57 protein-coding genes and 1 pseudogene are annotated in these 57,047 nt (G+C 58.6%); 49 read left to right on the forward strand and 9 right to left on the reverse strand.

Features of this window, described 5'->3' with window-relative positions; genetic code table 11:
- Window positions 1-47 precede the first annotated feature (47 nt).
- Window positions 48-866 carry a ParA family protein gene (locus NAF06_RS14965; protein WP_049908493.1) on the forward strand — a complete coding sequence of 273 codons (819 nt, stop codon included), beginning with the start codon at window positions 48-50 and terminating at the stop codon, window positions 864-866.
- The gene (locus NAF06_RS14970; RefSeq protein WP_008580639.1) at window positions 863-1,270 is read left to right on the forward strand and encodes a DUF8160 family protein; all 408 of its coding nucleotides are present in this window, start codon (window positions 863-865) and stop codon (window positions 1,268-1,270) included. The genes NAF06_RS14965 and NAF06_RS14970 overlap by 4 nt, the downstream gene beginning before the upstream one ends.
- A 128-nt stretch (window positions 1,271-1,398) precedes the next feature.
- Here the strand turns inward: NAF06_RS14970 and NAF06_RS14975 are convergent, their stop codons facing one another.
- Window positions 1,399-1,836 carry a hypothetical protein gene (locus tag NAF06_RS14975; RefSeq protein WP_152418719.1) on the reverse strand — a complete coding sequence of 146 codons (438 nt, stop codon included), beginning with the start codon at window positions 1,834-1,836 and terminating at the stop codon, window positions 1,399-1,401.
- 541 nt (window positions 1,837-2,377) lie between these two features.
- Here NAF06_RS14975 and NAF06_RS14980 point away from each other — a divergent pair.
- The 6 genes from NAF06_RS14980 to NAF06_RS15005 all read left to right on the forward strand — a co-directional run bounded on the left by NAF06_RS14980 (window position 2,378) and on the right by NAF06_RS15005 (window position 9,394).
- The gene (locus NAF06_RS14980) at window positions 2,378-3,445 is read left to right on the forward strand and encodes a metal ABC transporter substrate-binding protein (RefSeq protein WP_049908495.1); all 1,068 of its coding nucleotides are present in this window, start codon (window positions 2,378-2,380) and stop codon (window positions 3,443-3,445) included.
- 7 nt (window positions 3,446-3,452) lie between these two features.
- On the forward strand, window positions 3,453-4,232 hold the full coding sequence (locus NAF06_RS14985; RefSeq protein ID WP_008580643.1) for a metal ABC transporter ATP-binding protein: 780 nt from the start codon (window positions 3,453-3,455) through the stop codon (window positions 4,230-4,232).
- A complete protein-coding gene (locus NAF06_RS14990; protein ID WP_008580646.1) occupies window positions 4,229-5,242 on the forward strand; it encodes a metal ABC transporter permease in 1,014 nt (337 codons plus the stop codon). The genes NAF06_RS14985 and NAF06_RS14990 overlap by 4 nt, the downstream gene beginning before the upstream one ends.
- Before the next feature lie 65 nt (window positions 5,243-5,307).
- Window positions 5,308-6,027 carry a metal-dependent transcriptional regulator gene (locus NAF06_RS14995; RefSeq protein ID WP_008580647.1) on the forward strand — a complete coding sequence of 240 codons (720 nt, stop codon included), beginning with the start codon at window positions 5,308-5,310 and terminating at the stop codon, window positions 6,025-6,027.
- Window positions 6,028-6,035: 8 nt separating this feature from the next.
- Window positions 6,036-7,712 carry a transposase gene (locus NAF06_RS15000; RefSeq protein ID WP_049908496.1) on the forward strand — a complete coding sequence of 559 codons (1,677 nt, stop codon included), beginning with the start codon at window positions 6,036-6,038 and terminating at the stop codon, window positions 7,710-7,712.
- Between the two features lie 449 nt (window positions 7,713-8,161).
- Entirely contained in the window at window positions 8,162-9,394 is a 1,233-nt protein-coding gene (locus tag NAF06_RS15005) for a phage integrase SAM-like domain-containing protein (RefSeq protein WP_008580651.1), read from the forward strand.
- A 45-nt stretch (window positions 9,395-9,439) separates the two neighbouring features.
- Here NAF06_RS15005 and NAF06_RS15010 read toward each other — a convergent pair whose 3' ends face one another.
- Window positions 9,440-10,033: a type 2 periplasmic-binding domain-containing protein gene (locus tag NAF06_RS15010; RefSeq protein WP_008580652.1), complete on the reverse strand. Its 594-nt coding sequence runs from the start codon at window positions 10,031-10,033 to the stop codon at window positions 9,440-9,442.
- 57 nt (window positions 10,034-10,090) lie between these two features.
- The gene (locus tag NAF06_RS15015) at window positions 10,091-10,420 is read right to left on the reverse strand and encodes a hypothetical protein (RefSeq protein WP_008580654.1); all 330 of its coding nucleotides are present in this window, start codon (window positions 10,418-10,420) and stop codon (window positions 10,091-10,093) included.
- A gap of 55 nt (window positions 10,421-10,475) precedes the next feature.
- On the opposite strand from NAF06_RS15015, the gene NAF06_RS15020 reads away from it, so the two are divergent.
- A complete protein-coding gene (locus NAF06_RS15020) occupies window positions 10,476-11,189 on the forward strand; it encodes a hypothetical protein (protein WP_008580656.1) in 714 nt (237 codons plus the stop codon).
- 78 nt (window positions 11,190-11,267) lie between these two features.
- Here the strand turns inward: NAF06_RS15020 and NAF06_RS15025 are convergent, their stop codons facing one another.
- A complete protein-coding gene (locus tag NAF06_RS15025; protein ID WP_008580658.1) occupies window positions 11,268-11,564 on the reverse strand; it encodes a PadR family transcriptional regulator in 297 nt (98 codons plus the stop codon).
- A 136-nt stretch (window positions 11,565-11,700) separates the two neighbouring features.
- Here NAF06_RS15025 and NAF06_RS15030 point away from each other — a divergent pair, with 136 nt between their 5' ends.
- The 19 genes from NAF06_RS15030 (at window position 11,701) to NAF06_RS15605 (ending at window position 30,222) form a co-directional block, all read left to right on the forward strand.
- The gene (locus tag NAF06_RS15030) at window positions 11,701-11,868 is read left to right on the forward strand and encodes a hypothetical protein (RefSeq protein WP_008580660.1); all 168 of its coding nucleotides are present in this window, start codon (window positions 11,701-11,703) and stop codon (window positions 11,866-11,868) included.
- 75 nt (window positions 11,869-11,943) lie between these two features.
- Entirely contained in the window at window positions 11,944-12,996 is a 1,053-nt protein-coding gene (gene xseA, locus NAF06_RS15035; protein WP_251106201.1) for an exodeoxyribonuclease VII large subunit, read from the forward strand.
- Between the two features lie 2 nt (window positions 12,997-12,998).
- Window positions 12,999-13,181, forward strand: a complete 183-nt coding sequence (gene xseB / locus NAF06_RS15040; protein WP_008364406.1) for an exodeoxyribonuclease VII small subunit — start codon at window positions 12,999-13,001, stop codon at window positions 13,179-13,181.
- A gap of 206 nt (window positions 13,182-13,387) precedes the next feature.
- Window positions 13,388-13,666, forward strand: coding sequence for a hypothetical protein (locus NAF06_RS15045; protein WP_008580506.1), 279 nt, complete (start codon window positions 13,388-13,390; stop codon window positions 13,664-13,666).
- A 6-nt stretch (window positions 13,667-13,672) separates the two neighbouring features.
- Window positions 13,673-14,092 carry a DUF7985 family protein gene (locus tag NAF06_RS15050; RefSeq protein ID WP_008580508.1) on the forward strand — a complete coding sequence of 140 codons (420 nt, stop codon included), beginning with the start codon at window positions 13,673-13,675 and terminating at the stop codon, window positions 14,090-14,092.
- 27 nt (window positions 14,093-14,119) lie between these two features.
- Entirely contained in the window at window positions 14,120-15,853 is a 1,734-nt protein-coding gene (locus tag NAF06_RS15055) for a DUF8186 domain-containing protein (protein WP_008580509.1), read from the forward strand.
- Window positions 15,850-16,680, forward strand: a complete 831-nt coding sequence (locus NAF06_RS15060; RefSeq protein WP_080507120.1) for a hypothetical protein — start codon at window positions 15,850-15,852, stop codon at window positions 16,678-16,680. The genes NAF06_RS15055 and NAF06_RS15060 overlap by 4 nt, the downstream gene beginning before the upstream one ends.
- Window positions 16,681-16,682: 2 nt before the next feature.
- Window positions 16,683-17,744 (forward strand): TrbL/VirB6 family protein, encoded by a 1,062-nt coding sequence (locus NAF06_RS15065; protein ID WP_008580514.1) that lies wholly within the window; start codon window positions 16,683-16,685, stop codon window positions 17,742-17,744.
- A gap of 6 nt (window positions 17,745-17,750) precedes the next feature.
- Window positions 17,751-18,872 (forward strand): TraC-like domain-containing protein, encoded by a 1,122-nt coding sequence (locus NAF06_RS15070; protein ID WP_008580516.1) that lies wholly within the window; start codon window positions 17,751-17,753, stop codon window positions 18,870-18,872.
- The gene (locus NAF06_RS15075) at window positions 18,856-21,090 is read left to right on the forward strand and encodes a VirB4 family type IV secretion system protein (protein ID WP_008580518.1); all 2,235 of its coding nucleotides are present in this window, start codon (window positions 18,856-18,858) and stop codon (window positions 21,088-21,090) included. Before NAF06_RS15070 ends, NAF06_RS15075 begins: the two co-directional genes overlap by 17 nt.
- Window positions 21,083-24,907, forward strand: coding sequence for a hypothetical protein (locus NAF06_RS15080; protein ID WP_008580521.1), 3,825 nt, complete (start codon window positions 21,083-21,085; stop codon window positions 24,905-24,907). Before NAF06_RS15075 ends, NAF06_RS15080 begins: the two co-directional genes overlap by 8 nt.
- Window positions 24,904-25,788 (forward strand): bifunctional DNA primase/polymerase, encoded by an 885-nt coding sequence (locus NAF06_RS15085; protein WP_008580523.1) that lies wholly within the window; start codon window positions 24,904-24,906, stop codon window positions 25,786-25,788. Before NAF06_RS15080 ends, NAF06_RS15085 begins: the two co-directional genes overlap by 4 nt.
- Complete coding sequence (locus NAF06_RS15090; RefSeq protein ID WP_049908466.1) at window positions 25,785-27,308, forward strand: primase-associated protein; 1,524 nt, start codon at window positions 25,785-25,787, stop codon at window positions 27,306-27,308. The genes NAF06_RS15085 and NAF06_RS15090 overlap by 4 nt, the downstream gene beginning before the upstream one ends.
- A 542-nt stretch (window positions 27,309-27,850) precedes the next feature.
- Window positions 27,851-28,279 carry a DUF8030 family protein gene (locus NAF06_RS15095; protein WP_008580527.1) on the forward strand — a complete coding sequence of 143 codons (429 nt, stop codon included), beginning with the start codon at window positions 27,851-27,853 and terminating at the stop codon, window positions 28,277-28,279.
- A gap of 218 nt (window positions 28,280-28,497) precedes the next feature.
- Window positions 28,498-28,788: a DUF8069 family protein gene (locus NAF06_RS15100; protein WP_008580530.1), complete on the forward strand. Its 291-nt coding sequence runs from the start codon at window positions 28,498-28,500 to the stop codon at window positions 28,786-28,788.
- Window positions 28,788-29,114 (forward strand): DUF7558 family protein, encoded by a 327-nt coding sequence (locus tag NAF06_RS15105; protein WP_008580532.1) that lies wholly within the window; start codon window positions 28,788-28,790, stop codon window positions 29,112-29,114. The genes NAF06_RS15100 and NAF06_RS15105 overlap by 1 nt, the downstream gene beginning before the upstream one ends.
- Before the next feature lie 84 nt (window positions 29,115-29,198).
- Window positions 29,199-29,564, forward strand: a complete 366-nt coding sequence (locus NAF06_RS15110) for a MarR family transcriptional regulator (protein WP_008580534.1) — start codon at window positions 29,199-29,201, stop codon at window positions 29,562-29,564.
- Window positions 29,561-29,902, forward strand: coding sequence for a type II toxin-antitoxin system PemK/MazF family toxin (locus NAF06_RS15115; protein ID WP_008580535.1), 342 nt, complete (start codon window positions 29,561-29,563; stop codon window positions 29,900-29,902). Before NAF06_RS15110 ends, NAF06_RS15115 begins: the two co-directional genes overlap by 4 nt.
- Window positions 29,899-30,222: a DUF8158 family protein gene (locus tag NAF06_RS15605; RefSeq protein WP_080507121.1), complete on the forward strand. Its 324-nt coding sequence runs from the start codon at window positions 29,899-29,901 to the stop codon at window positions 30,220-30,222. The genes NAF06_RS15115 and NAF06_RS15605 overlap by 4 nt, the downstream gene beginning before the upstream one ends.
- Before the next feature lie 553 nt (window positions 30,223-30,775).
- On the opposite strand, the gene NAF06_RS15125 is transcribed toward NAF06_RS15605, so the two are convergent.
- Window positions 30,776-32,068, reverse strand: coding sequence for a CARDB domain-containing protein (locus tag NAF06_RS15125; RefSeq protein WP_152418713.1), 1,293 nt, complete (start codon window positions 32,066-32,068; stop codon window positions 30,776-30,778).
- Between the two features lie 201 nt (window positions 32,069-32,269).
- Here NAF06_RS15125 and NAF06_RS15130 point away from each other — a divergent pair, with 201 nt between their 5' ends.
- From NAF06_RS15130 to NAF06_RS15150, 5 genes and pseudogenes are all read left to right on the forward strand, one after another.
- Complete coding sequence (locus tag NAF06_RS15130; protein ID WP_152418714.1) at window positions 32,270-33,163, forward strand: SIR2 family protein; 894 nt, start codon at window positions 32,270-32,272, stop codon at window positions 33,161-33,163.
- 415 nt (window positions 33,164-33,578) lie between these two features.
- Window positions 33,579-33,755 (forward strand): hypothetical protein, encoded by a 177-nt coding sequence (locus NAF06_RS15135; RefSeq protein ID WP_008580538.1) that lies wholly within the window; start codon window positions 33,579-33,581, stop codon window positions 33,753-33,755.
- Window positions 33,752-34,936 (forward strand): annotated as a pseudogene (locus tag NAF06_RS15140) (RNA-guided endonuclease InsQ/TnpB family protein); the annotation flags it as partial. The gene NAF06_RS15135 and the pseudogene NAF06_RS15140, both read left to right, overlap by 4 nt.
- A gap of 205 nt (window positions 34,937-35,141) precedes the next feature.
- A complete protein-coding gene (locus NAF06_RS15145) occupies window positions 35,142-36,407 on the forward strand; it encodes a hypothetical protein (RefSeq protein ID WP_152418715.1) in 1,266 nt (421 codons plus the stop codon).
- Window positions 36,408-37,059: 652 nt separating this feature from the next.
- Entirely contained in the window at window positions 37,060-37,926 is an 867-nt protein-coding gene (locus NAF06_RS15150; RefSeq protein ID WP_049908469.1) for a DNA-binding protein, read from the forward strand.
- 154 nt (window positions 37,927-38,080) lie between these two features.
- Here NAF06_RS15150 and NAF06_RS15155 read toward each other — a convergent pair whose 3' ends face one another.
- Window positions 38,081-38,857, reverse strand: coding sequence for a hypothetical protein (locus tag NAF06_RS15155; RefSeq protein ID WP_008580544.1), 777 nt, complete (start codon window positions 38,855-38,857; stop codon window positions 38,081-38,083).
- Between the two features lie 12 nt (window positions 38,858-38,869).
- Window positions 38,870-39,739 carry a hypothetical protein gene (locus NAF06_RS15160; protein WP_008580547.1) on the reverse strand — a complete coding sequence of 290 codons (870 nt, stop codon included), beginning with the start codon at window positions 39,737-39,739 and terminating at the stop codon, window positions 38,870-38,872.
- A gap of 165 nt (window positions 39,740-39,904) precedes the next feature.
- On the opposite strand from NAF06_RS15160, the gene NAF06_RS15165 reads away from it, so the two are divergent.
- From NAF06_RS15165 to NAF06_RS15215, 11 genes are all read left to right on the forward strand, one after another.
- Window positions 39,905-41,293 (forward strand): hypothetical protein, encoded by a 1,389-nt coding sequence (locus tag NAF06_RS15165; protein ID WP_008580549.1) that lies wholly within the window; start codon window positions 39,905-39,907, stop codon window positions 41,291-41,293.
- A complete protein-coding gene (locus NAF06_RS15170; RefSeq protein WP_008580551.1) occupies window positions 41,290-42,708 on the forward strand; it encodes an argonaute/piwi family protein in 1,419 nt (472 codons plus the stop codon). Before NAF06_RS15165 ends, NAF06_RS15170 begins: the two co-directional genes overlap by 4 nt.
- Window positions 42,709-42,825: 117 nt before the next feature.
- A complete protein-coding gene (locus NAF06_RS15175; RefSeq protein ID WP_008580553.1) occupies window positions 42,826-43,752 on the forward strand; it encodes a transcription initiation factor IIB in 927 nt (308 codons plus the stop codon).
- 93 nt (window positions 43,753-43,845) lie between these two features.
- Entirely contained in the window at window positions 43,846-44,727 is an 882-nt protein-coding gene (locus tag NAF06_RS15180) for a biosurfactant protein 1 (RefSeq protein ID WP_080507123.1), read from the forward strand.
- A gap of 357 nt (window positions 44,728-45,084) precedes the next feature.
- Window positions 45,085-45,573, forward strand: a complete 489-nt coding sequence (gene nrdR, locus NAF06_RS15185; protein WP_008580558.1) for a transcriptional regulator NrdR — start codon at window positions 45,085-45,087, stop codon at window positions 45,571-45,573.
- Between the two features lie 133 nt (window positions 45,574-45,706).
- Window positions 45,707-46,717 (forward strand): ribonucleotide-diphosphate reductase subunit beta, encoded by a 1,011-nt coding sequence (locus NAF06_RS15190; protein WP_008580560.1) that lies wholly within the window; start codon window positions 45,707-45,709, stop codon window positions 46,715-46,717.
- A gap of 2 nt (window positions 46,718-46,719) precedes the next feature.
- Window positions 46,720-48,414 (forward strand): ribonucleoside-diphosphate reductase subunit alpha, encoded by a 1,695-nt coding sequence (locus tag NAF06_RS15195; RefSeq protein WP_008580562.1) that lies wholly within the window; start codon window positions 46,720-46,722, stop codon window positions 48,412-48,414.
- Window positions 48,415-48,601: 187 nt separating this feature from the next.
- Window positions 48,602-48,790: a DUF8012 family protein gene (locus tag NAF06_RS15200; RefSeq protein ID WP_006183366.1), complete on the forward strand. Its 189-nt coding sequence runs from the start codon at window positions 48,602-48,604 to the stop codon at window positions 48,788-48,790.
- Window positions 48,791-48,881: 91 nt separating this feature from the next.
- Entirely contained in the window at window positions 48,882-49,262 is a 381-nt protein-coding gene (locus NAF06_RS15205) for a hypothetical protein (RefSeq protein WP_008580566.1), read from the forward strand.
- Between the two features lie 68 nt (window positions 49,263-49,330).
- Window positions 49,331-49,993, forward strand: coding sequence for a DUF6735 family protein (locus NAF06_RS15210; protein WP_008580568.1), 663 nt, complete (start codon window positions 49,331-49,333; stop codon window positions 49,991-49,993).
- Between the two features lie 123 nt (window positions 49,994-50,116).
- Window positions 50,117-50,761, forward strand: coding sequence for a hypothetical protein (locus NAF06_RS15215; protein WP_239638676.1), 645 nt, complete (start codon window positions 50,117-50,119; stop codon window positions 50,759-50,761).
- A 139-nt stretch (window positions 50,762-50,900) separates the two neighbouring features.
- Here NAF06_RS15215 and NAF06_RS15220 read toward each other — a convergent pair whose 3' ends face one another.
- Window positions 50,901-52,079: an outer membrane protein assembly factor BamB family protein gene (locus NAF06_RS15220; RefSeq protein WP_008580572.1), complete on the reverse strand. Its 1,179-nt coding sequence runs from the start codon at window positions 52,077-52,079 to the stop codon at window positions 50,901-50,903.
- A 227-nt stretch (window positions 52,080-52,306) separates the two neighbouring features.
- Here NAF06_RS15220 and NAF06_RS15225 point away from each other — a divergent pair, with 227 nt between their 5' ends.
- The 5 genes from NAF06_RS15225 to NAF06_RS15245 all read left to right on the forward strand — a co-directional run bounded on the left by NAF06_RS15225 (window position 52,307) and on the right by NAF06_RS15245 (window position 56,010).
- Window positions 52,307-53,605 (forward strand): RNA-guided endonuclease InsQ/TnpB family protein, encoded by a 1,299-nt coding sequence (locus tag NAF06_RS15225; RefSeq protein ID WP_008580574.1) that lies wholly within the window; start codon window positions 52,307-52,309, stop codon window positions 53,603-53,605.
- A 155-nt stretch (window positions 53,606-53,760) separates the two neighbouring features.
- Entirely contained in the window at window positions 53,761-54,444 is a 684-nt protein-coding gene (locus NAF06_RS15230) for a DUF8127 domain-containing protein (RefSeq protein WP_008580576.1), read from the forward strand.
- Window positions 54,445-54,680: 236 nt separating this feature from the next.
- On the forward strand, window positions 54,681-55,172 hold the full coding sequence (locus tag NAF06_RS15235; protein ID WP_008580578.1) for a DUF7995 family protein: 492 nt from the start codon (window positions 54,681-54,683) through the stop codon (window positions 55,170-55,172).
- A gap of 3 nt (window positions 55,173-55,175) precedes the next feature.
- Window positions 55,176-55,541 carry a DUF7568 family protein gene (locus NAF06_RS15240; protein ID WP_008580580.1) on the forward strand — a complete coding sequence of 122 codons (366 nt, stop codon included), beginning with the start codon at window positions 55,176-55,178 and terminating at the stop codon, window positions 55,539-55,541.
- A 73-nt stretch (window positions 55,542-55,614) separates the two neighbouring features.
- On the forward strand, window positions 55,615-56,010 hold the full coding sequence (locus NAF06_RS15245; protein ID WP_008580583.1) for a DUF7567 family protein: 396 nt from the start codon (window positions 55,615-55,617) through the stop codon (window positions 56,008-56,010).
- Window positions 56,011-56,032: 22 nt separating this feature from the next.
- On the opposite strand, the gene NAF06_RS15250 is transcribed toward NAF06_RS15245, so the two are convergent.
- The gene (locus tag NAF06_RS15250; protein ID WP_239638677.1) at window positions 56,033-56,896 is read right to left on the reverse strand and encodes a RecQ family zinc-binding domain-containing protein; all 864 of its coding nucleotides are present in this window, start codon (window positions 56,894-56,896) and stop codon (window positions 56,033-56,035) included.
- Window positions 56,897-57,047 lie beyond the last annotated feature (151 nt).

A 57,047-nucleotide genomic window follows, 5' to 3' on the forward strand; every position in this document is an offset into this window, starting at 1 on the left:
AAACGACCAAAACGAACGAAACGAACATAACGAGCGAAACGAAGATAATGACCGACACCAATACAGCACGAATCACGGTGGCGAATCAGAAGGGCGGCGCGGGGAAGACAACCGACGTCATTCATACTGGCGGCGCACTCGCCGCCCGAGGCCACGATGTCCTCCTGGTCGATATCGACTACCACGGGGGACTCACCTGCTCGCTTGGCTACAACGATCTGTACTACGATACCGACCGTACAACGCTGTTCGACGTCCTCGACTTCGATCAGATGGAGTCGGTAAACGACATCATCGTCGAGCACAAGGAATTCGACATCCTCCCCGCGAGCGAGAAGCTCGCGAACAACAAGAACATCCAGACGTTGCTTGAGGCGCCGAAAAGTCGCGAGCGGTTGGAGATGACTCTCGACGAACTCGAGAAGGACTACGACTACATCATCGTCGACACGCCGCCATCCCTGAACGTCCTCACTGACAATGCCCTCGTCGCGACCGGCAACGTCGTCATCCCCGTCATTCCCGAGAAGCTCAACGCCAACAGCCTCCAGATTTTCGCCAAGCAGCTGAGTTCCCTCGAACAGGCGTACGGAGACATCAATCGGATCGCGATTGTCTGTAACCGTGTCGAGCAGAACGCCGAACACCGCGACACCATCGAGGAGATCAAGTCGGCGTACTCCCTTCCAGTGTTCGAGATCCCGAAGCGGACCGACCTCTCTCAGTCGATTGGCGAGGGGGTGTCCGTCTTTGGCTTCGGTAAGGAGAACCAGCGCGTCGAGGATGCACGCGACCTGTTCAACGAGATCGCCGACCTGTTCGACGAGACGTTTGAGAAGACCGCACCTGAGGAGGTGGAAGCATGACCGACGGCTGGGGCGATGCTTCCGGCATCGAGGGCAACTACGAAGAGGAGGATGATGAGGCCGATTCCGCCGAAACGAGTGAGGTGAATGAAACGGTGGAAACCAGTTCGTCGACCGAAACGACCGAATCGACTTCAACGAGTGAAACGAACGAAACGAGCGAAACGAAGACGAACATCAAGGACGAGTGGAACGGACGAACGATCTACATTCCCGACGATGTCCTTGACGAGATGGAGGATACCTACCTCGAGTCCCAGCTGAAGCTCCGCAAGGCGGGCCAGGACGAGTTCAAGAAGAACCGCCACTTCTACCCGCTACTCGTCCAGTTCGGTGTTGAGGCGCTCTCTGAGGCGGATGCCGAGGAAATCCAGGCTCGACTTTCTGAGCTGGGTGGCAAATAACTCCTAGAATGAAAAATATATCAAGACAAATGCTCTTAATGTGTGCGGTGGTCATGAGATCCCGAGATAAATCTCAATTGGGTGACTCGACCGTGTTCCCCCGAGCGTTGACGGCTGATAGTCACTTCTCAATACTTGTAAGCCGTAAATCCAAGCTCAGTTAGGGAGATATCCCACTTATCCGGATTCCAAACCGCGCCACATTCCTTACACTCAAACTTTTCCTCTTTGATAACAACGTTTGCTGCTTCGGAATGGGCCTTCGTAAGATGCTCGCTCAAACTTTGCAGGACTCCAGACTCTGAGTGCTTTACCTTGTTTAACGCTTTTCCACCCTCTGCAGCATCAGAGAGGCGTGAGCTGAATTTAGCGATATCCGCTCTCGCAAGTGAATTCGCGATTATGTATAACGCCTTCATATGAGCGGTATGGGAAGAAAGGGCGTTCCAACCCACGAATGGGTCTGTTCCACACTTCGGACACCTGCCAAAATGCTCGTTCAACTCCTTCCAAGCCTGTTTCGTCTCCGGTGCGTGAGGCCCCATCACCACCAGGATTGCTGTCACGGCGTTAAAATATTTCGCACGACGTGATCTCCCTCTACATAACCACCAACACCACAGCTTCGGCGCACCGCACGATTTCCCCCATGATCACACCCCCAGCGCTAGCTAGTTCTAACGGCTCTATCCCTTCAATTACCATTTACTAACTCGCTGCCGGTGGGCCCATCTCTTCACAGAGCCCACCACGACAGTAGTTGAGACTGGCGTTCTCAATGCATACGGTCCTCGAATCTCTTTGTGGCTCTGAGTACTCGTCACCCACTATTGGCTTCGTTATTATCGTCGCTTTCACATCGAACACATGTCACGGTGAGTGATGAACACCCCTTCAAGCATATTCATCGGTCGAGACCCCTTCGAGAACACGAGCGAGGAAAGTCTCGAGACCGTAGTTGTGGACGCTGGTAATTTCACAATACAAATAGTACTGCTAACAGTGAGATCTCGACACGAGATACAACGGCCACAGAATTAGATGTGTCTAAACCCCATTTTCGATGGAAACTTCTATACTTTTAGTCCCATCACCGACTAGCCGACGATGGACGACACGACGCAGTCGAAATCGAAGCACAGTCTCTCGCGCAGAAAAGCCCTCGCTGGCGGTGCGGGGCTCCTCGCCACCGGTCTCGCTGGATGTACGAGCATGGGCGGTGGCAACGGCGAGGGGGCGAACGGGGACGGTCCCACGCTCACCGTCGCGTCCTTCTTCAGTTTCTACGACTTCGCACGGAATATCGTCGACGGGACGCCACTACAGGTCGAGAACCTCGTGCCGACGGGACTCCACGGCCACGGCTGGCAGCCGAGTGCCGAAATTACCCAGCGCATCATCGAGTCGGACGCGTTCCTCCACGTCGGTCCGGGCTTCCAGCCGTGGGCAGACCGCGCGATTCAGACGCTCGAAGACGACAACATCGACGTGCATCTCATCAACGCCCGCGAAGGCGTCGACCTGCTCCCACTCGCGGAGACGCTCGACCCCGAAGAGGAGGGTGTCGGCGAAGGGCAGGGGCTCGACCCCCACTTTTGGCTCGACCCACAGCGGGCGAAGATATCGGTCGACAACATCGCCGAAGGGATGGCCGAAATCGCCCCGGACCACGAAAGCGCGCTCATGGACAACGCCGAGACGTACAAGGCAGACGTTCTCGAACAGGTCAGACAGGATTTCCAGGCCATGTTCGAGGAGTCCGACCGTGACGTGGTGCAACTGGCCGCGCACAACGCCTTCCAGTACTGGGCCGACGCGTACGGTACCGAAATGCGCCCACTCGTGACGAACCTCGCCGCCAGCGGCAACGTCGCCCCCGAAGACATCACCGAAGCCCAGCAGGTCATCAAGGAGAACGACATCAGCTACATCGCCAACGGCGTCTTCGAAGCCCGTCGCCCGGCGGTCCAACTCATCGAGGAGACTCAGGCAGAGGCGTACTTCCCGGTGACGCCCTACGCGGGCGTCCGCGAGGACTGGGTCGAGAACAACTGGGGATACAAGGAGGTCGCCTACCAGATCAACAAACCCACTCTCGAAATCTGTCTCGGTAACAAGACCCCCGAGGAAGCTGGCCCCGACGGCTGGACAGACCAGTGGATGAACTTCGAGTGATTGTTCGATGAGTACACAGAACACCACGAGTTCGGCAAGTGGTCGGACCAGTCGTGAGCCGATCATCGACCTCTCCGACGTCGACTTCGGGTACACCGCCGCGACGGTCGTAGAGGACATCTCGCTGCGGATCGACCCCGGCGAGTACGTCGCGGTCGTCGGTCCCAACGGCTCGGGGAAGTCCACGCTGCTGAAGCTGATGCTCGGACTGTTAGAGCCGGACGAGGGGTCCGCCCGGCTGTTCGGCGAACCCTCGCACAAGTTCGACGACGGCTCGAGGCTCGGCTACGTCGCACAGCACGCCAGCGCCTCGAAGGAGATGCCGATCACCGTCCGCGAGGTCGTGAAGATGGGCCGGTTCCCACACGTCGGCTTCGGTCGCCTCTCCAGCGAGGACTGGGCCATCGTCGACGATGCGCTCGATACGGTCGGGATGAGCGCCTTCGCCAACCGCCGGGTGACCCAGCTGTCGGGCGGGCAGCGCCAACGGGCGTTCATCGCTCGGGCCCTCGCCAGTGAGGCCGATCTGCTCGTGCTCGACGAACCGACGGTCGGCGTGGACGCCGAATCCGTCGAGGCGTTCTACGAGCTGCTCGAAGCGCTCAACGACGACGGTATCACTGTTTTGCTAATCGAACACGACCTCGGGGCAGTCACGGACAATGCCGACCGAGTCGTCTGTCTCAACGGGGAGATCTACTTCGACGGACCGACCGACGAGTTCGTCGAGAGCGACGCACTGTCCCGTGCGTTCGGTGCCGCCGCCGCATTGGGTGATCGTCGATGAGCGGGACGGTGGCTCCGGTCCCGCTCCAAGCGAGCGCGCTCGACACGGCACTGGCCCCGTTCTACTGGATCCTCGAGGTCTGGTCGGGCTTGATGACGGAGCTATACAACGCGACGGGTATTGAGATACTCCAGTACGCCTTCATGCACCGGGCGCTATTGGTCGGCCTCTGTATCGGGGTGATGGCCCCGCTCATCGGGACGTTTCTCGTCCACCGCCAGCTGGCGCTCATCGGGGACGCGCTTGCACACACTGCGTTCGCAGGCGTCGCCGTCGGACTGTTCCTGAACGCGACCATCGATTTCGGTGTCACGCCGTATCTCACGGCTGTCGTCGTCGCGATGATCTCGGCGCTGTTCATCGAACTCATCTCCGAGGTGACCGACGCCTACAACGACGTGTCGATGGCGATCGTCCTCTCGACGGGCTTTGCCCTGGGGACGACGCTCATCAGTATCAACGCTGGTGGCCTGGCTGTTGGCGTCGACCAGTACCTGTTCGGGAACCTCTCGACGGTCACCTCCCAGAGCGCGGCACTGCTCCTGGTCCTGTTTGCCATCATCGTCGCAGTGGTCGGAATCACCCGCAATCAGCTGTTGTACGTCACCTTCGACCAGACGGCCGCCGAGGTGTCGGGACTACCGGTGAAATGGTACAACCGCGTCGTGGTGATGTTGACCGCGATGGTCGTCGTAGGCGCGATGCAGATTATGGGGGTCATACTCGTGGCCGCGATGCTCGTCGTGCCCGTCGCCGGCGCGTCGCAGGTCTCTCGGAGCTTCAACGAATCGATACTCGTGTCAATCGTTCTCGCCGAAATCGCGGTCCTGGCCGGGATCGGTATCTCGTACTACGCGGGGACGATCGCGGGCGGGGTCATCGTCCTCACGGCGGTGGCGATCTACGTCGCCGCCGTCGTGCTTGGAAAACTCCAGACGGCCTTCGGTGAGGAGGAGACCCCTGAGATGGGAAGTATCGACATGGGGGAAGCCAGACCGAGTGACGACTGACGACCGCTTCCACGACGAACCCCTGCGGTGACCCGCGAAGTAACCGTTTGATCATCCCAGACGAAATGAGTTCATCCGATTCTGACACCCCAGACGCGCCGGAGTCGTTGCCAGCGATCACGCCGAAGATGGAAGACTATCTCCGTCGCATCTACCGTCTCGAACAGGAGGCCGACGGCCGGGTGTCCAACTCGGAAATCGCCCAACAGCTCGGCGTCACCCAAGCTTCAGTGACGAGTATGCTGGGTACGCTCTCGAATCGGGGGCTGATCGACTGGGAACAGTATCGCCCGGTTCGGCTCACGACCGAGGGCGAGGAACTCGCCCTCCGAGTGGTCCGCAGACACCGGCTCGCCGAGACGATGCTCGCGGAGCTGTTCGGGTACGCGATAAGCGAAGTCGACACCGAGGCCGACATCTTGGAACATCACCTCAGCGAGCGGCTCTGTCGAGAGATCGAACGGAAACTCGATATGCCAGAAACCGACCCACACGGTGATCCAATCCCCGACAGTAACCTTGACCTCCCTCAGTCAGAGAATGTTACCTCGCTAGTTGAAATTGAGGAATCGGCGAGTGTAGAAGTCACGCGGATCTTGACGCAGGATGACGAGGTACTAGAGTATCTCGTTTCGATCGGGCTGGAACCGACTGAACGCCTCCACCTCAACGAAATCACACCGATTGGAATGATGGTCGTTACTATCGGGGACGCAAGTGAACAGACAAGTCTTCCAAGAAGACTGGCCTCACAGATACTGGTTTCGCCGCTGGATGACCAGTAACTCATACAGTGTTCGCGGATCACGAGTCTCGACGCACTGTCTTTCAACGAATCGCCCAACAGCCGTACGTGGAGTGGCCAGCTTATGACTCGACACCGCTGTACGATCGAACCTCGATCGCCGGGTTAGAATCGGATATTAGAGTCGTCTCAGGAGTCTGGTTTACGCACCCTGATCATAACTCACTCGAAGGGCTCGTCTGCGAACTTCCGATAGCCTACTTTAGATTTGGGGCACACGACTGCTACGGAAGTTCGACACGCTACGAGATGGCCACCCTCTTTCGAATGTTCGTGCTGAAAGAACTCTACGGGTGGGAGCACGAAACATCTCTCGTAGAATACCTCGATAGCAACTCCGGATTCTGCGAACGCCTAGGATTGGGGTCGGTCCCCAATCAATCGACACTGTGGCGCAGCTGGAACGAGCGCTTCACGCGAGATCTCCGCGAAACGGTCCAGAAAGCGGCTCGAACGATTCTCATCAAAGCGCAGAACGCGGATGTCGCTGTACCACGGGAGCCAGACCGAACCCTTCCGGATCGAGGCGACGACGCTACTGGATCGGACCCTGACGACCAGGCCCTCCTCGACAAAGCAGGGACGATTACAAAGCACGTCGATCGCGTCGTTTTCCCTGCGTTCTCGCTCAATCGTGGTGAGGGCTGTGAGATCCCCGAGAACGCATACTGGGGCTTACAGACCTATCTCGGGCTCCGAGAGAACTTGGCAGCTAACGAGGGTGCTCGCAGCTTCATTCACGAGTCTACGCGTGATCGAACACCGCTCGGACACGGTCATCGCGACCAGATTCGTGACCTCCCTATCGAGCAGATTCGCGAGATGTACCGACAGGCGGTCCGACAGCTCATCGACGAGGTCGCAGAGACGGAGGAGTTCTTCCGCGCAGGGATCGTCGCCATCGACATCACCGAAGCTGACCCCTTCACAGGCGACCGCACGGGTCACGAGGAGGAAATTATTGGGACGAAGGAGAAGACCGACGAGTACGCCTACCAGTGGGCCACAGTCCAGTTGGTCGGGAACGCTGTTCCGATAGTACTAGATGCCCGCCCAGTACGGAAAGGCGAGTCACGCGGGGAGATCGTCGAGGACTTACTGGATTCGGCTGAAGAGCTCGTCCACGTCGATAACGTGCTGATGGATCGGGAATTCGACAGTCAGCACGTCCTGGAGATGCTCAGCCAGCGCGGACTCTCCTATATCGTCCCGAAGCGGATGCAGACCAGCGAGAAAGCCCAGGCCAAGCGGTTGCTCCAGCGCGACCAAGACCGATACGAGACCGGCCGGAAGCTCCATCTCGGCAAGAACGAATGGCACGAGACGACGCTGATCTACCGCCGGAAGCAGGACTCCGAGCACGACGACCACCGGCAATACTCGGTGTTCATGACGAACTGCGGGAGTGGTCATCTCACGGAGTACGGGTATCGGTGGGAAATCGAGAGCGGCTACCGATCGATAAAGCGGTTCATGGCCGCCACGACATCGAAAAACTTCGAGCTTCGATTCTTTTACTTCGCGTTCGCCTGTCTGCTGTACTCGATCTGGCGGGCAGTCGATCTACTCGTCCAGGTCGAGTTGACTGGCGAGTATAAGCACTCTCCGATGATTACAGCGGACAACACGCTGACGCTGCTGAAGAAGGAAACTGGAATCGGGTAGTGAGGCACTCTGTTCTGGTTAGCATGCCGTCTGAGTGGCTACGCTGCTGGAAGTCTCGAAAATCTGCCCATATAGTTGAATGTGTGACAAGATTAGTCGCTTGGAGAGCCATCTGGGGCAGTTTCCGCTGACCAAATCGGTCAAATTCACGCATTACAGGCCTGCTAAACCCGGTGTAGTCTCAACTTCCCAACCACGAAATTCTGTATAGCGGTATAGAATATACACTTTCCGCTGGTTCGGTACTTCGGCGGTAAGGGCCTTCAGACCGACAAATTCTGTCGATAGTTGTGTTTACTAAGTGGTCTTGATTATTCCCGTAATCACGATCACTTTGAAGTACCCCGACGCCGTCGGTGAAGCACGAATGCTGCAACCGCCTCACGACGGCGCTTCCCCTGGGGTAGAGGCACTGAGACCGGGCCCGCAGGACGGTGGAGGGCCGGTGGATGCCTGAACGAGCGCCTTCGACGCCGCTCGACGACAGCTTCGAGCGCTACCTCCAGGACAAAGGGAAAGGTCGTGGTGGGGACGGTGGGAACTATCGACGAAACGCAGCCCGCGAGCTCGAGCGGTTCGCCGAGTGGGCCGCCGGCGACCGCGGCGCCGACGACTGGACCGGGATCGTCCCCGACGACGCCGACCGCGGGCCGACCTTCGATGATCTCGACGAACGCGTGTTCCGGGAGTACGCCCGACATCTCGGTGGAGATCGGGGACTCAAGCAGAACACGGTACAAACCTATTACCGCTATATTTCTGCGTGGTGTGGCTGGTGCGTCAACGAGGGATATCTCGAGGCGCATTACGCGCAGCGGGCCAGTGCGATGGCGCCGCTGCCGGAGGACGACGGCCGCAAGCCCGGCGACCAGCAGGCCTGGACGTCCGAACAGCGCCACGCCCTCACCCGCCACGTCGACGAACGGGCCCGCGACGCCGTCGAGGCGTACACGACATTCCCAGAGGATACTGACCCCCTCGACAAGCAGCGAGGACGTTACGCGGCGCTGAAGGCGGCTCGTGACCGGGCTCTGGTGTTCGTCCTCGCGTACACCGCCGTCCGCGTCGGCGAACTCCTCCGGGACCCGAATGACCCGCGCCGACGCGGTGTTCGCTGGGAGGACCTCTCCCTCGACGACGGGAGTATGGACGTCTACCGGAAGAAACAGCAGTGGGACGCCGCCAGTCTTCCCGACCCGGTGATCTCGCCGCTCCGGAGCTACCGCCAGCTGATGGACCCACCCACGGATCGCTGGCCGGTGTTTCCGACGTTCGACCAACGGACGCTCGCGGAGCTCGTCCGGGAAGAGCTAGCCGAACGAGGAGAACGCCCGGAAGCGATTACTGAGTGGCGTGACGAATACGCTCGCGACCTCTTGCTGGCGCTCGATGAGGACATTCGGCCGCCGTCGATCACGACGGACGGCGCACGGTCGATTCTCCAACGCCTCTCCGAGACCGCAGAGATCGATATCAACCATCCGAAACACGATTATCTTGCTCCGCACGGTGGCCGACGCGGGATGGGGGAGGTACTTGTCCGTGCGTTTGGCTACACTGTTGCTGCTCGGTACTTAGACAACTCTGAGGAGATGGTGAGAGAACGGTATTCACATATTGAAGCTGGTGAGCTCGGTGACGTCGCAACTGAAGCACTAGAAGAGGTTGATAGTCACACCTAATCTGGGCCGCATTCTCAAAATATTGGGTTCTGGTATAGTAGCCGACTACTCGTCCAACTTACTCAGCTTTCGTATCGTCTCTCTCACTCGGTCGTTTTGCTCCTCGTATAACGTCCCTTCGCTGAATTTCTCGTACTTTTCCTTCGCTTCCTCCAGTTCCTTCCCCTCTAATTCGTGGAGATACTCGATGTCTGGATCCTTCTTGAACTCGATGAGGTACATCGAAATCTGGCAGAAATCAATAATCGTTTCGTGGCGACTGTGCAGAAACTGCTTATGCGGGTTCGGCGTGTCAACTTCAAGCGTGAACCTGATACAACCCAATTGGATATTCTGGAGTGCATTAAACAAGGGTAAATTCACTTCGTCCGTAGGGGCTTCCGCGAGGTTAGTCTCAATCTGCTCGGCGAACGCCTGGTACAGCTGTGCGTACTCAGTCAGTTTCGCGTCATCGACGCCCCGGTGGTCGACATCTCGACTGCCGTAGGCCCGAACACAGGTGTTGTGAACAGCTCTGTACCAATTCTGTTTCTTCTCTTTTGCTTGTCGGTTGAACTCCCATCTAGACACTCCCACGGCGACGATGAGGGCGATGACGCCACCGAGAATGTTGCTGGAAAGGATACTCGGGTCTATCATGCTCGAAATGTAGACACCACGTTGTCTTGGCGGCTCATCTCGTCGAGACAGCTGTAATCAGTAGTCATCGAATTCCCGGGTATAGAGAACAGTCCCGCCCTTTTCCACAATTATTGGTCCCTCGCCCGAACCGGGCGTTCCCTTGTTCTGGGTGCAGATGTAGAACACAAACCCGCCTTCAAAGATGGTCACAACAATTTCATCAGCTGGGTCGAACACCTCGCCGACCTCTGCTTCATAGATGTCGCCATCGTCTTTGAACCGGAGATAGCTGTACCTCGTGTCGGTCTGTACTGAGTGGTCAAGATGTTCCTCGAGGTAGTAGACGATGTCTTGGTACAGCTCTTCGTCGTCTACATCACCGTCGTGGGGTACGTAGAAATCCATTTGTTGATTTCTTCTTGCTGAAGTGGTTTATAACCACTCCGCCACAAACACGGGTATGGACGATAACTCCGCTTTCCGGGATATATTGCAGGATTTGGAAGAGACCGAGGGAACGGAAATTGCGAATGAACTCCGGCGGTTGAAACGGTCAATATACACCGTTAATCGGAATTTTGAGGAAGTGAACGAGCTGGACCAATGGTTTCGAGATCAAGGGTTGAACATCCAGTTGAAGAAGGACAAAGGCGACATGGATGCATTTCTCCAGGAGTATCTACGCCGCTATCACAACTACGTTGTGTCGGTCTACACCCTCATCAAGCAGACGCAACGGATCAAGCGGGCGGACAAGTACGGTACGAACGAGTTTGATGATATCTACGAGAAAGGAAAGCGAAAGCACGATATCGAAACACGGTGGGAGTTCCTCCAGCAGCTTCGGCATTTCATGGTGAAGAGCCGTCTCCCCTCGATTGACATTACGCTATTCGAGGAAGAGGAAGGGGTTCGGTTTGGCATAGTTGTGTCGCGAGACGAACTGCTGAATCACGGTGATTTCGACCCAGAGCCGCGAGAGTATCTTGAGGAGTTGGGTGAAGAGATTGATATCCAAGCGGAGATGCACTCATACCAAGACGTTCTGAACAGCTTCTATTCTTGGTTCTTTGAGGCGCTTCAGGATCATCGGGAGGATGCAATGGGTGAGCGGGAGGAGACGATTCGACGGTTGGAAGAACGGCATGAGGAACTCTTCGGTGATCTGGGTTAGGGCTGATTAGTAGGAACGGTCACTTTCTCTTTCTTCTCACAGACTACAATTGAGCCAATGAGTTCTACTCGCCTGTTTCTACGACGTAGTGGGTGCGTTCACGTCTTCTAAATACTGGATTTCCCATTCTCGTCGCGCCTCGATCTCCCGCAATCCACGTTTCGTGACCGTGTATACGTTTGTCCGTTTGTCCAGTTCACCTTTCTCCAAGAGGCCTTTGTCAACGAGGTCGTCGAGATTCGGATAGAGCCGTCCGTGGTTGATCTCCTGTTCGTAGTAGTCGTCGAGTTCGGCCTTTACTGCGAGCCCGTGTGGTTCCTCGAGCCCGGCGGTCACGTACAAGATGTCCCGCTGGAACCCAGTTAGATCGTGCATCCGTCCGTTCACTATTTTTGAGGGGTGGCATATGTTCTCTCTGGTGCTCAAAGGCCGATATTCGATACGACGAGGCGAGAACCCTGTGTGAGAACTTCAAACCTTTATATGGTGGACAAGAGAAGTCCGCGATGGAATGTCTGACCTGATCGTCAAAGCAGCCGTGAAGGACGCACTCTCGGACAACAACGTCTCGGCAGATTTCTACGATGCCCTCAACGAAGAGGTCGCCGAACTGATCGACGACGCCGCAGGGCGTGCCGAGGCCAACGACCGGAAGACGGTCCAGCCCCGCGACCTGTAGGCCTGCGTAACGTAGCCAACCCCGCCACTCGAACGTAGCTTTTTGAGGTTCCTGTTCAGAAGTTAGGAAACGGAGATGGCGGACGCACCGGATACCGAACGGCAGGCGGTCGAACCCGATGCGAGAGAGGTCCTTAGCGTGTCCCAGCTGAACGACCGAATCGCGTCGGTCGTCCAGGACACGCCTGCCCTCAACGGCGTCCGCTGTATCGGGGAGGTCACTGACCTCCACAAGAACAGTACGGCGCTCTACTTCACGCTCACCGACGGCGACGCCGAACTCCCCTGTATGATCTGGGCGAACCGCTACCGGGAGATGGACGCCGACCTCGAGGACGGGACTGAAGTCATCCTCGAGGGCGATATCGACTACTGGGTCGAAGGTGGGAAAATCGACCTCAAACCGTGGGAGGTGATCGTCGTCGGCGACGGCGACCAGGCGGCTGCCGTCGAACGACTGCGAAGCGAACTCGAAGAGCGTGGCTGGTTCGACGACGAGCAGAAACAACAGCCGCCGACGTTTCCGGAGCGGGTTGGCGTCGTCACGTCCCTTCGAGGAGACGCCCGGTACGATATCCAGAACGCGATCCACGGACAGGACCCCACCGTCGACATCCTGGTGAAGGACGCAACCGTCCAGGGGTCGGAGGCGCCGACGTCCATCGCGAACGGCATCCACCATCTTGACCGCTCGGAGGACGTCGACGCGATCATCGTCGGTCGGGGCGGTGGGAGCGATTCGAACCTCCAAGCCTTCAACACCGAGCGGGTCGCGGAGGCGATCTTCACCGCGAATAACCCGGTGATCACTGCGATTGGACACACCGATGACCGACTCATCGCGGATCAGGTGGCGGACGTCGCGACGATCACGCCAACCGCCGCCGGCGAGTATATCGTAAACTCCCGCCAAGAGTTCCTTGCGAGTGAGATCGAGCCGCTGGAGCAACAGCTCGACGCCGCGTACGAGACCTTCCAGCAGGAGCACGAACACGAACAGGAACTCGCCGAAGCAGTCGATGAAGCGACTGCACCCGAGGGCCTCCCACCGATTTACTACAAGGTCGCCATCGTAGTGCTGCTGTTGCTGTTGTTGGTCATCACCGGACTTTGGCTGGGGGTGATCTAACCGTGGCAAACGACTCCGAAATCCACGATCGACTGAGTCGCGTCGAGGAGATCATTGAACAGCTCGACGCGGACGAATGCGACCTCGATGAAGGTACAGCCCTCCACGAGGAAGGGAAGGAACTCTTGGCCGAAGTGCGAGAGATCCTCGACGAGGGGAGCGGCGAAGTTGTGGAGCTCGAGTAAGCGAGCTGATTCTCACTCTTAACCAACAGTCTTCTTCCTCCTGCGCCTTCGTTGGTTAAGTTTTTCCTACGAGGTCAACAAGTGATTTGGTTATAATTTACTCAACAAATTTACAGCAGTTGATAGCCAGAAAGCATTTAGGTATCATGCAACTACCGCGCCAATATGTACCGTGACTCAACCGGTGCATACCCATACCCGCATGTATGATTACGAGGTCAGTCACCATCGAAGACATCGATGACCTGTACCTGATGTGGAACGACCACATCAACGCCTCCGCCCTCTATCGCCGCGCCCTCCGCGAGGAAATGGAAGTCCGCGGTGTTGACCCCGATGAACTCCGCGACCTCCTCGAACGGGCCCGCGAGCAGGGCTACACGCTCGACGAGATCGCAGAAGACACCAACCGATTCGACGACCTCCAGTCGCTCGTCGAAGAGCAACAGAACCAGCCACCAGCTGGAGACGCCACAGATGATTGACTCGCTATGTCACAGGACCAGACTCCCTCCGACCCTGAGCCTAGCGTCGAAAACCAATCACCGCTGACCGGGAAGATCCCCCGGCAAGCAGCGCTCACCGTCGTCCTCCTGAGCCTGTTCGCTGTCCAGCCGGTCGCCGCCCAGAGTAACGCGGTCTGTAGCGCAGACAACCTCCCGAGCATGATTGAGGGGTTCTTCCAGCTGACCACCGCGCTGGGAATCGTCGGCCTCGCAATCGTGTGGCAGGCTGACTCCCTCATCGAGATGTTCACCCTCAATCCCGAGCAGAAGAAGGGGCTCAAGCGCCACAAGCGCTCGGCGATGAAGTCCGCGGTCGTCCTCGTCGTCCTCGGCCCGCTCTACACCGTCGCCGGGTCAATGATGGGCCTCCCGCTGGCGCAGTGCGTCGACCTCGTCCCCTGGTAAGCACTCCACAGCCCCGTTGCGAGCCCTATGAACCACCGAGAGCTCTCCGTGCTCATGGCCGGCTTGCTCGCGACGAGCCTAGTCACGGGTATCGTCGCCGCTGACCCGCCACGACCAGGTACGGAGGGGAACGGGCTCACGGAAAACGAATCGGCAACGCTGTGGTCACGTGATGCGGACAACTACATCAGCCAAGAAGAGTACCGCCAGCGCTACGGCGAGAACCGCTCCGCCGTCCATCAGGTCGCCAACGGGACGGACGTTACGTTCAAACGGCCGCCCGCGACCGCGGCGACATGGACGCGGAACGACTTTGAGGACCTCAACGCCGGCGGCCCAGATACGTCCGTACATCCACCGCACGCAGACCTCGAGGACGGCGTCTTCATCGAGGATGCTCACGCGACGATCTTCGCGGTCCAGCCCTCTACTCGTGGACACCTCGAGTCCGGTGAAACCCCACTGTACATCGCACCGAATGGGACGATGCGCGGGTTCGTTGATTACCGCGTTCGCGTCCCCAACGGGAGTTCCTCCGGCAACACGACTATCTCGTGGTCGCTCACGGAGCACGAGATCGAAGAAGTCCGGTTGAAGAAGGACGGCGAGACCATCGCCGAGCGTGACGGGGCCCATACGCCTGCCCTCGACTACCAGATCGAGGACGACTGGAGTGCGAATCTCACGCTGGAAGCGGAGATTAGCGTCCGGCTGAAGAAAACCGTCAGAACCGACCTGGGTGACCGGACGGACGTCGACGTCACCTATCGGACGGAAACACGGAACGTCTCCGATTCGATCGCCGTCGAGATCTACGACCTCTCGGCGTACCCCTACTACGCCGAGTATCCGAACGGCGACGCCGGCGTGGCCATCTTCCAGTCGCGGCCATGGCAGGGGTACACGCTCACGGATGACGGTGAGGCACGGGTCCGTGGCATCTGGCGGTTCTACACCGCTCGGAACACCAACTGGGACACGCTCGTTCGGTCGAATCGGACTGCTAGTGCGACCGTTCAGTCTGACGCGATTCCGGTGTACGTCCACGCCTATCCCTCGCGAATCGGGCCGCGTGCCGAGCCGGTTCGAGACGGGCCGGAACTCATCGAGACCTGGGGGACTGACCGCCCGTCACCAGTCGGCACCATCGGTGGGAACATCAATATCGACATCGTCAACCAGTCGTACACGACGACGTACGGCGTCGCCGTTCGAGCCGAGACCGTCGATCGAGAGGCGCTGCACGTTGCGGGCATCGTCCGGGGCGTGAATGCGTCAATCGCCGAGCCGGACGCCGGCTCCGAGCGACAACTCCGCCGCAGTAATCTCACTGTTGAGGTCATCCAACAGAATCAGTCCCAAGCGACGGTCAGGGTCGAACTGCGGGACAATCAAACTGGTGCGCCGATTGCGCTCGACGATAGCCGTCAATATCCAATCGGCGGCACCACCCGAAACGGGTACATCACGGTCGCGGATCAGCGCGTCGAGACCAACGCCTCAGGGGTGGCGATCGTGACCATCGACGAACCGGGCATCTACACGGCTCGGTACCACCCTGGTTCGTGCCTCGGTCAAGACCCTGCGTACGTGAGCGATACCGCGACGGCCCGCTGGAACCCGCTAGGGACGATCGACGGCTGGTTTGCGCTGGTGTTCGAGGTCGGCTGGCAGCTCCTGCCGTTCTTTGTGATGTTCTACGCTGGCAAGCGCCTCCTGCGGATGCTCGGCCCAGAAGACATCTTCGGACAGAAACCATGACTCAGAACAATCCCCACCTCAGTAGACGGACCGCCCTCCGAACAGTCGCTGGCGCCGCTCTCGTGAGTGTGGCCGGATGCCTCAACAACGGCGATTCCCCGGATGGCGGGAACTCAACACCGTCTGATGAAGGGGGAATCATCCAGCAAGTCACCGTAGAGGGGACAGAACTCGTCGTTGAATACTCCTCAGAGGAGGGAGTCGACCAGATCAACCTCGTCCAGCCGAATGGGGAGCTGTTCGGTCAACGAGAAACCGCTGCTGGGTCACAACAGATCTCTTTCGAGATCGGAACTTCCTATGAGCCTGGAGAGTATACTGTCGTGGCTCTCAGCGGCGAAGAAACGCTAGCTGAGAGTTCCTCACTGATTCAGCCGGAAATTGGACTTCAAGAGGTCGGTCTTTACCGGAATAACCCTGAGAAGCCGTGGGACGAAGTCTACGGAGATACCGAGACGGATCGGCTAAAGAACGGGGAAGCATACGTCACCGTCGAAAACACCGGAAGCGGACCAGAAGCGATTGTTGAGTTAATTTTCTCCGGTGATGTTCCAAACCCTGTCGAAGATCCCCGAGGTAGCGGGATGTATGAAACCGAGCAGGTGGTGATCTCGCCGGGAGAAACTACCGACCTGTTCAGTAGTTCGTTTCCGTTTGGTTCCGAATCTGAGGAGGGAATGGGGTGCTCCCCAGACGGGAACAGCGGCCAGTTCACCGTCACAGTCCGAACCCAGGTTGGCGGCGACCAGGTGTCGGAATCCTTCGATGTACAGTACTCCGGATCCACGGAGATGAGTGACTGCGAGGTTTCAATCACGGAGGCCTAACGATGGTGGACCTGATAGACGTCGTTCTCGAGGGCTTCAAAGACGTCGTCGATTGGTTCATCGGTCTGTTTATGGACGGGCTTCGGTCGGGGTACCAGACGCTGACCGAAGAGATGTTTGGCACTCCGACTCCCCAGACTGACGGGACGTTCATTTTCGGAGAACCAAGTAACGCGCCTTGGCCAGCAATCCAAGAAGGGCTCATCGGCGGCGAGATCATGTTGATTTCTCTGCTGCTACTTGTGATGAGCGTTCAGGGACGACACACAATCCGCATCTTCAATATCGGGAGTGCGTACGAGGCTCGGAAGACCAAGAAGACTGCCTGGGTCGGAGCCTTTCTGATTATTACCTGGTACTGGATTGGAGCGCTCGCGCTCTACCTTGTTGATGGGTTCACGATTGCCCTGATGCCGGAGCTGTCCTCGCTGGGCTCTGCTATGTTGCAGTTCATAACGGGGTCGATTACCAACCCCGGTCTTGGTCTCCTCTTTGCTCTTATCGGAGGGATTTCGATGTGGGCACTGGAGGCGCTGTTCTACATCCGGCAGATTCTCCTCTACATCTACCTGTACGGGATGCCCATCGCGTTCGCCGTCGCCTATGGCAACATTCCTGTCCTCTCTGATGTCGCGATGGGGTTCAGCAAACGGTTCGTCCCGTTGGCCATCCTACCCCTGCCTGCGGCGATAGTCCTCAAAGGATACGACCTACTCTACTCTGGAGGGGCGTTGACGCCGGGATCAGCGTTCCTCAAGTATCTCGTTGCGGCTTCACTTCCCCTCGTTGCGCTCTATGTGACGTGGAAGACGTTCAAGTACGCGACCCCGCTGACGGCGAAGGTTCTCGGTGGTGCGACGAAGGGAGCGGCCCTCATCGGCGGTGTCGCCGCTGGGGCCTATGTCGGCGGCGCCGGCATCGCAACGACGGCGGCCCGGTGGGGACCGAAGGCCGCAGCGGGACACGCTGTGGCGCAGAAAGCTGCAGCCCGTGGCGCGAACAGCGACGAAGACGGCGGGACGCCGTCCTACCGGCGGACCGAGAACGACCCTGGAGGTTACTAACAATCCATGTCCATCGACGAAGACGCAGCCGCACGGCGCATCATGGACCAGTTCGGTGAGGAGAGTCGCATCCCCTACCTCAACATCGAGGAAGGCGACGTCGGCGTCCTGATCGCCTTCCCGATCGTCGGCCTGTTCATCGCCGGCCTCACCGGCATCGAATCACTCGCCCTGCCGTTCGTCGCAGGTGGGTTCGGGTTTGGCGTCGCGATCGTCTACGTCTCGCCCGACCACCTCAACGCGTGGACGTGGACGAAAGACGTCTATCGCTACGTCAAGCGCCCCCTGATCACGTTCAGCGCCCCGGAGGAAGCCGACAGTAGTACCAATGAGACAGAGCGCAACGAGGGTGGGCTCGCGAACTACACGCCATTCAAGCCCGACGAGCGGACGCAGGACCTCACGAATATCGAGCGGGCGTGGCCGGGCGCTGGCGCGATCCAGCGCGCGGACGGCACGATGGAGGCGTTCATCGAGATCGACCCCGGCAACATGGACTTCGCGATGTCCGACAACTGGGCACAGCTCCAGGACGCCGGCGAAGAGTTCGCCAACAAGGAACTGGATTCGAAACTCAAACTCCACGCCACGACCCGCTCGTTCCCGGTCGAACAGATCACCGAGAACATCGAAGACCGCCTGAACGACGAGGACGTCAAAGAAAATCCGATCTTCCGGGAACTCCTCGAGGAGTACCGAGAGACCCGGCCGAAGGAGATGCGCGAACGCGGTATCCAGCAGGTGCGGTACTACATCGGCGTCGAGGTCAGCCCACTAGAGGTCTACGACCGCTTCCGGGACGAGGGCACACCGGCCGAGAAGCTCACCCAGTTCCCCGTCATCGGGTTCCTGTTCAACCCGTTCGTGACCCGCCGCGAGGACCTCACCGACGTCGAGCGCCGCGCACAGATGTTCGAGAAGCTGGATAGCCGGGTCAACGATGTGCGGTCGGAGTTCATCCAGCAGGCATCCGGGTGGTCCGCACGCCGGCTCAGCACGGTCGAACTCTTCGTGTTGAATATGGACTTCTGGAACGGCCGCGAACACGAGTACGACGACGCAGAGAGCGTCGTTCGCGAACAACCCATCATCGGCCACTCGTGCCGGGAGGATGACCACGATGCGTAACCTCGTCCTCCAGACGGGCAGCGGAGCCGTCGGCCAGCTCACGGAGTGGTTTACGAACCCAACCTCAGCTGAAGGTGCGGCTCTCTACATCCTGCTCGCGGTACTGGTCGGGTTCGGCGGGAAATTCCTCTGGGGCTGGTACACCGAAGACGACGAGGAAGAGGTCGAGTTCTCGGACCTCCTCGACGAGGAGACCATCGAACAGGGCGCGGCCGAACGCCAACTTCTCGACGACATCGCCGAGTCACACAAGACGGTGACGGCGCCGGCGGCGATCGAGTGGGAGACGCGCGCAGCACGGGTCGGCGAGCAGTGGACGACGACGCTGTACATCGCTGATTACCCGGACTACCCCAACGACGGCTACCTCTCCGAGCTCTTCGAGATGACCGACGTACAGTTCGACCTGACGGCCCACATCACGCCGAAGAATCAGGAGCGGGCCCGGAACGAACTGCAGGATATCGCTGACGACCTTCAGGTGGATGCTGATCTCGAACAGAGCGTCCGGAGTGCCTACCTACAGGAACGCGCCAACGAGGCCGCAGCGACGTACAAGGCCGTCGAGAATGGCGCGAACGTCTTCGACCAGGGGATGTTCATCACGGTCCGGGCCGACGAGAAGGAGGACCTCCGGGACGCCGTCCAGAAGGTCAAGAGCGCGCTCCGTGACGACCCGGCGAACCTCACGCCAAAGACGGCGATCTGTCGGCAGGATCTCGCCCTCCAGTCCGCCGCGCCCATCGGCGACAACGAGTTCGGGCGGACGTCGATTGCGCTCGGCGGCGCCGTCGGCGCGTTGCTGTCCTCGCCGCACAACGCGACGATTCTCGAGGAAGGCGGGGTAGAGTTCGGGATTCACAAGGACAACCAGAGCCCCGTGGTCATCGACCCGTTCGCGCGGGACAACGGGTACGCGATGTTCACCGTCGGCGACACCGGCTCGGGGAAGTCGTTCAGTTCGAAGCAGAACTTTATCCGCTCCATCGAGCAGAGCAAGGACCGTATCGGCATCATCCTCGAGCCGTTGAACAACTGGGCCGGCGTCGCCGAAGCCCTCGACGCCAAACGCATCACTGTCGGCGGGACACTCGGGCTGAACCCCTTGGAGATTCGGGAGACGCCCGAGCACGTCCAGCGGGCGATGGGCGAGGACGCGAGCCCGTTCAACGAGAAGCTCGACGACGCGATGAGCTTCCTCACCAACTTCTTCGCGCTGCGGGGCATCTCGCTGGGCGACCGCCGGACGACGCTGGAACTCGGGCTCAAGCGGGCGTACAAGCGCAACGGGATTACCGACGACATCTCGACGCACGACAACCCGAGCCCGACGATTCAGGATATGATGGACGTCTTCGAGGACATGGTCAACGACCCTGAGGAGTTCGTCGTCCGGTCCGACGAGGAGGCCGGGAAGATCAAGGAGGACGCGACGTGGCTCCTCGACCAGCTCCGCCCCTTCGAGGACGACGGTCGGCACGCCAACCTCGGCCAAGAGTCCGACTTCGACATTCGCGACGAGAAGGTCATCTACCTCGACCTCGCTCAGCAGGAGGGCAGCGTCGACAGCAGCACGGCGCTGACGATGCAGCTGCTGATCTCGCTGGTGTACGAGCGGGCGAAAGTCTCGGAGAAGGAGGTCGTGTTCTACATTGACGAGGCGCGGTACATCATGCAGGACGCCGCGAGTTTGGCGTTCCTCGAAACGGTGTTCCGGCACCACCGCCATCACGATCTCTCGATCCGGCTGGTCACGCAGACCGTTGACGAGTTCTTCGAGCACGCCGAAAGCGAGGCGATTCTGGATCAGTGTGCGGTCAAGCAGTTCCACCGCCTCGACGGGATGGACGAGGAGTGGGCCGACGAGTTCGGGTTGAACTACGCGCAGATGCGGTTCGTCCAGGACGCCGTGCCCGGCAACGAGGACGCCGGCTTCTCCGAGGCGCTGGTAGGCGTCGACGGCGAGTGGCGCGGCATTCAGGTCAAAGCGATGCCCAAGGAGAAGCAGGTCATCGACTTCGACCCGACCTCACAGGTCCGATCCTCACTGCCCGGCGCCGGCGACGACGCTGTCGATACCGAGATGGAGGAGTTCCAGGAAGAGCTCGAACACCGAGCAACGACCGGAACGAACGAAACGAGCGAACTGAACGAGGAATCAGACGCCGTCGAAGCTGAGCCAGACGGCGGGTCAACGGAGGAGACCAACGATGGCTGAGTACCTGCGCGTCACACCGACATCCGAGCGACTTGACCCGGAGAGCATCTCCCGCGTCCTCGAAAGTCTCCACAAGCTGACCACGCCCGGGTCGTCGGGCCTCGGGGCGAAGCTGAACCCACTCCACAGTGAGACACCACCCCGATTCGAGTTCCTCGCAATCAGTGATGGTCCGGACGACCCGGTAGAGTTCTTCTACGGGGCGGATGCTCATCTCGATACGCTTGAGAAGCGCCTCCGCTCCATCTATCCGGCCACGTTCGACATCGAGCGCGTCGACGTCGACGTCGCCGCCCGGCTCATTCAACCAAGCGAGTTCACACCGCAGGAGTTCGTCGACCACTACGAGGCCGGGCGGCTGCAGTACGAATTTGGCCCGGCAGAACAGTACGACATCGTCGACGAGGAACCAGCGGACGCCGAGTCATCCGAAGCAGACCCCATTGTCGACGGCGGTACAGCAGCCACGAGCGTCCCCGATCATCACGTGACTGTTGGGGACTCAGCCCTGGAACTAGCGCCGCCCGATGCACTTCCAGACGACGAGGAAGAGCGACGGGCCATCGAGAAGCCGACGATGACACCGGCGGGAACGATCCTGGCTCGCCCGGCCCAAGACGCCGTCTCGCCGCTCGGGGTCCGGTGGTGTGGCTCCGCGTCGCGGAAGCAGGACTGGATGACCTCGCTGACGCCGTTCACGGCAGAGGAAACGAACGGCGATCTCTCGTCCGTCGACGAGCCCGGCGCGGCGCTGGCGTCGCTGATCGACCACTTGATGGAGGCGACAGCGCCGACCGCGTTCCAAGTCGTCTTCCAACGGCGTGCTAGCTGGCAGTCCGACTCGGAGGTACGGAAAGAGGACCTCGTCGACGGCCGGGATACGTTCTTCCAGGAAGTCGTCGGGTCGTTGCTCGAGGTCGAGGAGCAACGGAGCGACCAGGACGACCGGCAGCTCAGCGAGGCCGTCAAGAAGCGCATCGAGTACATCGACGCGAAGAACGCCAAACGGTCGTTCACGGTCAACATCCGGGCCGTCGGCGTCCCCACCGACGAAACCCGCGACGACCTCGATGGCCGGATGGACTCGCTCCTCCCCGTGTTCGACCCGCTTGATGGACCGTTCTACGAGGTCGAGGGGCAACGCCTCCGGGACAGCGGCTTCCGTGAGAAAACGAAGGAGAAGAAGGCACGGGCCGCTCTCCAGCGCCTCCTCAATCGCGAGTTGACGACGGGCCGGGGGAAGACCCGCCCCGAGCTGGTCCTCTGTGGAACGGAGCTCGCGAACTTCGTCCTCGTCCCCTCCTCCGAACAGCTGACCGTCGAGGGGACGCGGGGAACCAGAGCCGAACAGCAGAGTCGGAACCCGCTCCCGTGGCCGAATCCGGATCTGATCCAGCAGTTCCAGGACGGGATGGCCATCGGCTACGCACTCGACGAGAACGGCGAGCCACGACCCGACCCGATCCGGATCCCGCCGGACCTGTTGCCGACGCATTACGGCCGGTTCGCGTCGACGGGCGGCGGGAAGTCGAAGGCCATCATCAACGACGCCCTTTCGCTTCGCGAGTCGACGGGTGGCCCCGTCGTCCTCGTCGACCCGAAGGGAGACGGGATGTGTGAGAACTGCCTGCGCTGCCACTACGAACGATTTGGGGGCCTCGACGACGTCTACCACTTCCGCGTCCCGGAGACCATCCCCGCGTTCTCCTTCTTCGACATCCGCCCTGCGCTCGAAGCGGGTCGGAACCGCGAGGACGCGATTCAGGACAAGGTCGACCACTTCCACGACATTCTCCGGATGATTATGGGCCGCGAGCAGTACGGCCAGGCGTTTGTCGCGAACGAGATCCTCAGCTACCTGATCAAGGCGCTGTTCGACGAGGAGTACGGGAGCGACGTGTTCGGGCTGGACGACCTCTTCGCCGCCGCGCTCCGGATGCAGCGCGACCAGACGATTCCTCCAGTCTCAGCGGACAACCAGAACATCGAGGAATCGCTGACGCGCCACTTCGCGAAGGACAACCACCAGTTCCAGGTCTCGATGGACGCCGTCGGGAACCGCCTCGACAAGCTCAAAGAGGACGCGCATCTCCGGCGGATCTTCAGCCACGTCCCCGAGCAGAATGACGCCGACGAGTACGTCGACAACCGCTTCGACTTCCGCGAATTCCTCGATGAAGACGCCACCATCATCTTCGACCTCGGCGACCTTCGGCCGGAGGCACAGCGAGCGATCACACTCCTGTTGTTGAGCAACCTCTGGGACGCCGTGCAGGTGCGCCGGCGGGACGGCCAGACCGATTACGAGAAGCTCACGAACCTCATCATCGAGGAGGCGGCACCGGTCGCGTCGACGAAGCTCGTGTCCGAACAGTTGCTGCCGCAGGGTCGGTCGTTCGGGCTGAGTATGGGCCTCGTGATGCAGTTCCCTGAGCAGGTGCGGAACCGGAACGAGCGGGCCTACGACGAGGTACTCAACAACATCAAGACGAAGCTCATCGGCAACATCTCGATTGAACGCGATCTCGCGGAGTCGCTCGCCCACGAGGACCTCAGTCCGACCGAACTTCGCAACCGAATCAACACGCTCCCGAGCGGTGAGTGGATCGCCCAGCTCCCGAGCCCCTCGTTCGGGGAGACTGGGCCGCCACCGTTCTCGCTCAAGCCGCTCCCGATTGCGCCGGGGCATCCAGAAAGCGACCAGCCGCTCACTCAGCCCCAGGAAGACCATTTCGAGTCCGTGTCCCGGCCACGGATGGTCGAACGGACACAGGCCCAGTACGGGCTGACAGAGCCAACTGAGTCGAGCACTGCCCCAGAGGAGACTGGCTGGGGGAGTTCGGGGGCCGAAACGACGGGCTCGGCTGCCGACGGCGATGCAGCGACCGACCCGACGCAATCCGCGTTTATCAGCGAATCGACGACCGAGGACGCGTCGACGTCGACCACCCAGCCCGCAACGGACAGCGACCCAGATGCAGACGAGTCCGAGATGAGTCCCCTGTTCGGACAGACTACCGAGACGGACGAGGAGTCAGCTGCTGACCAAGCAGCGGGGCCGGAGAACGGGGCAACACCCGTTCAGGAAAGCAGCGTACCCGTCCCCGATGACGAACTCCAACAACGCGGGCTCAGTCGAGACGATGTCCAGTTCCTGAATCGGGTCCTCGACGTGATGAACCGAGAGGACAACGAGTACACGCTACTGGACAGGATGAGCCAGCTTCGGGACGAATACGACGACCTCCATGTGGAGCGGCTCACGGAGCAGGACCTCCTGGACGCGGACTCCGCGGCGGGGCGCAAGTACTACACCGTCCCCCCGGACGGTCGAGACCTCCTCGGGAGAGAATTGAAGGCGGGGCCAGGAGCGGGCGATCTCGGCGAGAAAACGCCACACAAGGTTGGCGTCCGGCTCCTCGAGCTCTGGCTCCAGCAGCGGGAGGACGTGGTTCGCGTGGAACCGTACTACGAAACCGACGATGGCACCGTACTGGACGTGGCCGGCATCGACGAGGACGGCGATCTCGTCTGGGCCGGCGAAGCAGAGCTCGCGAGTAACAATCGGCACGCCCCAGTCGAGGATTACGACAAACTCAGTGCGGTGGATGCCGACGCGATCTGGGCCTTCAACAATCGCGAGACGGCGCTCAATGTCCTGGAGAGCCTTGCCGACGCAGATCGAATCGACGAGCGGGTCAGCGGGCGGGCGGCACGGTCGTTCGCGACCATCAGAGACGCCGTCGACGACTTCGATGCTGCGGGCCTGACCACCGTTCGGGGCTTCAAAAATCTCGATCAGGAACTCAACCAATGACCTGGCGACAGGCGACCCGCGAGGAGATTTACGCCTACTATGCCGAGGAGTTCCCCCGCTATCTGGACGACCTGCCGGAATTCATCACGGCGACCGGCCCGAAACAGTACGCTATCGCCTTCCGGGAGTCCCACCCGGTTCGCAAAGACGAGGTGCCGGACAAGGACTTCATCCGGCGGGATACGTGGCAAACAGATGCGTCGGGCGACCGAACGACGCCCGAATTCGACGACTTCGAGGACGTTGTCGAGTTCATTCGGCATCCAGCCCGCAACGACCCGCTGGGGCGGAGCGAGTTCGCACTCGCTGATCCGGAGGTACTGGAGCAACCGGACCCACAGCCCGACGCCGTCTACTACGCACTGGATCACTGGGAACGACCCTGGGTCCTCCTCGTCGACATCGACGCGAAAGAGATCGCCCGAGACAGAGCGGAGGAGCTGGTGTCGGCGGACGTCGAGGATCAGGACGACGATGCGCTTCTCGATGCTGCGGGTATCCTCGACGCCGCTCCCGAGGGGTATCCGTACGCCTTCGAAGACATCGACCGCGCCATCGAGTACGGGTTCGAGCTGAGGGATATCTTCGAGGACGATTTCGACGCCAAGGAGACGATGGTCCTCTACAGCGGGCAGGGAGTCCACGTCTACCTGCTGGATACCGACCCGGCGCACCGATACGACGAGCAGAGTCGCGAGGTGTTGAACGACCTCCTCCTCGAGACGTACGACATCCCGATCGACCCCGTCGTGACGGCCGACCGCCGGCGGGTCGCCCGCCTGCCCTACTCACTTCACGCCGACGTTTGTAGCATCGTCCAACCCATCGAGAGCCCGGCGTTCGACGTGCGATCTGCCACACCCGAGGTGATCGACGGATGAGTCCGAGTACACCAACCGACGACGAGGACATGGCGTATCGGGTCGCAGCGCTCCCGCTGGAGTACGGAGAGACACGCATCAACCAACTGTTTACGCGTGGTTACAATCGATACGTCGTCGACGGCGAGGACCAACCCGAAGATCTCCTGAACGACATCGAACGGTTCGGCACAGCGGCGTTCAAAGAACAGGTTCGCGCCGACGCAGTCGACGAGCCGTTCGTCGACAAACCGGGAACGCTCGCCGTGCTCGCGACGTTGAGTGCGATCTGTGTGAAGGAACACCCGAAGTTCGAGCACGCGTCGCCCCGGAACATCCAGGTGCTCTACGACATCCGAGAGCTGTACGTCAACAATCTCGCCTCCCTCATCCGCGCCCACGGCGATGGGTCACTCCAACAGGACATCGCCGACGTGCTGTACAGCAAGGAGCCCGGTGAGGATGGCCCACATCCGGGTCGGGTCTGTACGGGCATCACGGAGATGCCGGAGTTCGGGGATGGCCTCTACCTCGAAATCCCGATGGCGGCGGCGTCACGCAAATGCCTCGTTCGGGAGGACGAGTCGTCGACAGGGAATGACGATGGCGGAGAGATACTGACGCAAGTGAAGGACAACAACCTGTACGTCCCGGTCGGTGATTTCGACAGCAAGTATCGGGACTACGCTGAGCGGGCGTTCAAGAAGCTCCTGCGGGTGCAAGAAGACGGGCTCTCCGACGACCAGCTATCGTGGCTGACCACGAACGAGTCGGCGATCACGGAGCGGATCGACCGCTTCCTCGAGACCGGCCATCACGAGCGTATCTGGCGGAACTGGGACCGTGGGGAACGGACGATTCGCGTCCTCCGGCGGGCCCTGAGTGACGCGCCCGACGACGTGGCACAAAAGGGTGAGTTCCACACGGCGAAAGAGCTCTATCGAGCGGTTACGGCGTACGATGCGGAGGACGAGTGGGAATCGTCCGTGACGGATTGGATCTCGAGTCCGAGCAGTCTCGCGAAGACGCTGGCCGACCACGAGTCCCACTCGGCCGTCACGATCGACCGCGACGGGCGCGTCAATACGTACAGAATCGGGCGAGCCGGGACCGGCGCCGAGCAGATCGAAGTGCGAGAGATCGAGGATCTCTTCGAACTCCCCTGTATGGCGAATATGGAGGAGCGGCTACACGAGAAGAAGCCGGTGCGGAAGGACCTCTACAACTTCGCGCGGATGGTGATGTGGCTGCCGCAGTACCAAGACAGCAGCCTCAACGAGATCGTCGCGGACCTCAAGGACGTCTTCTCCCGGTGGCCGTGGTACGACGAGCAGGAGACCGAGTACCAAGTCCGCTACGAGTTCTCGAACACGATCGGCGGGGACACGCCGTTGCCGATGAACTGCGATAACGACGATATACAACGGTACTGTATCGGCCAGGACCAATGTCCCTACTCGATCTGGGGCAGCCTCCCGTTCCCGGATGAGATGTACGAGCAAGTCGACGAGGGATCAGCTGGTCCCTCAGAGCAGTTCTAAGGAATAGACTTCCCCTCAGATTTTCGAGGTTCGTGTTGCAGACCAAAGCCAGTCTTTTCAGAATCCCCGTCGAGCAATTTTCAGCGGCTAACACAACCGAAATCGAGGGAATCGGGGTGTTTCATGATTCGAAGTACCGAGCCGGGGAGCCTCGAGAGACACTGAACAGGTGAAGCAGCGGCCCGATGAAATTTAAATACGTCCGAAATCACCTTCATTACCCCCTCGTCGAGCAAATTTTGGGACTCCAGTACCACTCCCGAACTCGTCGAGGTATTTTCTACCGCCTCAAATCGGCCCGACGGGGTTCTTCTTAGATTTGAGGCCGTCATATCGTCTTGCATATCGCGGATTTCGTCCAAAGAAAGAGGCGATATGCAATGTGCGAAGGCCGCGGGCTCTCTCAGGCCAAGGGGCCGTCATCCAGAGTTTGGATTCAGTAATCTATCAGATTTCGCGCACAGGTTGACCGGGTGTGAGTCGGTGGTGTCTGTCGCCCCCGCGAGGGGGTGGCGGGGCGCATCACGTGCCCCCGATAGACGATGGCTTCGGAACAACGCAGCAAGACACGAGCAGCGCATCAGGCAGGAACTACCCCCGACGGTCAAGCACCGTGGGAAGACATCGAAGTAACGGTTCCGACCGACCGGGATCACACGTCAGTCGTCGCGCTCGTGGAGTGTGCTCTCGTCGAGCTCACTCACGAGGCCGTGGGCGCCGTCTTCATCTCCCGGCAGGTTGGGCGCTCGACTCGGACGCAGTACGTCGCCGGCGACGACGTCGGCGAGCAGTTCCAAAAGCGGTATTTTGACGACCGGCTGGGCTGGCACGAGACCACCATTTCCCGACGAACAGTTCGCGACGAGCTCATCACTCAGCTCACGCGACCGGCTGAACAGGCAGATGAAGAAGCAGCCAGCGAGCCAGATACCTTCGTCGTGAAGCCAGTTCGAGAGCTCCGAACGCCGTAGCGGCTAAACTTAACCAACATTCCGAACCGATACCGACACAGTGTTGGTTAACTCTGGGGCTGGATCCACTCCCTCGCCCCCACCCACCGCCCTGTACCTCGAGTGAGTGTATCCTGGCGGACGGGCGATCCGAGGAGGTGCCGAATCTGTACGCCATGAACTGTTTGTCGGCGCCAGGAGGCGTGCAGCGCGCAACAGCGTGCGCTGCGTGACTCACCATGCTTGGTCCCGATCCGCACGACGACACGAGTCGCGACTACGAACAGTCCGAGAAAGAACTGCTGGCCCAGGACCGTGACGCCGCCGGCGTCGACACGGCGGACGTCGACGACCCGACTGCCCAGAACCTGGTCAAGGACCTCATCGACGCGGCCGTCGTCACTCCGGTTCCCGAGGACCACGTTCTGGTTCACGAGCCGAGCGGCACCACGTTCGACTCATCGACGCAGCTGGCCGTCTTCCACCGTGGCTGGGCGGCCGGCCGCGACGCCGACGGGGAGGGCGAGTGATGCAGCAGACCCTCGTCGGCTGTGCGTTCTGTGATGCCCCGTCCGGTACCGAGCCTGGCGAGGCCCACACCTGGGGGCAAGACGAGCGGGTCACTCACCCGATCTGTGTCGACTGCGCGATTCAGACGGAGCCGGATCCTGACGAGCGCGATCACGTCGCCTGTGACGGCTGTGGGCTGGTCGTCGACACGCTCGCGGCACTCACCCGGTTCCGGGTCGAACTGGGGCATCTTGAAGGCCCGATTCAGCTGTGCGCCCGCTGTAATCCGGGCGGGCTTGCGACGTACTGGACACGAGATCTCGAGGAGCATCTTGTTGAGCAGTAGTTGGCTTCTCACCCGATGGCCGCAACCACCATCACGTTGAAATACGTCGATACGCCTAATACACTCACCGACAAAGAAATACATATGCCCATCGACATCGAGACCTTCGAATCCTCCCCCGAAGACCGGCTCCAGCACTCCGGAGAGACGAACGCAGACCGCGTGATGCGATTCCTCGCCACCCATCCCGAGCAGGCGTTCACGCAGAGCGAGATTCGTGACGCAACTGACGTCAAAGCGGGGAGTATCAGCGTCGTCCTCTCCCGGCTCGAAGATCGCGGGCTCGTCCGGCACAAGGGCAACTACTGGGCGCTCGGTGAGGTCGATAACGTCGCCGCGTACGCCAGTATGCTCGAGAGCACGCGAGCAGCCAACGACCGCTTCGGTGAGGAGGACATGGACGAGTGGTTGGAACACGCCGTCGACGACGCGGACGAGGCGACTGAATGAGCTATCAGCGCGGGGATGTCGTCTGGGGGCCGGACCCGTTCAAGTCCGGAGAGAACCCTCGTCCGTGGCTCATCCTCAACAACGACATGCATCCATTCGGTAACGAGGAGTACATGACGGTCACACTCACGACGACGCCCCACGACGAGGGGATTCCCCTCGACGACGCCAACTGGGTCGAGGGCGGGATGCCCAGGCAGAGCTACGCCTCGCCGTGGGCCGTCGCGTCGCCAAAGCACGCCGCGATTGTTCGACGCCAAGGCCGCCTCGAGGAGTCGTTCGTCCAGACCATCGTCGACGCACTCGGAACGTATCTCGAACCACCGGCCGAGGAATGACCACTCACGCAACCGTGTACGACATCCAGGAACGAACTGGTAATCCCGCGCACGCATCTGTCGACAGGGTTTGTGAGCGGCTGCTCGACCGTGCGGCTACCCCGCGAACGGATCACCCGGATGCACATCTCGATAAAACGATGGCCACGGTTGTCGATCGATACGGGGACGCAGTTGTTCGGGCGGTCATCCACCGGGTCCTCGTCGACGGCGTCCCGTTTCGGACGGCCGCTGCAGATCACGATGTGGCGGCACTTGATGGCGTTCGGATCGGAACTGTCGCAACGCAGGTCCTCAGTGAGCTGAACACGGACCCATAAGGGTCTTTGAAAGCCCTCGGCCGCTCGACGTCCCGCGACCGCCGCTGCGCTCCTCGTGCCTGCGGTGCTTGCGGGGTCGGGGGACGGCCGAGGCGGCCTCGCCCTTTCTGAGTCCGCCAGGATTGTTGTTGGTCCATCAAGCGACGTAGCCGGTTGAACAGGTGTGTACGTAGCGGCCCGCCCCGCGCGCCGCTGCCGCCCTCCGCGTCGCTCGCGACTGACCATTCCGGGCGTGCGGGCGCTCTCCGCACCGCCCGCGCCCGTTCCGGGCCAAAGTGCATGTGCCCTCGGCGCCAGCGGGTAAGCGCGGGGGGTTGCGCGGCGTGGCTGCTCACCCCCGACTGATATCCTTCTAGCTGAGGAAGCACTGTTCACAAGGTATTATTTTGATCGTAGAAATTACTGAATCCGGGGGGAAGTAGATTTTATTACAAGGTTACGGCATCCGTCACTCGTGTTGACTCGGTCACACAAACTGAGAGCGGCTTAATTCCTGCTAAAGATGTTCAAACTGTGTTTAATACGGCAGATGGTAGATACGATCAATTTCTCGTCACAAAGACGGTGTATCCGGGTGTGGCTCCTCTAAAACCGGCTCAAACGGGATCTCCCCAGCTGAGTTGATATTATCGTTACTATCGAAAATCATACCTTCAATTGTATCTGTATTCGTTGTCCCCCAGTAGTTATTCGTCCCCGTTAGTGCTGCATCTTCGTACCCTTCAGGAAGTTTCAACACAATCTCATCCGTCATATTGAGGAACGAATTATACTCAACAATAGTTTCTGAGGAGCCGTAACTAGTCCAATTGTTAATCAAACCACCATATGTCGCACTCCGCCCCCTGTCAAACACGTTATGTCGAATAAGAACCTGGACCGTTTTGTCATCGTACCGGTCACCAGTGCCCACAGCAAAACCACCAGAGTTGATGAATTCGTTATACTCAACACGGATTTCAGTCCGCGAGGTCTCATATTCTGCCGTTGAACCACGGTACGGATACCACACGTACGACGCTCCAACGTTTTCTAACCGAGACCGTCGAAGATGGAATCCTCCCCAACCACGCATCCAAAACGGTCCGCCGTTCCTAATCGTACAGTACTCAGCATCAAGGAATGCGTCCGGGGGTGAATTTTCAGCCTCAAAAAACGTTGACCGCCCATCCCGACCATCAAACGTGATCGAGTTATTCGACGACCCCTTCGCGGTAATCTCCCCGTGCATCAAGAACATCGAATCGTCATCGAGTGAATCGCCAGCTAGCACTGTAGCACCGGGTTCAATCGTTAATGACACGCCCTCCCGGACCTGCACCGTCGATGTGACTACGAATGGACTATCGCTTGCCGACCACCGCGTATCGTTGTCAATAACACCACCGACCTCAGTCACTGACAGTACTGAAAAGTCGACTGCTTGGTCACCGACTGCTAATTCGTGCGTTCCGGGGGTGTCTAGACTGAGCTGGAATTGAACTTGAGTACCAGATCCACTTTCTAATCGGACAGATTTTACTGTATACGGATCTCCATCGACGAGTAATTCGACATCACGAGAACCAGTGGATCCTCCGTCGTTGACTAATTCGACAGTTATTGTCGTGGATTCGCCCGGATACGTTTCTGGCGGATTGACATCGATATTCTGTACGTTAATTTCTGCCGGGGCTGGGGTATCAGTTTCCTCGGTTGTTTCTACCGACTCAGCCTCTGTAGTGCTGCTTGTCCCCGTGGTCGATGTGGAGGATTCAGGAGACCCAGAACTGTCCCCGGGAACACCGGCACAGCCAGATAGGGCGGTGAAAGCACCAATAGAAATCAAGAGTCCTCGCCGATTCATGTCTTGGGTCCTCGCCGATTCATGTCTTGGTTTCCAGAGGCCTGAAAAGTAAAGATTTGGTAAAATTTTGTAGAATTGCTGAATATAGGACGGTCTCACTCAGAGCAATTTATTCCCCATACACCAATATTACGCCCGAGAAGTGATTAAATATGTGTATACTGCCATTTTTATCAGCAGTCGATTCCTTTTGAGTCCCATATGGGCAAAAATGTGATCCTCGTTGGAGCCGGTGCGAGTTTTGGGGCAGGAGAGGTTTACCCTGATAATCCACCTTTAGGTAGAGATCTATTCACACAACTTGAATCTAAATTTCCAAGGTCATGGGGATCCCTGCCCGATCACATACGGAAAAATTTTCTGAAGGGCTTTGAAGAAGGGATGGTAGCGTTGTCTGAATCCGATTCGAATCTTCACGCACCTCTGTACCAAGCCATGGCGGCATACTTTGCAGAATTTTCGATTGGAGAAAATAATCACTATGCGGCTCTAATCGAGAGTCTACACAATTCTATTACCAACGGCGAAACGGTGTTTGTCTCACTCAACTATGATTGTCTTCTCGAAGAAGCCATTGAAGCCGCAGGAATTGATGTCGACCCTGTCCCCGAGAATCTCGGAAATCCTGGTACCGTCATCAAACCGCATGGTTCATGTAATTTCCTTCCAGCATCAATCCAGGCATCAGGAATTTCATTTACCGAAGGTGTATCATTCGATGCCGGTGTGAGGTGTGTCTCAAAAGAGGAGGTTATCGAATACTACCATAGCGACAAGGCCCTCTATCCGGCCATGTCTCTCTACCGCCCGGATAAAAGCACTCAGATCTCCCCCCCAGTGATTCATCGATTCCAGGAATTGTATCGGAAGGCAGTATCTGAAGCCAATACTATTGGTATAATTGGTGCGGGTATTCATGCTCAAGATGACCACATTTGGGATCCGTTGGCATCGTCGGATGTACCACTCTATTACATTGGTGGAAGGCCTGACTTCGATGACTGGCAAGCTGAGCACCGAGACGCCGGTGTAAATCAATATATTTCACAAAAATTTGGCGACGGCGTGGATGAGCTAATTACGGCATTTGACTGAATGCACTCTCTGGGCATATTTAGACGCTCCTGAATTGGTGGGTTAGTGGCTCTGTTGGGGGAACAGAATTTGTCCATGAGTCCCTTTCAGTACGCTTTCGCTGTCCGGAAAAGGGCCTGAAACGCCTATCTCCACCGCGTCTAAACAAGTCTCACTCTCTGTATTCAGCACGCTATTCTTTACAGATTTCGAGTGGGTTGCGGCCCAGCGTCGCGGTTTCGTTTTTACTTAGCGCTTCAAAACAAGTGTAACCGCTGCTCTACGACACCCGGTTCAGATTGCGTAGTGTAGTGATGTTTTTGAGCGCCTGCAAAGGGTGCAGGCGCGTTCAGTCGTGCCTGCACAGCACAGGTGATTCGAGATGCAACGCCACCAGCAGCGACAGGTGTATCGACAGCCGGAGGTGCGATGATCGATGGCGGTCGAACTGAATGAAATCGAGGAGGCCGAAGTCGAACTGGAACAGTGGTTAGTCGAACAGGCCGAGAACGGTGTTCCGGAAATGGTCCTAATCGGGCTCCTTCGGGACTACGCGGACGACATCGAACACCTCGGTTACGTGCCGCGAATGTGGGGTGAGTCAGAGCGATGAGACGAACCAACTCCTTCGAGATCGTGCCCCAGTCGAACCAAGCCGGCACCATCCTTCGACGGCTCCTCGATGCGTCAGCTAGGCTCTGGAACGAGTTGACCTACGAGCGGCGGCAGCGATTCTTTACCGGAGAGAGCGTCTGGGACTGTGACGGATATAAAGACGAGTACGTCGATCTGATCGGGTCCGCGACGACCGCACAAGTCGCCCGCCAGAACGACCAAGCGTGGCGCTCGTTCTTCGAACTCCGCGAGACGTCGGACCACGATCCCAACCCACCCGGTTACTGGGGGAATCGCGAGGACGGTCGCGAACTGCGGACCTTCATTCGGAAGGATATGTACTCTCTCCGGTGGGGCGAGCGTTCTCGTCTAGAGGTTCCGATTGGACGGGACCTGAAAGACGAGTACGGTTTCGGGCGGTACGAGCGCCTTCGGGTTCCGGTTCGTGGCGATCCACAGTGGACCGGCGAGCAGGGGCAACTCCGGTTGACGTACGATGAGGTCAAAGAAACGTACCAGGCCTACCAGTCAGTAACTGTCCCAGATGAGGAACGGACGACGCCGACAGGAGAGTCGGTCGCAGCGCTCGATATCGGCGCGAACGTCCTCGTCGCGTGTACGACGACGACCGGCGACCAGTACTGGTACAGCGGCCAAGAGCCGTTCCGGCAGTTCCGTGAGACGACCCAGCGCATCGCCGACGCCAAAGCGAAGCTGCCGGATGGACAGCAGACCAGTACGCGGATCCAACAGCTCTATGGGAAGCGATCTCGCCGGCGCGACCACGCCGTGAACGCGCTCGTTCGTGACTTGGTCGAGCGGCTCCACGACGACGGTGTCGAAACCATCTACCACGGCGATCTCACCGGCGTCCTCGGCGAGTACTGGTCAGTCGAAGCCAATCTCAAAGCGCGCACGTTCTGGGCGCATCGACAGTGTCTCGACCAGCTCGCGAACGTCTGCGAGGAGTACGGAATTGAAGTGGCCTCACTCTCCGAAGCGTGGACCTCCCAGACGTGTCCGGAGTGTGGCGAACGCGAGCAGACCCGCCGGCATCGCGAGACGCTGCGGTGTCCGTGTGGCTTCGAGGGGCACGCCGACCTCGTCGCGTCGCAGACACTGCTCGAACAGGCAACGAACACCGCGGTCAGGCCGACGGCACGGCCCGTGCGGTTCCAGTAGGACGATCACCAGTGGTCCCCCGTCGAGGGGGTCGCGGTGGGGCCCAACGAATAGCGCACAGACCCGCAAGGTGCCGCCGTGGTGTCGCCGTGACACCAGCGAGCGGACGCTCCCGTGTGTGGAGTGGATGTCGATCCGCTGGTCGCTCGCTTTTCGTACGTGGTCCCTTAGAACTAATAGACGTACGGATGTCCCTTCAGTAATGGACGCGTCAACCCCTTATTTTCAAGAAACGGTGAATCTAGATATTTATGACAAAGATGTCCACGCAGAGGTCTCACTCTCAGAAGCAGGAAATATAGATGTGGAGGTTATCAATAGTCCTCAATTCGGTGTGTCCTCAGAATTCTCAGAAAACATCGGTGCCATTGGAGGAACAACCTTAGATGGCGACGGAGTTGAATTTTCTAATGTCATAGTTTCTCTTGGTTTACAATCAAGTAGGAATAAAGCCAGTCATCGATACATTAGTTCTCTGTCACCACCCTCCGAAATAGAGATTGACGGTTCTGGTGGGTATGTGTCCTACGAGGGTGAAGAAGTTAGTGTGCAGTTCGATGTTCTGGGTTTCAAGCCATTCATTCCACACAATGCAGTAGACGAGATCGAACTTATAAATCGGGATTCGTGGCAGGTGACAGCATCATCAGTAAATGAGATAGATGAGCGAATTGATTTCATCAAGTCTCACAAAACCCTTCTCCGAACAGCAGAGGTTGTAGTTACATTAGATATTCCAGGATGTATCTCACATCAAGTAGATCAAGCTCGCGAAAAGCTGAGTGATGTACTATCCTTAGCAGGATTTGTACAGGGGATGGGGCCAAATTTCGTCCGAGGGGAAGTAATCAGCATCAATGGAGAGCCCCCTGATACTGTTGATAATGGGATTCGATTTACAAAAATGTGGTCTACACAAGGAGATATTGGTGGTGCATTCAAGTCAGAAAGGTTAGTCTGGGGAAATGAATTCCCACAATACTTAGACGTAGCTTATGACAATTATGATTCTTATGTCCAAGACGAACTTCAACTTCGACATGTCTTAGGATACTACTGGGATGCATTAAATTCGACACGGCCCGTTGAAGGCCGCTACTTGAGTGTATGTAGTGCGATTGAGTTGCTTGCAAAACGGTATTCAGATCTATTTAAGCAACAATCTAGAACGCAGGACAGAATCGAATATCTGGTTGATGAGTTAGAGGTCGAAACAGATGACCTTACCGACTTCGCAGGAACGTCTGATCGAGCCGTATCATCAACGTATTTTTACAGTTATTCTCGCCAATATGTAGTTCACGGCGATAATAATCTGACTTGGAGTGAACTTCGAGATGATTTTGAGGCTGCCTTAACACTCCTTCAACGAATCATCAGAAACCAGCTAGTTGGACCAGTAGAGGAAGAATCTGGTTTTAATGAACTGGTTGATATTAGTCCGAAAGGTGTTGTCGAATTCGAATAGAGTATAATGGCCTTGTTTAGACGCTCCTGAAGACACAGGTCAGTGGCTATGTTGGGTGATGAGATTCAGTCCGTGAGCGCCTCTCGATCAGTTTCGTTGTTCGGATAACGTCCGTAGCGAGTGATCTGCACCGCGTCTAAACAAGGCTGAGTATAATTGTTCAAGTTGCGCTATGCACGAATTCTATAGGTACAGCATTCATTTCCGGGGTCGCCTTGTTGATATGAGCCGTTACGGCTCGCACCGCTCGCCGCTTTCCGCCCTCCGCGTCGCTCGCGACCGACCATTCCGGGCTGCCTGCCTGCGGTAGCGGGCGGGCTGCCGGGCTAAAGTGAATGTGCCCTCGACGCCAGCGCTTCACCCGTTCGGGTCCTGCGGACCTCGGCGAAGCCGACCGCGACGGACGTGGTTGCGTCGCGGCGAACGGGGAATGCGCTGGCCGCTCGCTCCGGGCGGGTCGGCGCGCGGTGCTGGATGAGGCCACCTCATGCAGGCGCGCTCTCGCTCGCGCCCGGTAGGGCGCTCGCGAAGGCGCGAGCGAGAGCGCGCAGATGGTTCTGTCGGTCGTTGTCGTCGGAAAACCGCGATGTAGTAGCATCGCGGTGTCGGCGCGTGAGCGCCTTCGTCGGAAATCACCTTGTGAGTGATTCCAATGTCTAGTAACAACGCTAGCGGAAAGGTCGTTTCGGTCGATGAACAGGCATTCGAGAAAGCGGGCGGTCAGGCGGTCGATGAAGACGGCTTCCCAGTCGTCGACGAGACGCCGGAGTTCGAGGCGGCGGTCGAGCAGGAGACGCAGGCGAAGGTGGATGCAAACCACCCGGACGGGATCGCGGACACGAGCCAGGATCAGATTCACGGTGTCACCCTCGAACAGGAAGAGCGCATTCGGGCGCGGGAAGCCGAACTGGAGCGCATCAGTGCCCAGGCCGAGCTGGGAACGCAGGACGGTCGCGAGCAGCGCACGCGAGAGGTCGTCAGCGAGCAGTGTGGTCGCGACGAGCCGGCGCCGGCGGAGCGCACGGATCCCCGAGAGAAGCTGACGCAAGAGGAACTCGCGGCGGTCAACGAGCAGGCGATGCGGATCAGCGACGAAGTGAAGGGCGGCTGGTCGAGAGCGGTCGTCGCGAAGCAGCTGGCTGAGAAGGTGCAGCGCGGGCGGGACGTCACGAAGGCGGTGCTGGAGACCCTCGAAGAGCTGAAGGCGGCGCCGGGGGCGATCGTGCCCATCGCGGACGTGCCGGACGTCCCAGTCGGTGAGGTGACGGTCGAAGGCACAGTGAGCGAACTCTGGGATCCTAGTTCCCCAGCAATCGCCCAAGTCGGACTCATCGAAGACGAAAGCGGGCGTACGAAATTCACGATCTGGGAGAAGAGCAAGAAGACGGTGGTTCGAGAAGGGCAGACAGTCCGGTTCAGAGCGGTCAAGAAAAATTGGTACCAAGGACGGTGCAGTCTCGCCATCACGGGCTGGAGCAGGATCGAGTTCCCAGAGCGCGGCCGGTGGTGGGAAGAGTAGCCAGTTGAGACAACCTTCTTTTTTGCTGTGTGCCGGACCGACCCAGGCCCCACCTCCCCACCCTCCGCTCCGTGCTCGCTTCGCTGCGCGCGCAGCCACGACCTAGAGAACTCGATGTTAAATTGACATCATAGGATTCGACTTATGTACAACTCTAATTGTCCAAGTCTATTGAGGCGGTCGGTGTTTCCTCACCCGCGAACGTCTCCAGCAAGTACAGCACGCTGAACCCGAGGTTCTCATGGATCCAGTCCTGATTCGAGTAGATGTCCGTGAAGTCGCCGGTCACGAAGTGGCTGATACCGATTTCCTCCTTCAGGAACACGGCGTCACAGATCAGCGCGATATCCGCATTGTTCTTCATATGGACCGGCCATTCCTTCAACCGCTTCTCAACGTCGGGATACTCGCGGTCTCGCATCGGTTCCAGATAGACACGGGCCTCGATCTGGTCCTTGTGCTTGATCGACCGCTCCATCAAGACGTCCTTCAGCTTCCGAGCAGCTTCCCGAGCTGTCCGCCGAGTGAGCTCGCCCTCCTTCTCGAAGTACCACTCAAAGTACTTCTGGAGCCGAGGCCGCACCTCCTTCTCCTCTGACTCCTTCATGTCGAACCGCTCGACGTACTCGTCCATCACCGTCTCAATATCGAGCTCGTCGTCACTGTAGGTTTGCAGCATCTTCCCGAACTGCCTCAGTTTCAACCGGAGCTTCGCCCGTTTCTCCCCGTACAGGCCTTCGTTCCGGTCTAACCGGATGTCGGCGGAACGCCGACTGTTGTCCTCGGTGCTGGAGCAGTACTCGTAGACGGCGTTCTTCCCGGTGTAGATCGTGTTATCGGTGTCGAACAATCGTTTGGCGTCAGGGTACCACCGGTCATTGATGAAGGTGAGTCCGAGCAGGCAGTTGGTGTCTACGAAGTACCGGGTCATGGAGGGGGTTGGTTAGGGGGCGGGTGAGAGACCGAGGAGTGCGATCGCAACTCCGTCAGCGGCTTCGGACACTACTTGGTTCTCTTCCAGGTCTGTGTGTAGCCGGGAGCGTTCTCGCTCTATCAGTTCGAGTTCCTTCCGGATATCCTCTTGTCGGCCTTCGAGGTCCTGCGTGTCTAGTTCCTCGGCGATCTCTTCGGGGGTCAACCCGGTGTTTTCGCGTTGGGCGAGGTCGATGCAGAAGATGGTCCAGAACAATTCAGAGACCTTCAGGGCCTTCTGCGGCCGGTACTCTTCGGCATCAAGTTCAGCACTTACAACCGAGTACCAGAGATCCAGGTCCTGCTCCAGCCACGGGTAGTCGTCGACTGGGAAGGTATCGATGATATCGAAGACCGTGTTGATGACTGCTTCCCTGCTGGAGTCTACTTCGGGGTAATCTGGTTTGTCGTCAATAGCGTTACTGAGCTGTTTGTCGAGTCGTCGGTAGTGGCGTTGAACATCGTAAGGCGCGTCCTCGTACATGTCATCGGTCAGCCCCTCCGTATTTTGTTCGTACAGACGGTTGAGTGCTCGAGAGAGTGCGAGTCGAGCCTTTGTCTCTTCCTCCCTGGGGAGGCTGAGCTGAGAAGCTGAAAGGCTACAACGGACTTCTCGGCTATCGTCACTCCAGTCTACCGTGACTGGGGATCCACCGGTCTTCGCCATGGTTCCGAACTTGTACCAGAAGTGCTGGATATCCGTGTCCAATCCGACGTCGTTGAGTTCCTTGTCTGCGAAGTAGAGTAGTTTATAGAAGGTTTTGGGGCGTAACGGGTTCGAGTAGAATCTCTCGTCCAAGAGAAGGGCCGTTACCTCCCCTACGCTCAGTGTAGAGGTCATACTTATTCGAGGCTAACAGCACCACCTCTAATTACTGTATTGAAAACAGTGAATCTGAATCAGGAACTCCCAAAACCGTGGCCAGGCATCCAATTCTCGGCCTGAACCCGGACCGTTCACTGCGACGAAATGATTTAGGTACTCCATTGTGAGGTTCGGCATAACGTGGCCCTCACCAACCTCCTAGGCGAACGCGAGGCCCTCGCTAAAAACTCGGAGATCTACGGTGACAAGGTCCAGGAGTACATGGAGGCGATGGGATACTACATCACGGAAACATCGCCCACCCATGGCGGGCTTGTCGACCAGAAATATGAACTCCCAGAGATCAGGGGTGACCGAGAGGTCTGGGTCGAGCTCAAGTGGACAGACCAGCGCCGTCACGGGAAGAAATTCCTCGAGGAGATGGGGAAGTACTTCCTCCACTACATGGACCGGTCTCCTGAGAAACGGTTCGACGTGGCCATCTTCGGGCGGAACCTCGAGAACTTCAAAGAGTGGCAGAAGATCTTCGATGTCACCAAGCAGACCGACGAGGCAATCCAGGAGTTCTACGACCGGGTCTGCGAGAACGACAAACTCTCGGACGAGCATCAAAGGAAGATTAAGAGCTATTCGATGGACGATTTCGAGGAGTTCCTGAGTGACACCCACGTCTACCAGGCCGACTACGACTCGCTCTTGATGAAGATCGAGGAGTTCGAGAAAGACGACCGGTTCAAACCCGACTTCTTCCAGCGTGAAGCCGAACCCATCACCGACAGGTCAGAGCTGACCACCAACCTCGTCGAGATAACAGAGTACCCTGAAACTCTGTACATCGGAGACCAGGTGGAGGGCGCGACACAAGAGGTAGCATTCAAGCTACGCCCATTCACGGTGCCGACGTGGTTCAAGTCGAACAAGGTGTATAGCCTGTTGCCGCCGGAGGAAATGCCGAGAGCGGTCAAACAGTTCATTGACCCGGACACGGTCGAGGAGACCGGGTTCCGGTCGTGGGTAGAAGCCGACCAAGGGAACGCCGATATTGGGAAACGGCTGATTCGGGCCGTTGTCCTCTCCAAGGGTGAAGACCGTGGCTGCATCGCGATAAACTACCGTAGCGACTACCACCTGTACTTCCCACACGAAGACCCCGAAGCGGAGGTCCGGAAAGAAGAGGGGCGACAGGTCACAAAACACTACGATGAGGCCGAATCACCCTTCTTCCGCCACCACTCACTCCGTATCGGCATCCTCGAATACCCAGGTCAGTACTTCCTCACCCTGAAACCAGCTATCCTGTTCACCACCAACGGGAAAGAAAACCGGATCACCGGGGAACAAGCCAAACCGTTACACGACAGGTTCAGCCCCAGCCGACACGGGAACAACCGGAAAACACGGAGTCGGATCAACCACTGGTGGAAAATCCTGGACTACGGCGACCCCAAACAGGAAGATCTGGACATCGGGACAGAACCCGTGATGCTCGAAGTCAACAAAAGGCCGCCCAAAGACACCGACGAACGGGACGGCACCATGCAGAACAAGTGGTTAGGAGATTTCCAATGAACGAGTTCACCGCCGAAGTCCTCGACGAACCCGGCTTGATGTTCGCTGACGGCGAGGACTCCATCGACCCCCGAGTCGGATTGATGAAATACGGACCAAGAACTCCATCCGGCAAATCCGAACACCAGGTAATCAACGTCGGATACATCGGGTCTGGCCGGTCTCTCGGCGGCCTCGAGAAACTGTTCAAGGACATGGAGCTGGCGATCACCGCCGACGAGGACAAGTCGAAGCGGTGGAAACCACCGTTCCCCGGCCTCGGCGAACGGTCACCGCTGAACTTCACGTTCAACACGCAGAAGCGGTGGCGGCAGACGATTACTCGAGGCGAGATCCGGGACCTGAAACAAATCCGCAGCCGGAAAGACCGGTTGGAAGAAGCGGTCGAGATCATCAAGATCAACCTTGAAGTCCTGTACGCCAAGGAAACGCCGCCTGACGTCGTGTTCATCGCGATTCCAGAAGCGATGTGGGACGCATGCACTCCATCCCACCAGGACCATGCCCGGATGCAGTCAGAGACCAGCGACTTCCACAACCGGATCAAGCTGCTAGGGATGGAAGTCGGGTTGCCGACGCAGCTGATGCAGCCGAAGACCCTCCGCGGTGAGGGCGTCCAGGACAAGTCCGAGATCGCATGGAACATCGCGGTTGGAACACTGTACAAGGCGCAACGCGGCCATCCCTGGAAACTAACCGAGCTGGAGGACGGAACGTGCTTCGCCGGGATATCCTTCTACAAAGAGCGAGGCGGAGACCAATCCCGGACACGGACAGCTATGGCCCAAGTCTTCCTGGAGACAGGGGAGAACTTCATCCTTCGAGGCGACCCCGTCGAAGGAGAGAAGCACGGCCCAGGGAACAACCACCTCGCAGAAGACGACGCCAAGCAACTGGTAAAGAAGATTCTCAGGCACTACCGTAGCCACAAAAAGACTGAGCCGCGACGACTGGTGCTTCACAAGCGGTCGGAGTTCTGGGAAGAGGAGCGAGAGGGCTTCATCAAAGGTGCCGGGAACATCGAGTTGATGGACTTCGTCACGGTCCGAGAACGGCACCCAGTCCGGGCCTTGAGTTCCGGGATTTATCCGGCGCTTCGAGGCACGATGGTCTCCGCACCGAACAACGAGGAGCACTACCTGTACACGAAGGGGTACATCCCGGCTTTGTCGACGTATCCGGCCTCGAACATCCCGGAGCCGATCGTGGTCAAGCCGGATCCAGAGGTCAGTGACTCATCGCCACAGAAGCTGTGCCGAGAAATGCTGGCGTTCACGAAACTGGACTGGAACACTTCGGATTTCTGCACGAAGCTTCCGGTTACAATCGGAATCTCAGATGCCGTTGGGAACATTCTGGCTGAAGCTGAAGCTCAAAACACCAGTCTGGACATCCATTACTACCATTATATGTAGAACATCAGCTGGATTGTGTTCTAGTTGACTGGAGTACCGATACCATCCGTTTCTATCGGCCCCTCAATGGGCGAGGGGCTCGCTGTACTGGCGGGTTCCCTGAACACGGTGAGAACGATGGCAACCAGAGACATCTACGAGAGCGGATTCGACGAAGACGTCCGAACGGAATCGAGTGCGAACCAGTGTCCTGAGTGCGACGGCCGGGTCACCACGAACGCGGTCGAAACGGTCTGCGAGGACTGTGGCCTGGTCATCAACGAACAGCGTATCGATCACGGGCCGGAGTGGCGGGCGTACGACGACGAGGAGTGCGAACGAACGGGCGCTCCACTCACTGCGGCCCGCCACGATCGCGGCCTGTCGACGGAGATCGGTCGCGGTACCGACGCGAAGGGGAACGAACTCTCGGGGCAGAAGCGACAGCGACTCGCGCGGATGCGCCGTGAGCAGACCCGTGGTCGCTGGCGGTCGAAAGCGGAACGGAATCTCGCACACGGACTGGGCGAAGTGCGTCGGTTGGCGAGTGCCCTCGAACTCTCCAATTCGGTCCGCGACCAGGCGTGTCAGCTCTTCCGGAGCGCCCAGAACGAGGATCTGCTTCGTGGCAGATCCATCGAGGCCATCGCCGCGGCCAGCGTCTACGGGGCATGTCGGTGCAACGGCCTCTCGCGGTTGGTGGACGACGTCAGCGAGATGGCCCGCGTCGCAGAGTCACGGGTCACGAACGCGTACAAAACGCTGAACGAAGAGCTGGGCCTCCCCGCTGAGCCCGTCTCCCCCAGCATGTTCGTGCCGCGACTCGCCTCGGACCTCAAGTGTCCGAACGAAATCCGACAGCGGGCCCGAGCCCTCGCGGAACAGGCCGAGGAGCGCGGCGTCACGACGGGCGTTCATCCGGCCGGGTTCGCCGCGGCCTGCCTCTACAAGGCCGGTCGCGAAGAGGGGCGATGGCTGACGCAATCCGAGGCCGCGGACGTGGCGAACGCCTCGAAGGCGACTGTTCGGGCGCACCGGGATACGTTGGAGGAACAGGTCGCCTGAGGCGATCACTGTCTCTCCGTCTGTACTGCACATCGTTCTATCCACGCTACGATTTAAACACGAAGACGAGCCATGTTCTCTGTAGACTCCGCTATGAACGGTCGTTACTCCGACTTTGAGGAACTGCGGCCGACCGGCGAGGCATCCCACATTCCGGACACGAGGCTGGACGACGGGTGTGAAGGTGACCCCCGACGGCAACGTGTCGCGACGAGCGCTGGTGGCTACCCTGATGCGCCGACGACTACCGACGGCGAATGCCGGTCCTGTGGGGCGTCAGTCCCAGACGGCCAGACGAAATGCGGGTTCTGTCTCTCTAACCATCTCGGAGGTGACGCCACTAGCACGAACGAGGCAGCGTTGACGACGTGCCTCGGCATCGTCCACCTGGTCGTCGAGTCGACGACGTTCTACGGCGCCGTGGCGAAGGGCGGCGCCGCGGCGAACCTCCTCTCCGCCAACGAGACGGAGCCGGCCGTCGACGACTACACACTCCTCTACGACCTCAACGAGGCACCGGCGCGCCAGCTGGCCGAACAATGGCCCTCACTTCCCGACGCGGTACAGGTGGCGTCAGCGGAGGGAGAGCGGCTTCTCAGTGCCGCCCGTGACCGGACTGGGTGGCACGGGCAGGAAGCGTCGGAGGATCCGGAGCAGGGCCCGACGCGGCTCTACGACCAGCGTGGGGACGGCATCCGCAACGCGTCGCGTCTCGACGCGGTCCTCGACGACGCCGACAACGCGGTATGGCTGGTTCCAGCGATAGCGCTGACCGAATCCGCTGGCGAAGCTGGGGCTGATCAGCAGGAGTGGTCGGTACCGACGACTCAGGAACTCGACTGTCAAACCTGTGGACGAGCGACCGACCATCGGTTCACGACCCACGAGTCGGTCCCGGATGAAGCGTGGACGGGGCAACCGATCTGGGAGTGTCGGGTGTGTGGCTCAGCTCGCTACGGCCCCAGTCTCGAGTAGCGCCAGAGTTGGGCGTCGATTAACCAACATCTCCACAGGTGGCTCCGGGTTTCGTTGGTTAACAGTAATAGGTAGTACGATTTCCTTGTTCAGACTCGCAGCCGCTAATTAGTGTAAAATCGGTAACTACGGATAGAATACTAATCGCTACGTGAGGGGATGGAGAGCAGTAGTTGAGACTGGGTCACTCAATGCAGATGATCCCGATTTTCCGCGCCCACTATTCAAGTTTAGTTGTACTACATCAATTCAATTGAGTAAGTTTTATGTGACAGTCCTCACCACCAGATATTGCGGTCGAAATCGAGAGGTCCCACATCTGGGGTTAAGACCCTGGAGGATTAAGTAGTGACAACTATGAACTGCCCGGACTGCGGGAACGAGCGAACACGCGTCATCGATACAGGGACCAGTGCCGACGGAACCTCCGTCCGACGGCGCCGCGAATGTCAACGCTGTTCGTTCCGCTTTACGACCTACGAACGTCCGGAGTGGGAGTCACTCCAGGTGAAAAAACGCGACGGAACCATCGAATCGTTCGACCGACAGAAACTCCGCGCAGGAATCGAGCGAGCCGTTGAGAAGCGCGAGGTGGCCGAGACAACAGTGACTGCTCTCGTCGACGATATCGAGAGCGAACTGCAAGGTCGAGAGGCACGTATCGTCTCTTCGAGTCTCATCGGCGAACTCGTCTCTGAGAACCTCCGTACGCTCGATAAGGTAGCCTACATTCGATTTGTCTCCGTTTACAAAGCATTCTCTGAGCCGCAGGAATTCCTGAGAGAACTTGACGCAGTCTTGGATGCAGAACTCGATGACTTCGAAGCCTCGAACAGCTCACTATGACACAAACATACGCAGCTCAAACAAATGTTCGGTCAATCCTTGACCGGGCGAGCATGACCCACGTCCAGACGTACAGAGAACGACGGAAACAGAAACCAACCAACAGAGAACGATTCCTCCGGGGTACGTGCCAATGACTGAAAACAAAACCAAAGGCGGAGATCCGGAGACCGACATTTTCTCCGAACGAACGCAGCTCAAACCGTACGAATACCCCGACGTCCTCGAGTACAAAGACGCGATACGGAACAGCTACTGGGTTCACACGGAGTTCAACTTCTCAGGAGACGTTCAAGACTTCAAGGTCAACACGACTCCAGCCGAGAAAACCGTCATCAAACGGACGATGCTGGCTATCGCGCAAATCGAGGTCCAGGTCAAGACCTTCTGGGCAGACATCTACGACGAGATGCCCAAAGCGGAGATCGGGAACGTCGGTATGACCTTCGCGGAGAGCGAGGTCAGACACATGGACGCGTACAGTCACCTACTCGATATCTTGGGGATCACGGAGGACTTCGAGGAGGTGACTGACGTCCCCGCAATCGAGAAGCGGATCGACTACCTCGACGAGTACCTCGAGAAGAGCGAGAGCGACGACAAACAGGAGTACGTGATGAGTCTCCTGCTGTTCTCCACGTTCGTCGAGCACGTCTCGTTGTTCTCGCAGTTCCTCATTATGACGAGCTTCGACAAACACGAAAAGAAATTCAAGGGGATCGCGAACGCCGTCGAAGCGACCAGCAAGGAGGAGCAGATTCACGGACTGTTCGGTGTCGAACTCGTGGAGACGATTCGGGAGGAGAATCCGGACCTCTTCGACGAGGAGTTCGAGGAGGAGATCCAAGCGGCCAGTCAGCAGGCGTTCGAGGCAGAGATGAAGATACTGGACTGGATCTTCGATGAGGGCGAACTGGAGTTCCTTCCCCGGGCGCACGTCGACGCGTTCCTGCGGGACCGGTTCAATCAGAGCCTCGAAAACGTCGGTGTCGAGCCGATATTTGACCCGGATGATGACCTGCTCGAGGAGACACGGTGGTTCGACGAGGACATCATGATGACAAAGGATAACGACTTCTTCAGCAAGCGGTCGACCACGTACAACAAACACGCACAGAGCGTCACCGCGGAGGACATGTTCTAACGATGGCACAAACAGAACCAGCACTCGACGAGGTCAATCAGCAGCACGAGGAACCGTTTTACTGGCTGAACGAGGACAGCCGGGCGTTCCTCGACGACGGGTACCTGATCGAGGGCGTCACGGCCGAGGAGCGGGTCAGGGAGATCGCGGAGCGGGCCGAAGAGATTCTGGACGACGACGGCTTCGCGGACAAGTTCTACGACTACATGAGTCGGGGCTTCTACAGCCTCGCGAGTCCAGTGTGGTCGAACTTCGGTCTGGACCGAGGCCTGCCCATCAGCTGCTTCGGCAGTTACATGGAGGACAACATGGAGAGCATCCTCTACACGCAGGCCGAAGTGGGCGAGATGACCAAGCTAGGCGGCGGGACCAGCGGATACTTCGGCGAGATCCGCCCCCGAGGCAGCCCGATCACGAACAACGGCAAGAGCAACGGGAGCTACAGCTTCACCGAGCTATTCGACACGATCATCAACGTCGTCAGCCAGGGCGAGACGCGGCGCGGTCAGTTCGCGGGGTACATCGACGTTGAACACGACGACCTAGACGAGTGGCTCAACATCAAGACTGAGGGCGACCCAGTACAGGACATCTACTACGGCGTCATCATCGGTGACGATTGGTTCCGGGCGATGGTCGACGGTGACGAGGAGAAGCGAGAGACGTGGGCAGAGATCATAGAAACGCGGATTAACATCGGTGTCCCGTATATCATCTTCCGGGACAACATGAACGACGGGAAGCCACAGGTCTACAAGGACAGGGGCTACGAGATCAACGGCTCCAACCTGTGTACCGAGATCGCGCTGCCAGCCACGCCGGACGAGAGTTTCGTCTGTTGTCTCTCGTCGATGAACGCGCTCCACTACGACGAGTGGAAGGATACCGACGCAGTAGAGACGCTGACGCGGTTCCTCGACGCCGTCATGGAGGAGTTCATCCAAGAGGCGGAGGGGACGCAGTTCATGGAACGCCCAGTACGGTTTGCGAAACGGCACAGGGCGATCGGCATCGGCGTCCTCGGCTGGCACAGCTACCTCCAGAGCAAGATGATTCCGTTCGACAGCATGGAGGCGATGGAGAAAAACGAGGCAATCTTCCGCACGATCAAGGAGCGAAGTTACGAGGAAAGTCGTCGTCTCGCCGACGAGTTCGGGGAGCCGGAGGTGCTCGAGGGCTACGGTCGTCGGAACGCGACGACGATGAGCGTGGCCCCGACGAAATCCAGCAGTGTCATCCTGGGGCAGGTCAGTCCGAGCATCGAACCGCTGAAATCGAACTACTTCGTCCGCGACGGTGCGAAGCTGAAATCGACGCAGAAGAACCGGTTCCTTGAGACGATATTGAAAGAGCGAGGCAGAGACGAGCGCGAGGTCTGGGACAGCATCGCACAGAACGACGGGAGCGTACAACACCTCGACTGCCTGACCGACGAGGAGAAGGAGGTGTTCAAAACCTTCGCCGAGATCCCACAGATGGCAATCATCAACCAGGCAGCGCAGCGGCAGAAACACATCGATCAGGCACAGAGCCTGAACGTCTCGATCGATCCGAGCGAAGTGAGCGTCAAGGAGATCAACCAGCTCTACATCGAGGCTTGGAAGAAAGGGGTGAAGAGTCTCTACTACCAACACAGCGTGAACGCCGCACAGAAGTTCAGCCGAGACATCCTCGACTGCAAGGCCTGTGAGAGCTGATCTCCCATCGGCCGGTATGATAGAGTGCTCCATGTAAACTACGCACACCTATTTTCCAGACGTTCCAGTCCGGTTTTAGAATGAAGAAAGAGTGCTTTGACTACTGCTAAGAGCGTAATCTCCTGCAAGTCCGACGCCAGTCTCGATGGGGAGTCTTTCCGCGCCGGCGAGCGGTGAGGCGCTTCCGATGGAGCAAGAGTTCAAACAAGGCTACCGGATGCATCGGATACTCAGCAATCTCAACCGACTCGACGTCGACCGATTGGACGACGCGGATCGAGAGCGAGTCGAGACCGCGAGAGACCTCCTGGAAGAGGTGAGCCTTCTCACGCGGCCGAGCGACGGAGCCGGGGCGGACGCCCACGCAGATTCCTAACTGGAGTCCCCGGCCACGACCAGGGAGGCAACTCTCGCGTCGGTTTATCGCCCCCGACAGGAATGCGGGGGCGACCCCGTGAACTCCAGACATGGCGACACTGCAAGCTGCGACGACGTCGACTGGCGCGATCGTATCGGATCCGCAGGCAGTCCGCGAGCTCTGCGAGAGCTACTGCTTCGGGACGCTCGACTGGGAAGTCACCGAGGACGGTGAACTTACCATCTGGGGACACGACGATTTCGAGGTGTACGAGGCGCGGGAGAACGGCCTGCCGGACTACGAAGGCGGGATCGTGACCCACGAATTCCTGCGAGAACTCGCCGACCACCTCGAAGATGACGAGGAACTCGATATCCAGACAGCGGGGTTTACCAAGTGTCGCTTCCCCGTGCTGGCGAAACGGTACGTCGTTCGCGACGGTAAGGTCCTTCACGCAGACCTCAGTTCCCCCGACCCGATCGACGAGTAGCGTTGTTCGTCCCCCGGGAGGGGTGCGGGGCAATCCAGTCGTGGGGCGCCCTGCGAGGTGATTGGTCAATGGGTCACCGCGCACTTGTTGCGTACGAACGGACAGACGGACAGTACACGCTCCACTACAGCCATTGGGGTGCAGCAAACCTCAAGCTCAAGCGCCGAATTTCGGCTGAATCGCCGTTCGGTGGCGACGACACCGACTCCAAGTGGGCGAAACAGTTGCTGGCGGAACTAGCTGATGGCCTCGAAGCAGATGCCGTCGACGGCTACCTCGCCGGCGAGAATCGACCATCGACGGTCGTCAAGCCGAAGCCCCGCGCCACCGGGCTCACCCTCGACGAGATCGTCGCTGACCATCTCGACTACCTCCACCACGAGGCGTTCTTCGTGGTGTCGACGACGTTCGAGGTGACCGCCTATCGGACGCTGTGGTTCGGGCTCCAGTACGACTCGGAGACAGTCGAACAGGGAGAGACGGTCGGGAACGGCGCGCTCGCGACGGTGCGCTGGTACGACGGCGAGCCGGTCGGCGACGGCCACCTGCAGGGCCAGTTCGCAGCCCTCAAAGACGTCGTCGGCGATATGCTCGACAAGGGCGTCTTCACGCCGTCGACGGCGAGACAGTACCTGAAACGGAAGCTGGCCGAGCGAGTCGGAGACCGACAGGAGCTGCTCATTCCGACCGGAGAGTCACCCTTCGAGAAGGCGAGCCTGAACCACTCCTAGAGGGCTGAACAGTACGATTCGGATTGTACCTTGGTCGAACCCTCTGAAACAGCCATCGCAAGTTATTCGGGTGGAACAGTAAGACCAAAGACACTAATTGAGGTGTTTTCCAATTCGCTATGAATGCCTGAGTCCCCGCATCCTCCACAGAACGATCACGGGAACCGAACACGTCGGCAGGTCCTTGCTGCCGGAGGAGTGGTTGCTACCGCCGCTCTTGCTGGGTGTAGTGGACTGCCTGGAACTGGGTCACGGACGCTTGATACCGTCGTTCACGAAAACTCGGCAGACGAACTGTCGTGGGATTTCCCGAGCCAATCCGACGCTGAGAGCATCGGGTACGTCGAAATCTGTAGGAAACCACAATTCGACTCGGAGGGATCGATACCGTCACGATGGTTCACCTTCAACGCAAGTATCGATCCGTCATCGTCCTACAAGCTGGATCAGTTCACGACGACGTTCGCCACTCCAAACACCTATTTCGACCAGCACGGGCAGATCACCTACCTGGTCAGCCCACCAGTGCGGAGTGACAGCTTCAACACCTACTTTCAGCGACTCCAGAATGGGACGACACACCGCCAGTTCGTGATGGAGATGGATGAGCTTGATATCGATGGGACGATCGAATTCCCGTTCGCCATTCGAGACGCGCAAGCCCTCCCGTCAACGTTACAGTGTTCGTTCTCGGTTCAGGCAACCGAATCAGGAACGTTTGGGGAGACCGTTACCGCATCGAATTCAGGTACCTTCGAGTATGACTAAGAAGACGAAGAAGGCAGTTCAGTTTGATGTCTGAGACGGAGATACGGCAGACCCAATCGATCCGGTGCCTCTGCCGACGAGATCATGTCAGCAATCGGTGTATTTGAGGATGGCACTACTATCGATCGCTGTCAGTGAATCATTCACAGTTCGTTCGCAGCGTGACCGAATCCCCAGACGTGTAAATCAGACCACGACTGACAGGAACACATCCTGTTGCAGATGTTTCAGACAGAGTCCACAACTCGCTCCCGTCCTCAATGCTCAGACCGACAGTCCGGTCAGTCGTCGGAACGACGACTGACTCCCCAACGACGATTGGAGAACCTGTGACATCGAGGGCTTGTTCCCACTGGACGTCTCCACTCTCAACGGCCAGCCCATACACGGTTTTCTTGTCCGCGCTGAAAACGCGGCTATGTCCGATCGTTGGTGAGAACAGACGACCATCGTACATCGCTTTTGACCACTGCCGGTCTCCACTGGTGGCATCGAACGCCACGAGTTCGTAACGGTCGTAGCTCGCGAGGACCACATCCTCCGTGCGGACGAGCGGTTCCGGGATATTTGGCCCAGGAATTTCCCACTTTGTTTCACCCGTCTCGCGGTCTAGCGCGTAGATTCCTTGGGCGGCAGAGCCATCTGCCGTGATGTACACAGAGTCATTGTCGATGGCCGGCGGTGCCGGGATGCTTGCACGTTGGTGATCGTCGCCGAACGATCGCGTCCACCGCGTGTCGCCGGTGGACGCTTCAAGAGCGGTTACATCGCCTCGGTCGCTCGTGGCGACGAGGAGGTCGTCAGCGACGGTCGGCGGATTGGGTCTGCCAACCGTATCGTGTGTCCAGGTGGTCGTCCAGCTATCGGTGTCGAGTGCGACGAGCCCGCCGGTCGATGGCTCGGTATAGTCGCCAAGTACGGGCGTGACAGCGATCGAATCCGCGAGGGCTGGCGGCCCAGTTGGACGCCGATTGAGTTCGTGGGTCGTATCGGAGGACCCATCATCGAGTTGTACGGTGGTTAGGATACCATTGTGCTCGCCGGACGTGCGACCGACGACGACAGCCGTATCATTTGTGGCAACGAGTCCGGTGATATCGATATCGTCCGCGAGGGAACTCGTCCAATAATCACCGCCAGCCGTGAGCGTCGGCTGCTCGGGGACGGCGTTCGTATTGTGCGGAGAGGCACGTGTCTGTGGCCACTGCGCGACGCCAGGATCTGTCGGAGTACACGAATTGGTCTGGCAGCCGGCAGTTGCCGCGAGAACTGTCGTGGCTGAGATTGCAAGGTATTCACGGCGCGATATGGAGGGCATCTGACCGAAACGTCGGATACAGAACCCATAGGGGTTTTGGATATCCATCGGTGAGCAGGTTACTCGAAGCCAACTGCTGTTTTTCAGGGGCCGGAATGGGTGAGCCCCACCATAGGCTCGTGATTCGATGACCTCAGAGGACGGCCTAGTTCCACTAATTCGAAGCTGTAGCCACTTGACCCACACAGAGTCCAGATATTTATAAATAAAACCGTTAATACCTGAAAATGACGATGGAGATCATCCGTACCGTCAAAATCAAACTTGACGTGCCCAACCCACGACGGGACGACCTCCATCAGACTGCCGATCAGTTCCGTTACTGCGCCAACCAAACCAGCAAGTGGGCGTGGCGTACCTCAGCAACCGAATACTGCGTCACAAGCAAGGCTAAAGCCGAAGGGGCCCTCTACGATCGCCTGCGCGAAGAAACCGACCTTACGGCTAACCTCGTCCAGAAAGGGGTTCGCCGTGCTATCGAGGCGGTCAAAAGCGGAGTCGAAGCGTGGAAGAGAGGCGACCGAACCAGCCAACCGCACTTCGATGCATGGAGTGTCGTCTACGACAAGCGGAGTGCCACCTTCCATCGTGACCACGTCTCCCTCTCAACCGTGAATGGACGGGTCGAATGTGACTACGTGCTGCCCGATGAAACAGCCGGGACACCGATTGGGGACTACTTGCTGAACGAGGACTTCGAGTTCCGAATATCCACGCTTCAGTACGACCGCTTCGAGGACGAGTTCTACCTCCACGCCCGTATGAAACGCGCCACCGAAGATGGCGAAGACACGCGTTCGAATTCGGACACGCACAACGAGAACCCAACAGTTCTCGGCGTGGATTTGAACGTTGATGGCTCCTTCGCTGTCACCAGTACGGGCGAGTTCATCGAGTCAGCGGATTACCTCAATCACCGTCGGCGCGAGTTCGAGAAAACCCGTGGCAACCTCCAAGAGACAGGCACACGGTCAGCTCATCTAACTATCCAGCAGATGAACGACCGCGAACACCGCTGGATACAAGACGTACTCCACAACGTGGCAAATGAGATTCTCTGCGAAGCCCGTCGAGTAGACGCGACTCACGTCGCGTTCGAGAATTTAACAGGGATCCGCGACCGGATGGCCCACGCGAAGCGGTTCCACGCATGGGCGTTCCGCCAGCTCTACCAGTATGTAGAGTACAAAGGCGAAGCCGAGGGTGTGACTGTCGAGCAGGTGAGTCCTGCCTACACAAGCCAGCGGTGTTCGAAGTGTGGCTGTACATTAGAGGAAAATAGACCGTCGAAACACGAGTTTGAGTGCCAAAAGTGCGGGTACGAACTCAACGCCGACTATAATGCGAGCAAGAACATAGCTCGCAAACTCGCCAAGCGTCTCCACCCGGGGCAGAAGTTTTCGGGTGGAGGAGCCACCTATCAACTGGCTCTAGCGTCGGGGTTTTTGAACCTAAACGGTGAGTTTCACGACACCGGCCCTGCAGCGGCAGAAGGGAAATCCACCGACAAACCCCACTCTCCATGAGCGAGGTCGTCAGACCGAGCGAAGTAGGGTGAGGTAGTTGATGACTGCGAGTTGGATTTCGAAGCGATACTGGTGACACATACATTCGAAGACGACCCTAGAGGTAGCCGCTTCATCCGTAGGCTTTTCAGTTATGTGTCGAACAGGTTTTTCATATGGATTGGTCCTCCGTCACCCAATACCGCGGTGAAGCCGCAATCGTCGTCGGCTTCATCTTGCTTCTGAACCCGCTCATCGTGGGCGCGTTTGACATCGGTGACCCAGACCGATATCGATACGAGGCCAGCGAAGTCTCGTTCTCCGCGAACGGTACCTACACGTTCTCGACCAACCCCGTTGCTCTCGACTCCGAGGTGGCGTGCTTTGGTGACGAACCGAGTCGTTCCTGTGTGCTTGAGCGAGCCATCCACACCAACGGAGGTATCACGTACGATGGCCCCACGGAGCTGTTCATCCACAACGAATACAGCTATGTTCACATCTGGGAGGAAGGATTCTTCCAGCCCGTAAGCGAGGAGCGGGCCAACGGGACTGTCTGGTACGGACTTGAGGCCGTCTCACAGGAGGAAGCACTCAAATATATCGCAACTCCCTTAGAACGAACTGACAAAGGCGTCCGAACCGCTATCGAAACAGGCGCCTACGAGACGTCCGACGAACTCTCCGGCGCTCACGAACTCGTCCAGGCCGACGACAGCTACTACGTCGTCTATCCAACTGTGGTTCAGGATCATGGGGGGACAGAGCGGAGCCTCACAGTCGTCGTCCTCCAGTGGCTGCTCGGAATTGCTGGTGCAATACTGATTCTCCGCGGACAACGTCACCGCATCGTACGATAAATAATTGGGTAGCCAATACTCATCGACCGTAATCCCGGTAGATCCCCACATTTCTGAGCTCTACTGAGCGATTCCTACCTCCCCAGTACTGAATGAATCCACCCCACTGGTGCAGAATGTGAAACCTATTGCAAGAGCTACTTTGAATCATCGTCTTCTCCGGTAGCTGTCTGTGCGCGCCAGCGAGAAGGTGGCGCGCGTCGGTGACCGTACCGACGGGCGTTGGAGTGGTTCAGATGCATATGGTCATCTACGCCCTCGTAGAGGCATCGACGGAAAACGAAGCATTGACTGCGGGGAAAACGGTGTTCAATCGATTGGTTGGCGCTGAGCCGCATTCCTGCGCAATATTCGACTATTTTGTGACCTTCGACGAGGAGGACACGTCCGTTGCGGGGAAGGCGCGATGGGGTGAGCTCCCGACTGCAGCCCCCGTCGACTCTGAAGACGGCGAAGACCTGCTCGAGCATGGCTGGGAGGCGACGAAGGAGGAATTCGAGCGTAATCTCGACCGGGTGAAGGAGGCCATCGACGAGCTCTCCGACGAGGAGATCATGCGCGACGAGGACCTCGCCCGGCACGCCTTCCACAAGGTCGGTGCGTACGATGGCCCGACGATCTTCCTGTACACCGAACACGGAACCGGCATTCGTCACCGTGGACAGCTGGATCGACTCCTCGAGGAGAGTGAAGAGCTCTGGATCGTACCCGCTGACGTCCACTTCTGAATAATGCCCAGGATCACCAACTGGCGACGCGAGAGCCGCTCGCCGACGCTTGCCTATCGGAACACCGAGACCGGTGCGCGAGCCGTCCTGCATCGAGCCCCGGATTCCTACCGGTACAAGTGGCGCGGAGCAATCCTCGTCGACGGCTACCCGGTCTGGTCGCGGGGATACGAGACGAAGGATGCGACGTCGTTCCGTGACGAACTCCGAGAGCGGCCCGCACCGGACCTCAACTGCCCGGAGTGTCCGAACGTCGACGTTCGCGTCGGCGAGAAGGCGGCAGACGGGGCGAAAGTCCAGCGGTGGTATGACTGCCCCGACTGTGGGTACGAAGCACCCTCACGCATCGTCTACGGCGCCGAACGGTGAGTGAGTGAGCATTGGACGCTGTTTTTCGGCCGGGCACGAAGTGGTGGCCCGGGACGACCGGGTTAGTCAACCAATGACCCTCGAAGTACTAGACCGACACAGCGAGGCACTGTTCGAGTTCCTCTGGTGCCCCGTCTGCGGGCAGGAGGTCTTCACTCACATCCCCTTCGAGGGGGTGTTCTGCAAGAACTGCAACACCCAGGTCGAACTCCAAGAATCCCGCGAGACACGCGGCTACGAGGAGGCCGTTCTCGCCTGCTTCGATTCTACCACGACCTGGAACCTTCACGTCGACGAGAAACTGCGCCGCGACCTGCCTGATGGGTCGGCCCGCGTGAAGATCCTCGGCGCACCGGGCGCCTACGAGGTCGACTGGTGGAGTCCGGAGCCAGGTGAGGATTGGGAGCCCGTCGAGCGCGGCGAGTTCGACGACGTCGAGGAACCATCAGAGGTGTCGCACCTGGCGTAGAGCACGCATTAAGGCGGTGAATTTACGTCCGACACACGTCGCAGTCTCCGCATCCACGAGGGGTTCGCTCGCCGAAGTAGAGACGGCGCCATCGAGCAAACTGATCCGCATACGTGTCCTTGCTGTACGGGAATTGGTAGAGATTGACCCCGTCCGGCAGGTCTGTGATTTCGGGCGCGTCTACGCCGGGGAATCCGTTACGAAACACGAGATCTTCTGTTTTGGACACCAACTCAGGAGCAACTGTGGATGGGTCCGAGGCCTTCAAGAAGTAGAGTGATGGGATGAACTCTTTCGGGTCGAAGAATCCGTTGGCGTGCAGAATCCACCCACAGAGCCACAGATACGCCTTCTCACTGGAGAAGAAGACTCCGTAGTGGTTGTCCGATTGCCGGCGTTTGTACACGAACACGGGGAGACCATAGCTGAAGCCGACCCGCGTTGGTTCTGCGTGGATATAGCAGTCCTCACGGTCGATGTAGTGGACTAGCGGAGCTTGACACAGCTTGCCTGGGTGCTCACCAGTACCGATCTGCTCCCACAGCTCCGAGACGGAGGCCACGTCAGCGCTCTCGTCCTCGAGAGTCGTATCATCGATTGCACGATGGACGGGCGCAGCAGACTGAATCTCCTCAGGGAGATCGTCGCTGGACAGCTTCGCCGTCTCTCGATCGGGGAGTGTCCGATAGAAGTGTTTATAGAAGCCCTCACGACGCCGCTTATCGGCGAGCGCTTCGCACCGGGCGCAGTCCTCGATGAACATCGCTGGCACCACCCGGTCTGGATTCTCGGCGGCCTCCTCGTACAGACTACGCTGCCGTTCGGCCCGCCTGGCAATCTCATCTGGATCGGGGAGTGGTGAGCTCCTCTCAGACTCCGATGACATACGCATACCTTTGGGCTGGAACAGCATCAGTTTCCGAGCAAGGATCCCACCCGACTGCAGTCTTGCGAATTTCGGAATCCATTTTTAACCAGGTTTAAGTTATCCAGTGACAACCCTTCGTCGAGATTCCAGCGACTCCACTCGATCCAGG

The organism is Halorubrum hochsteinianum (genome assembly GCF_023702125.1).
Classification (GTDB): domain Archaea; phylum Halobacteriota; class Halobacteria; order Halobacteriales; family Haloferacaceae; genus Halorubrum; species Halorubrum hochsteinianum.

Bases quoted from the DNA above. Each gene is read 5' to 3' on its own strand.
- NAF06_RS14965 (WP_049908493.1), top strand. From the start codon at position 48: ATGACCGACACCAATACAGCACGAATCACGGTGGCGAATCAGAAGGGC.
- NAF06_RS14970 (WP_008580639.1), top strand. From the start codon at position 863: ATGACCGACGGCTGGGGCGATGCTTCCGGCATCGAGGGCAACTACGAA.
- NAF06_RS14980 (WP_049908495.1), top strand. From the start codon at position 2,378: ATGGACGACACGACGCAGTCGAAATCGAAGCACAGTCTCTCGCGCAGA.
- NAF06_RS14985 (WP_008580643.1), top strand. From the start codon at position 3,453: ATGAGTACACAGAACACCACGAGTTCGGCAAGTGGTCGGACCAGTCGT.
- NAF06_RS14990 (WP_008580646.1), top strand. From the start codon at position 4,229: ATGAGCGGGACGGTGGCTCCGGTCCCGCTCCAAGCGAGCGCGCTCGAC.
- NAF06_RS14995 (WP_008580647.1), top strand. From the start codon at position 5,308: ATGAGTTCATCCGATTCTGACACCCCAGACGCGCCGGAGTCGTTGCCA.
- NAF06_RS15005 (WP_008580651.1), top strand. From the start codon at position 8,162: ATGCCTGAACGAGCGCCTTCGACGCCGCTCGACGACAGCTTCGAGCGC.
- NAF06_RS15010 (WP_008580652.1), bottom strand. From the start codon at position 10,033: ATGATAGACCCGAGTATCCTTTCCAGCAACATTCTCGGTGGCGTCATC.
- NAF06_RS15015 (WP_008580654.1), bottom strand. From the start codon at position 10,420: ATGGATTTCTACGTACCCCACGACGGTGATGTAGACGACGAAGAGCTG.
- NAF06_RS15020 (WP_008580656.1), top strand. From the start codon at position 10,476: ATGGACGATAACTCCGCTTTCCGGGATATATTGCAGGATTTGGAAGAG.
- NAF06_RS15025 (WP_008580658.1), bottom strand. From the start codon at position 11,564: ATGCACGATCTAACTGGGTTCCAGCGGGACATCTTGTACGTGACCGCC.
- NAF06_RS15030 (WP_008580660.1), top strand. From the start codon at position 11,701: ATGTCTGACCTGATCGTCAAAGCAGCCGTGAAGGACGCACTCTCGGAC.
- xseA (WP_251106201.1), top strand. From the start codon at position 11,944: ATGGCGGACGCACCGGATACCGAACGGCAGGCGGTCGAACCCGATGCG.
- NAF06_RS15045 (WP_008580506.1), top strand. From the start codon at position 13,388: ATGATTACGAGGTCAGTCACCATCGAAGACATCGATGACCTGTACCTG.
- NAF06_RS15050 (WP_008580508.1), top strand. From the start codon at position 13,673: ATGTCACAGGACCAGACTCCCTCCGACCCTGAGCCTAGCGTCGAAAAC.
- NAF06_RS15055 (WP_008580509.1), top strand. From the start codon at position 14,120: ATGAACCACCGAGAGCTCTCCGTGCTCATGGCCGGCTTGCTCGCGACG.
- NAF06_RS15060 (WP_080507120.1), top strand. From the start codon at position 15,850: ATGACTCAGAACAATCCCCACCTCAGTAGACGGACCGCCCTCCGAACA.
- NAF06_RS15065 (WP_008580514.1), top strand. From the start codon at position 16,683: ATGGTGGACCTGATAGACGTCGTTCTCGAGGGCTTCAAAGACGTCGTC.
- NAF06_RS15070 (WP_008580516.1), top strand. From the start codon at position 17,751: ATGTCCATCGACGAAGACGCAGCCGCACGGCGCATCATGGACCAGTTC.
- NAF06_RS15075 (WP_008580518.1), top strand. From the start codon at position 18,856: ATGACCACGATGCGTAACCTCGTCCTCCAGACGGGCAGCGGAGCCGTC.
- NAF06_RS15080 (WP_008580521.1), top strand. From the start codon at position 21,083: ATGGCTGAGTACCTGCGCGTCACACCGACATCCGAGCGACTTGACCCG.
- NAF06_RS15085 (WP_008580523.1), top strand. From the start codon at position 24,904: ATGACCTGGCGACAGGCGACCCGCGAGGAGATTTACGCCTACTATGCC.
- NAF06_RS15090 (WP_049908466.1), top strand. From the start codon at position 25,785: ATGAGTCCGAGTACACCAACCGACGACGAGGACATGGCGTATCGGGTC.
- NAF06_RS15095 (WP_008580527.1), top strand. From the start codon at position 27,851: ATGGCTTCGGAACAACGCAGCAAGACACGAGCAGCGCATCAGGCAGGA.
- NAF06_RS15100 (WP_008580530.1), top strand. From the start codon at position 28,498: ATGCTTGGTCCCGATCCGCACGACGACACGAGTCGCGACTACGAACAG.
- NAF06_RS15105 (WP_008580532.1), top strand. From the start codon at position 28,788: ATGCAGCAGACCCTCGTCGGCTGTGCGTTCTGTGATGCCCCGTCCGGT.
- NAF06_RS15110 (WP_008580534.1), top strand. From the start codon at position 29,199: ATGCCCATCGACATCGAGACCTTCGAATCCTCCCCCGAAGACCGGCTC.
- NAF06_RS15115 (WP_008580535.1), top strand. From the start codon at position 29,561: ATGAGCTATCAGCGCGGGGATGTCGTCTGGGGGCCGGACCCGTTCAAG.
- NAF06_RS15605 (WP_080507121.1), top strand. From the start codon at position 29,899: ATGACCACTCACGCAACCGTGTACGACATCCAGGAACGAACTGGTAAT.
- NAF06_RS15125 (WP_152418713.1), bottom strand. From the start codon at position 32,068: ATGAATCGGCGAGGACTCTTGATTTCTATTGGTGCTTTCACCGCCCTA.
- NAF06_RS15130 (WP_152418714.1), top strand. From the start codon at position 32,270: ATGGGCAAAAATGTGATCCTCGTTGGAGCCGGTGCGAGTTTTGGGGCA.
- NAF06_RS15135 (WP_008580538.1), top strand. From the start codon at position 33,579: ATGGCGGTCGAACTGAATGAAATCGAGGAGGCCGAAGTCGAACTGGAA.
- NAF06_RS15145 (WP_152418715.1), top strand. From the start codon at position 35,142: ATGGACGCGTCAACCCCTTATTTTCAAGAAACGGTGAATCTAGATATT.
- NAF06_RS15150 (WP_049908469.1), top strand. From the start codon at position 37,060: ATGTCTAGTAACAACGCTAGCGGAAAGGTCGTTTCGGTCGATGAACAG.
- NAF06_RS15155 (WP_008580544.1), bottom strand. From the start codon at position 38,857: ATGACCCGGTACTTCGTAGACACCAACTGCCTGCTCGGACTCACCTTC.
- NAF06_RS15160 (WP_008580547.1), bottom strand. From the start codon at position 39,739: ATGACCTCTACACTGAGCGTAGGGGAGGTAACGGCCCTTCTCTTGGAC.
- NAF06_RS15170 (WP_008580551.1), top strand. From the start codon at position 41,290: ATGAACGAGTTCACCGCCGAAGTCCTCGACGAACCCGGCTTGATGTTC.
- NAF06_RS15175 (WP_008580553.1), top strand. From the start codon at position 42,826: ATGGCAACCAGAGACATCTACGAGAGCGGATTCGACGAAGACGTCCGA.
- NAF06_RS15180 (WP_080507123.1), top strand. From the start codon at position 43,846: ATGAACGGTCGTTACTCCGACTTTGAGGAACTGCGGCCGACCGGCGAG.
- nrdR (WP_008580558.1), top strand. From the start codon at position 45,085: ATGAACTGCCCGGACTGCGGGAACGAGCGAACACGCGTCATCGATACA.
- NAF06_RS15190 (WP_008580560.1), top strand. From the start codon at position 45,707: ATGACTGAAAACAAAACCAAAGGCGGAGATCCGGAGACCGACATTTTC.
- NAF06_RS15195 (WP_008580562.1), top strand. From the start codon at position 46,720: ATGGCACAAACAGAACCAGCACTCGACGAGGTCAATCAGCAGCACGAG.
- NAF06_RS15200 (WP_006183366.1), top strand. From the start codon at position 48,602: ATGGAGCAAGAGTTCAAACAAGGCTACCGGATGCATCGGATACTCAGC.
- NAF06_RS15205 (WP_008580566.1), top strand. From the start codon at position 48,882: ATGGCGACACTGCAAGCTGCGACGACGTCGACTGGCGCGATCGTATCG.
- NAF06_RS15210 (WP_008580568.1), top strand. From the start codon at position 49,331: ATGGGTCACCGCGCACTTGTTGCGTACGAACGGACAGACGGACAGTAC.
- NAF06_RS15215 (WP_239638676.1), top strand. From the start codon at position 50,117: ATGCCTGAGTCCCCGCATCCTCCACAGAACGATCACGGGAACCGAACA.
- NAF06_RS15220 (WP_008580572.1), bottom strand. From the start codon at position 52,079: ATGCCCTCCATATCGCGCCGTGAATACCTTGCAATCTCAGCCACGACA.
- NAF06_RS15225 (WP_008580574.1), top strand. From the start codon at position 52,307: ATGACGATGGAGATCATCCGTACCGTCAAAATCAAACTTGACGTGCCC.
- NAF06_RS15230 (WP_008580576.1), top strand. From the start codon at position 53,761: ATGGATTGGTCCTCCGTCACCCAATACCGCGGTGAAGCCGCAATCGTC.
- NAF06_RS15235 (WP_008580578.1), top strand. From the start codon at position 54,681: ATGCATATGGTCATCTACGCCCTCGTAGAGGCATCGACGGAAAACGAA.
- NAF06_RS15240 (WP_008580580.1), top strand. From the start codon at position 55,176: ATGCCCAGGATCACCAACTGGCGACGCGAGAGCCGCTCGCCGACGCTT.
- NAF06_RS15245 (WP_008580583.1), top strand. From the start codon at position 55,615: ATGACCCTCGAAGTACTAGACCGACACAGCGAGGCACTGTTCGAGTTC.
- NAF06_RS15250 (WP_239638677.1), bottom strand. From the start codon at position 56,896: ATGTCATCGGAGTCTGAGAGGAGCTCACCACTCCCCGATCCAGATGAG.